This window comes from Pseudomonas sp. VI4.1, assembly GCF_002029345.1.
GTDB lineage: Bacteria > Pseudomonadota > Gammaproteobacteria > Pseudomonadales > Pseudomonadaceae > Aquipseudomonas.
This window is the reverse complement of record NZ_MULM01000156.1, coordinates 1-54,889: the sequence shown is the minus strand read 5'-3', so window position 1 is coordinate 54,889 and position 54,889 is coordinate 1. Positions and strand designations below refer to the sequence as shown.

The 54,889-nt window shown below is 60.8% G+C and carries 55 protein-coding genes and 3 pseudogenes (1 of these 58 cut by a window edge); 35 read left to right on the top strand and 23 right to left on the bottom strand.

Annotated features, from left to right (window positions below; translation table 11 throughout):
* The 3 genes in view from BZ163_RS16685 to BZ163_RS16675 are tightly spaced (at most 1 nt apart) and all read left to right on the top strand, a layout consistent with a single transcriptional unit that may run on beyond the window.
* Positions 1 to 707, top strand: partial view of an outer membrane protein OmpK gene (locus BZ163_RS16685; RefSeq protein ID WP_128871830.1) — the 3' portion only. The gene continues 79 nt to the left of window position 1, outside the view; only the last 707 of its 786 coding nucleotides appear in the window; its start codon lies beyond the left edge, outside the window; the stop codon is at positions 705 to 707.
* A gap of 1 nt (position 708) precedes the next feature.
* The gene (locus BZ163_RS16680; protein ID WP_128871829.1) at positions 709 to 1,086 is read left to right on the top strand and encodes a hypothetical protein; all 378 of its coding nucleotides are present in this window, start codon (positions 709 to 711) and stop codon (positions 1,084 to 1,086) included.
* Positions 1,083 to 1,868, top strand: a complete 786-nt coding sequence (locus BZ163_RS16675) for an outer membrane protein OmpK (RefSeq protein WP_128871828.1) — start codon at positions 1,083 to 1,085, stop codon at positions 1,866 to 1,868. The genes BZ163_RS16680 and BZ163_RS16675 overlap by 4 nt, the downstream gene beginning before the upstream one ends.
* A 140-nt stretch (positions 1,869 to 2,008) precedes the next feature.
* On the opposite strand, the pseudogene BZ163_RS16670 reads toward BZ163_RS16675, so the two are convergent.
* A pseudogene (locus BZ163_RS16670) lies at positions 2,009 to 3,182 on the bottom strand (patatin-like phospholipase family protein).
* Between the two features lie 158 nt (positions 3,183 to 3,340).
* Positions 3,341 to 4,273 (bottom strand): lipid A biosynthesis lauroyl acyltransferase, encoded by a 933-nt coding sequence (locus BZ163_RS16660; protein ID WP_128871827.1) that lies wholly within the window; start codon positions 4,271 to 4,273, stop codon positions 3,341 to 3,343.
* Positions 4,274 to 4,390: 117 nt separating this feature from the next.
* Between BZ163_RS16660 and minC the strand changes: the two genes are divergently transcribed.
* The 8 genes from minC to BZ163_RS16620 all read left to right on the top strand — a co-directional run bounded on the left by minC (position 4,391) and on the right by BZ163_RS16620 (position 12,825).
* Positions 4,391 to 5,128, top strand: a complete 738-nt coding sequence (gene minC / locus BZ163_RS16655; RefSeq protein ID WP_128871826.1) for a septum site-determining protein MinC — start codon at positions 4,391 to 4,393, stop codon at positions 5,126 to 5,128.
* A gap of 201 nt (positions 5,129 to 5,329) precedes the next feature.
* Positions 5,330 to 6,142, top strand: coding sequence for a septum site-determining protein MinD (gene minD / locus BZ163_RS16650; RefSeq protein ID WP_128871825.1), 813 nt, complete (start codon positions 5,330 to 5,332; stop codon positions 6,140 to 6,142).
* Complete coding sequence (gene minE, locus BZ163_RS16645; RefSeq protein WP_007944431.1) at positions 6,142 to 6,396, top strand: cell division topological specificity factor MinE; 255 nt, start codon at positions 6,142 to 6,144, stop codon at positions 6,394 to 6,396. The genes minD and minE overlap by 1 nt, the downstream gene beginning before the upstream one ends.
* A gap of 178 nt (positions 6,397 to 6,574) precedes the next feature.
* Positions 6,575 to 7,210 carry an RluA family pseudouridine synthase gene (locus BZ163_RS16640; RefSeq protein ID WP_128871824.1) on the top strand — a complete coding sequence of 212 codons (636 nt, stop codon included), beginning with the start codon at positions 6,575 to 6,577 and terminating at the stop codon, positions 7,208 to 7,210.
* A 197-nt stretch (positions 7,211 to 7,407) separates the two neighbouring features.
* Positions 7,408 to 8,697 (top strand): M18 family aminopeptidase, encoded by a 1,290-nt coding sequence (locus BZ163_RS16630; protein WP_128871823.1) that lies wholly within the window; start codon positions 7,408 to 7,410, stop codon positions 8,695 to 8,697.
* A gap of 179 nt (positions 8,698 to 8,876) precedes the next feature.
* Positions 8,877 to 9,053, top strand: coding sequence for a hypothetical protein (locus BZ163_RS34860; RefSeq protein ID WP_168187374.1), 177 nt, complete (start codon positions 8,877 to 8,879; stop codon positions 9,051 to 9,053).
* A 77-nt stretch (positions 9,054 to 9,130) separates the two neighbouring features.
* The gene (locus BZ163_RS16625; protein WP_128871822.1) at positions 9,131 to 11,287 is read left to right on the top strand and encodes a mechanosensitive ion channel family protein; all 2,157 of its coding nucleotides are present in this window, start codon (positions 9,131 to 9,133) and stop codon (positions 11,285 to 11,287) included.
* A gap of 200 nt (positions 11,288 to 11,487) precedes the next feature.
* A complete protein-coding gene (locus tag BZ163_RS16620; protein ID WP_128871821.1) occupies positions 11,488 to 12,825 on the top strand; it encodes an amidohydrolase in 1,338 nt (445 codons plus the stop codon).
* A gap of 76 nt (positions 12,826 to 12,901) precedes the next feature.
* Here the strand turns inward: BZ163_RS16620 and BZ163_RS16615 are convergent, their stop codons facing one another.
* Entirely contained in the window at positions 12,902 to 14,575 is a 1,674-nt protein-coding gene (locus BZ163_RS16615; RefSeq protein WP_128871820.1) for a DEAD/DEAH box helicase, read from the bottom strand.
* A gap of 422 nt (positions 14,576 to 14,997) precedes the next feature.
* Between BZ163_RS16615 and BZ163_RS16605 the strand changes: the two genes are divergently transcribed.
* Positions 14,998 to 15,789: a crotonase/enoyl-CoA hydratase family protein gene (locus BZ163_RS16605; protein ID WP_128871819.1), complete on the top strand. Its 792-nt coding sequence runs from the start codon at positions 14,998 to 15,000 to the stop codon at positions 15,787 to 15,789.
* A gap of 136 nt (positions 15,790 to 15,925) precedes the next feature.
* Here BZ163_RS16605 and BZ163_RS16600 read toward each other — a convergent pair whose 3' ends face one another.
* Positions 15,926 to 16,681, bottom strand: coding sequence for a spermidine synthase (locus BZ163_RS16600; RefSeq protein WP_128871818.1), 756 nt, complete (start codon positions 16,679 to 16,681; stop codon positions 15,926 to 15,928).
* A 148-nt stretch (positions 16,682 to 16,829) separates the two neighbouring features.
* Between BZ163_RS16600 and BZ163_RS16595 the strand changes: the two genes are divergently transcribed.
* A complete protein-coding gene (locus BZ163_RS16595) occupies positions 16,830 to 18,176 on the top strand; it encodes a class II 3-deoxy-7-phosphoheptulonate synthase (protein WP_128871817.1) in 1,347 nt (448 codons plus the stop codon).
* A gap of 168 nt (positions 18,177 to 18,344) precedes the next feature.
* Here the strand turns inward: BZ163_RS16595 and BZ163_RS16590 are convergent, their stop codons facing one another.
* The 3 genes from BZ163_RS16590 to BZ163_RS16580 all read right to left on the bottom strand — a co-directional run bounded on the left by BZ163_RS16590 (position 18,345) and on the right by BZ163_RS16580 (position 20,264).
* On the bottom strand, positions 18,345 to 19,574 hold the full coding sequence (locus BZ163_RS16590) for a winged helix-turn-helix domain-containing protein (RefSeq protein WP_128871816.1): 1,230 nt from the start codon (positions 19,572 to 19,574) through the stop codon (positions 18,345 to 18,347).
* A gap of 67 nt (positions 19,575 to 19,641) precedes the next feature.
* Positions 19,642 to 19,881 (bottom strand): DUF1127 domain-containing protein, encoded by a 240-nt coding sequence (locus BZ163_RS16585; RefSeq protein ID WP_128871815.1) that lies wholly within the window; start codon positions 19,879 to 19,881, stop codon positions 19,642 to 19,644.
* A 161-nt stretch (positions 19,882 to 20,042) separates the two neighbouring features.
* Positions 20,043 to 20,264, bottom strand: coding sequence for a DUF1127 domain-containing protein (locus BZ163_RS16580; RefSeq protein WP_128871814.1), 222 nt, complete (start codon positions 20,262 to 20,264; stop codon positions 20,043 to 20,045).
* A gap of 95 nt (positions 20,265 to 20,359) precedes the next feature.
* Between BZ163_RS16580 and BZ163_RS16575 the strand changes: the two genes are divergently transcribed.
* Positions 20,360 to 21,214, top strand: coding sequence for a LysR substrate-binding domain-containing protein (locus BZ163_RS16575; protein WP_128871813.1), 855 nt, complete (start codon positions 20,360 to 20,362; stop codon positions 21,212 to 21,214).
* On the opposite strand, the gene BZ163_RS16570 is transcribed toward BZ163_RS16575, so the two are convergent.
* Positions 21,204 to 21,953, bottom strand: coding sequence for a sulfite exporter TauE/SafE family protein (locus tag BZ163_RS16570; protein WP_128871812.1), 750 nt, complete (start codon positions 21,951 to 21,953; stop codon positions 21,204 to 21,206). The genes BZ163_RS16575 and BZ163_RS16570 overlap by 11 nt on opposite strands.
* Before the next feature lie 109 nt (positions 21,954 to 22,062).
* Between BZ163_RS16570 and BZ163_RS16565 the strand changes: the two genes are divergently transcribed.
* Complete coding sequence (locus tag BZ163_RS16565) at positions 22,063 to 23,019, top strand: LysR family transcriptional regulator (RefSeq protein ID WP_128871811.1); 957 nt, start codon at positions 22,063 to 22,065, stop codon at positions 23,017 to 23,019.
* A gap of 105 nt (positions 23,020 to 23,124) precedes the next feature.
* On the opposite strand, the gene BZ163_RS16560 is transcribed toward BZ163_RS16565, so the two are convergent.
* Together BZ163_RS16560 and earP are read right to left on the bottom strand one after the other, a co-directional pair.
* Complete coding sequence (locus BZ163_RS16560; protein ID WP_007943632.1) at positions 23,125 to 23,694, bottom strand: elongation factor P; 570 nt, start codon at positions 23,692 to 23,694, stop codon at positions 23,125 to 23,127.
* Between the two features lie 48 nt (positions 23,695 to 23,742).
* Positions 23,743 to 24,885, bottom strand: coding sequence for an elongation factor P maturation arginine rhamnosyltransferase EarP (earP, locus tag BZ163_RS16555; RefSeq protein WP_128871810.1), 1,143 nt, complete (start codon positions 24,883 to 24,885; stop codon positions 23,743 to 23,745).
* 124 nt (positions 24,886 to 25,009) lie between these two features.
* Here earP and BZ163_RS16550 point away from each other — a divergent pair, with 124 nt between their 5' ends.
* Positions 25,010 to 25,420: a hypothetical protein gene (locus tag BZ163_RS16550; RefSeq protein ID WP_128871809.1), complete on the top strand. Its 411-nt coding sequence runs from the start codon at positions 25,010 to 25,012 to the stop codon at positions 25,418 to 25,420.
* A gap of 14 nt (positions 25,421 to 25,434) precedes the next feature.
* Positions 25,435 to 25,917 carry a GreA/GreB family elongation factor gene (locus tag BZ163_RS16545; protein WP_128871808.1) on the top strand — a complete coding sequence of 161 codons (483 nt, stop codon included), beginning with the start codon at positions 25,435 to 25,437 and terminating at the stop codon, positions 25,915 to 25,917.
* Between the two features lie 6 nt (positions 25,918 to 25,923).
* On the opposite strand, the gene cysB is transcribed toward BZ163_RS16545, so the two are convergent.
* The 4 genes from cysB to BZ163_RS16525 all read right to left on the bottom strand — a co-directional run bounded on the left by cysB (position 25,924) and on the right by BZ163_RS16525 (position 28,995).
* The gene (gene cysB / locus BZ163_RS16540) at positions 25,924 to 26,898 is read right to left on the bottom strand and encodes an HTH-type transcriptional regulator CysB (protein WP_128871807.1); all 975 of its coding nucleotides are present in this window, start codon (positions 26,896 to 26,898) and stop codon (positions 25,924 to 25,926) included.
* A 113-nt stretch (positions 26,899 to 27,011) separates the two neighbouring features.
* A complete protein-coding gene (locus tag BZ163_RS16535) occupies positions 27,012 to 27,515 on the bottom strand; it encodes a universal stress protein (RefSeq protein WP_128871806.1) in 504 nt (167 codons plus the stop codon).
* 94 nt (positions 27,516 to 27,609) lie between these two features.
* The gene (locus BZ163_RS16530; RefSeq protein ID WP_128871805.1) at positions 27,610 to 28,515 is read right to left on the bottom strand and encodes a 5'-nucleotidase; all 906 of its coding nucleotides are present in this window, start codon (positions 28,513 to 28,515) and stop codon (positions 27,610 to 27,612) included.
* Positions 28,516 to 28,608: 93 nt separating this feature from the next.
* Positions 28,609 to 28,995, bottom strand: coding sequence for a co-chaperone YbbN (locus BZ163_RS16525; protein WP_128871804.1), 387 nt, complete (start codon positions 28,993 to 28,995; stop codon positions 28,609 to 28,611).
* Between BZ163_RS16525 and BZ163_RS16520 the strand changes: the two genes are divergently transcribed.
* Both BZ163_RS16520 and BZ163_RS16515 read left to right on the top strand, forming a co-directional pair.
* Positions 28,994 to 29,437: a PilZ domain-containing protein gene (locus BZ163_RS16520; RefSeq protein ID WP_128871803.1), complete on the top strand. Its 444-nt coding sequence runs from the start codon at positions 28,994 to 28,996 to the stop codon at positions 29,435 to 29,437. The genes BZ163_RS16525 and BZ163_RS16520 overlap by 2 nt on opposite strands.
* A gap of 169 nt (positions 29,438 to 29,606) precedes the next feature.
* Positions 29,607 to 30,683, top strand: coding sequence for a 3-deoxy-7-phosphoheptulonate synthase (locus BZ163_RS16515; protein WP_128871802.1), 1,077 nt, complete (start codon positions 29,607 to 29,609; stop codon positions 30,681 to 30,683).
* Positions 30,684 to 30,766: 83 nt separating this feature from the next.
* Here BZ163_RS16515 and BZ163_RS16510 read toward each other — a convergent pair whose 3' ends face one another.
* Complete coding sequence (locus BZ163_RS16510) at positions 30,767 to 31,054, bottom strand: GNAT family N-acetyltransferase (protein ID WP_008057026.1); 288 nt, start codon at positions 31,052 to 31,054, stop codon at positions 30,767 to 30,769.
* A gap of 636 nt (positions 31,055 to 31,690) precedes the next feature.
* Between BZ163_RS16510 and oprI the strand changes: the two genes are divergently transcribed.
* Positions 31,691 to 31,942 carry an outer membrane lipoprotei OprI gene (gene oprI / locus BZ163_RS16505; RefSeq protein ID WP_003172710.1) on the top strand — a complete coding sequence of 84 codons (252 nt, stop codon included), beginning with the start codon at positions 31,691 to 31,693 and terminating at the stop codon, positions 31,940 to 31,942.
* Between the two features lie 120 nt (positions 31,943 to 32,062).
* Here oprI and BZ163_RS16500 read toward each other — a convergent pair whose 3' ends face one another.
* The 3 genes from BZ163_RS16500 to BZ163_RS16490 form a co-directional block, all read right to left on the bottom strand.
* On the bottom strand, positions 32,063 to 33,034 hold the full coding sequence (locus tag BZ163_RS16500; RefSeq protein WP_128871801.1) for a L,D-transpeptidase family protein: 972 nt from the start codon (positions 33,032 to 33,034) through the stop codon (positions 32,063 to 32,065).
* Between the two features lie 268 nt (positions 33,035 to 33,302).
* Positions 33,303 to 33,596, bottom strand: a complete 294-nt coding sequence (locus tag BZ163_RS16495) for a hypothetical protein (RefSeq protein ID WP_003226812.1) — start codon at positions 33,594 to 33,596, stop codon at positions 33,303 to 33,305.
* Between the two features lie 56 nt (positions 33,597 to 33,652).
* Positions 33,653 to 34,258, bottom strand: coding sequence for an arylesterase (locus BZ163_RS16490; protein WP_128871800.1), 606 nt, complete (start codon positions 34,256 to 34,258; stop codon positions 33,653 to 33,655).
* A 10-nt stretch (positions 34,259 to 34,268) separates the two neighbouring features.
* Between BZ163_RS16490 and BZ163_RS16485 the strand changes: the two genes are divergently transcribed.
* The 3 genes and pseudogenes from BZ163_RS16485 (at position 34,269) to greB (ending at position 37,987) form a co-directional block, all read left to right on the top strand.
* Positions 34,269 to 34,952: an ABC transporter ATP-binding protein gene (locus BZ163_RS16485; RefSeq protein WP_128871799.1), complete on the top strand. Its 684-nt coding sequence runs from the start codon at positions 34,269 to 34,271 to the stop codon at positions 34,950 to 34,952.
* Positions 34,952 to 37,455: pseudogene (locus tag BZ163_RS16480) on the top strand (ABC transporter permease). Before BZ163_RS16485 ends, BZ163_RS16480 begins: the two are co-directional and overlap by 1 nt.
* Before the next feature lie 34 nt (positions 37,456 to 37,489).
* Entirely contained in the window at positions 37,490 to 37,987 is a 498-nt protein-coding gene (greB, locus tag BZ163_RS16475; RefSeq protein ID WP_128871798.1) for a transcription elongation factor GreB, read from the top strand.
* An 18-nt stretch (positions 37,988 to 38,005) separates the two neighbouring features.
* On the opposite strand, the gene BZ163_RS16470 is transcribed toward greB, so the two are convergent.
* From BZ163_RS16470 to BZ163_RS16455, 3 genes are all read right to left on the bottom strand, one after another.
* Entirely contained in the window at positions 38,006 to 38,314 is a 309-nt protein-coding gene (locus BZ163_RS16470; protein ID WP_128871797.1) for a class I SAM-dependent methyltransferase, read from the bottom strand.
* A gap of 779 nt (positions 38,315 to 39,093) precedes the next feature.
* The gene (locus BZ163_RS16460; protein WP_128871796.1) at positions 39,094 to 39,528 is read right to left on the bottom strand and encodes a DoxX family protein; all 435 of its coding nucleotides are present in this window, start codon (positions 39,526 to 39,528) and stop codon (positions 39,094 to 39,096) included.
* A 106-nt stretch (positions 39,529 to 39,634) separates the two neighbouring features.
* Positions 39,635 to 41,056, bottom strand: coding sequence for a transglycosylase SLT domain-containing protein (locus BZ163_RS16455; RefSeq protein WP_128871795.1), 1,422 nt, complete (start codon positions 41,054 to 41,056; stop codon positions 39,635 to 39,637).
* A 229-nt stretch (positions 41,057 to 41,285) separates the two neighbouring features.
* On the opposite strand from BZ163_RS16455, the pseudogene BZ163_RS16450 reads away from it, so the two are divergent.
* Positions 41,286 to 42,093 (top strand): annotated as a pseudogene (locus BZ163_RS16450) (TatD family hydrolase).
* Between the two features lie 266 nt (positions 42,094 to 42,359).
* Here the strand turns inward: BZ163_RS16450 and BZ163_RS16445 are convergent.
* A complete protein-coding gene (locus BZ163_RS16445) occupies positions 42,360 to 43,565 on the bottom strand; it encodes an acyl-CoA dehydrogenase (protein ID WP_128871794.1) in 1,206 nt (401 codons plus the stop codon).
* 214 nt (positions 43,566 to 43,779) lie between these two features.
* Between BZ163_RS16445 and BZ163_RS16440 the strand changes: the two genes are divergently transcribed.
* Positions 43,780 to 44,703 (top strand): LysR family transcriptional regulator, encoded by a 924-nt coding sequence (locus BZ163_RS16440; protein WP_128871793.1) that lies wholly within the window; start codon positions 43,780 to 43,782, stop codon positions 44,701 to 44,703.
* Between the two features lie 139 nt (positions 44,704 to 44,842).
* Here BZ163_RS16440 and BZ163_RS16435 read toward each other — a convergent pair whose 3' ends face one another.
* Positions 44,843 to 45,529 (bottom strand): alpha/beta family hydrolase, encoded by a 687-nt coding sequence (locus tag BZ163_RS16435; RefSeq protein WP_128871792.1) that lies wholly within the window; start codon positions 45,527 to 45,529, stop codon positions 44,843 to 44,845.
* 95 nt (positions 45,530 to 45,624) lie between these two features.
* On the opposite strand from BZ163_RS16435, the gene ccoN (BZ163_RS16430) reads away from it, so the two are divergent.
* The 10 genes from ccoN (BZ163_RS16430) to BZ163_RS16385 all read left to right on the top strand — a co-directional run bounded on the left by ccoN (BZ163_RS16430) (position 45,625) and on the right by BZ163_RS16385 (position 54,818).
* Positions 45,625 to 47,049: a cytochrome-c oxidase, cbb3-type subunit I gene (ccoN, locus tag BZ163_RS16430; RefSeq protein ID WP_128871791.1), complete on the top strand. Its 1,425-nt coding sequence runs from the start codon at positions 45,625 to 45,627 to the stop codon at positions 47,047 to 47,049.
* A gap of 10 nt (positions 47,050 to 47,059) precedes the next feature.
* The gene (gene ccoO, locus BZ163_RS16425; protein WP_128871790.1) at positions 47,060 to 47,668 is read left to right on the top strand and encodes a cytochrome-c oxidase, cbb3-type subunit II; all 609 of its coding nucleotides are present in this window, start codon (positions 47,060 to 47,062) and stop codon (positions 47,666 to 47,668) included.
* Between the two features lie 21 nt (positions 47,669 to 47,689).
* A complete protein-coding gene (locus BZ163_RS16420) occupies positions 47,690 to 47,890 on the top strand; it encodes a cbb3-type cytochrome c oxidase subunit 3 (protein ID WP_168187375.1) in 201 nt (66 codons plus the stop codon).
* Positions 47,887 to 48,840, top strand: a complete 954-nt coding sequence (ccoP, locus tag BZ163_RS16415) for a cytochrome-c oxidase, cbb3-type subunit III (RefSeq protein WP_128871788.1) — start codon at positions 47,887 to 47,889, stop codon at positions 48,838 to 48,840. The genes BZ163_RS16420 and ccoP (BZ163_RS16415) overlap by 4 nt, the downstream gene beginning before the upstream one ends.
* Positions 48,841 to 49,322: 482 nt before the next feature.
* Positions 49,323 to 50,765: a cytochrome-c oxidase, cbb3-type subunit I gene (gene ccoN, locus BZ163_RS16410; protein ID WP_128871787.1), complete on the top strand. Its 1,443-nt coding sequence runs from the start codon at positions 49,323 to 49,325 to the stop codon at positions 50,763 to 50,765.
* Positions 50,765 to 51,373, top strand: a complete 609-nt coding sequence (ccoO, locus tag BZ163_RS16405; protein ID WP_018925301.1) for a cytochrome-c oxidase, cbb3-type subunit II — start codon at positions 50,765 to 50,767, stop codon at positions 51,371 to 51,373. The genes ccoN (BZ163_RS16410) and ccoO (BZ163_RS16405) overlap by 1 nt, the downstream gene beginning before the upstream one ends.
* A gap of 5 nt (positions 51,374 to 51,378) precedes the next feature.
* Positions 51,379 to 51,564: a CcoQ/FixQ family Cbb3-type cytochrome c oxidase assembly chaperone gene (locus tag BZ163_RS16400; RefSeq protein ID WP_003175465.1), complete on the top strand. Its 186-nt coding sequence runs from the start codon at positions 51,379 to 51,381 to the stop codon at positions 51,562 to 51,564.
* Positions 51,561 to 52,544: a cytochrome-c oxidase, cbb3-type subunit III gene (gene ccoP / locus BZ163_RS16395; protein ID WP_128871786.1), complete on the top strand. Its 984-nt coding sequence runs from the start codon at positions 51,561 to 51,563 to the stop codon at positions 52,542 to 52,544. Before BZ163_RS16400 ends, ccoP (BZ163_RS16395) begins: the two co-directional genes overlap by 4 nt.
* A 307-nt stretch (positions 52,545 to 52,851) precedes the next feature.
* Complete coding sequence (ccoG, locus tag BZ163_RS16390) at positions 52,852 to 54,267, top strand: cytochrome c oxidase accessory protein CcoG (RefSeq protein WP_128871785.1); 1,416 nt, start codon at positions 52,852 to 52,854, stop codon at positions 54,265 to 54,267.
* A gap of 11 nt (positions 54,268 to 54,278) precedes the next feature.
* Entirely contained in the window at positions 54,279 to 54,818 is a 540-nt protein-coding gene (locus BZ163_RS16385) for a FixH family protein (protein ID WP_128871784.1), read from the top strand.
* Positions 54,819 to 54,889 lie beyond the last annotated feature (71 nt).

Sequence of the window (54,889 nt, the reverse complement as noted above, 5' to 3'; positions counted from 1 at the left end):
TGTGGCAGACCAACAGCCTGAGCTACCTGTACGGCAAGCACTTCGCGATCAACCCGGCGATCCAGCAGACGGTGACGTTCGAACATGCCGACAGATGGAAATATGGCGACAACTTCCTGTTCGTCGACAAGGTCTTCTACAACGGCGAACAAGACCGCAGCAAAGGCCGCCACGCCTTTTACGGCGAGTTCAGCCCGCGTCTGTCCTTGGGCAAGATCCTCGACCGCCGCTTCGAATACGGCCCGATCAAGGATGTGTTGCTGGCCATGACTTACGAGTATGGCGAAGGCGAAAGCGAGGCCTACCTGATCGGCCCCGGCTTCGACCTCGCGGTGCCGGGCTTCAACTATTTCACCCTGAATTTCTATCACCGCCAGACCGAAGGCCCGCGCCCCGGCGACGGTGTCTGGCAGATCACTCCCGCCTGGTCCTACAGCATTCCACTGGGCAAATCGGACCTGTTGATCGATGGTTATCTGGACTGGGTGGTGGACAACGATCAGAACTCGCGCGGCACCTACCACGCCAACCTGCACATCAACCCGCAGATCAAATATGACCTCGGCAAAGCCTTGGGTTGGGGCCAGAAGCAGTTCTATGTCGGCACCGAATACAGCTACTGGAAAAACAAGTACGGGGTCGAAAACAGTTCGAACCTGGACACCCATGAAAGCACTGCCAGCCTGCTGGTGAAGGTGCATTTCTAACATGGCCCGCAACCGTACCCCCATCCTGCGGTCGGTGCGTTGTTGCGGGGCACTTGAGACCAGGCCAAGGAGTCAGTATTCTCCGCGGCCGCCCGAATCCGCTTTAAAAAAAAGCCCGGATTTAATTCCTGACCAGAAAGCCAACTTATCCCGGCTCTGGACGGTATCAAGGCCATCCAAAACTCCTCTCAATCGACTGTTTTCGAGCAGCCGAGCGGGAGTTTTTGTGCGTTGCGAAAGCCTTGGCGCAGCGCTTGCCAACAGCGATGAAGCTGACCGATTGGACGAATTTTTACAGCTTGAGAAAAAGGTGCCAGACCAGAGCGCCGACCTTAGAAAAATAACGTGGAACACCAACTTTTTGGGAGCAACCGAATGAAACGTACGTGCACTAGCCTGATGCTCGCGGGATCTTTGCTGGCCGGTGGCCAGGCCATGGCCGGCGACTTGCTGCAATGGCAGAACAACAGCCTGACCTATCTGTATGGCAAGGACTTCCAGGTCAACCCGCGCATTCAGCAGACCGTCACCTTCGAACATGCCGACGCCTGGACCTATGGGGATAACTTTTTCTTCGTCGACAAGATCTTCTACAACGGCGAAAAAGACTTCAATGCCGGCCCGAACACCTATTACGGTGAGTTCCAGCCGCGTATTTCCCTGGGCAAGGTCCTCGACCAGAAAATCGAATTCGGCCCGATCAAAGACGTCCTGCTGGCCATGACCTACGAGTTCGGTGAAGGCGATACCGAGTCCTACCTGATCGGCCCGGGTTTCGACCTGGCGATCCCGGGTTTCGACTACTTCCAGCTGAACTTCTATCAGCGCCACACCGAGGGCAGCCGTGCGGGCGACAACGTCTGGCAGATCACGCCGGTGTGGTCCTACACCATTCCCGTGGGCAACTCGAACATCCTGATCGATGGTTTCATGGACTGGGTGGTGGACAACGACTCCAACGCCAAAGGCGATTACCACGCCAACTTGCACTTCAACCCACAGGTTAAATATGACCTGGGTAAAGCGCTGAATTTTGGTGAGAAGCAGTTGTATGTTGGGGTCGAGTACGACTATTGGTCGGATAAGTACGGGATCAAGGACAGCCAGGTGTTCAAGACCGATCAGAGCACTACCAGCTTCCTGGTGAAGTTGCACTTCTGATCATTGCCTGGCGTGGCGTCTGTGAGGACGCCTTCGCGGGCAAGCCCGCTCCCACAGGGTTTGGTGTCGTACGCCAGTCAGGTGGACGACACAAAACCCTGTGGGAGCGTGGCTTGCCCGCGATGGCCACGCCGCCGATCTCAAGCCGTAACCACAGGCTCCGCCAACCCGAGAAACCGGGATAACTCACCCCGCTTGGCCAACGCATCCCGCCGCCCCAGGTCAATCAACTCGCTGCAATACCCCGCCTCGAACAGCAGATAACTCAACACCCCCGCCCCGCTGGTCTTGGTCGCCCCCCGGCCCGCGCAGGAACAGGCGCAGCGCCGCCGGTAATTCCTGGCGGTGGCGCGCGGCGATTTCGTCGATCGGCTGGCTCGGCGATATCACCAACACCTCTACCGGTGCCTCGCCGAGCGCGCGGGTCGGGGTGCCATCGGGCAGCAGATGACTGAACTGATTTAGACGCTGCAGCAACTCGATGTCGCTTTCCAGGCTGTCAATGAACGTGCTGTTGAGCATGTGCCCGCCGATCTGCGCCAGGGTCGGCTGCTGGCCGGTGTAGGCCCGTTGCAGCGGCTGCTGCGGGTCGACGCCGCGGGGGTTGCCGCTGACACCCACCACCAGGACGCGGCTGGCGCCCAGGTGCAGGGCCGGGCTGATCGGTGCCGATTGGCGTACCGCGCCATCGCCGAAATATTCTTCGCCGATTTTCACCGGGGCAAAGAGCAAGGGAATGGCGGAACTCGCCAGCAAATGTTCGACCGTCAACTGAGTCGGCACGCCGATTCGTCGATGGCGCAACCAGGCGTCGATGGTGCCGCCGCCCTGATAAAAGGTCACTGCCTGGCCGGACTCGTAACCGAACGCGGTCACCGCCACTGCCTGCAGCTGCTTCTGCGCAATGGCTTCGTCAATCCCGGACATGTTCAATTTGTCGTTAAGCAACCCGCGCAGCGGCGAACTGTTGAGCAGGGCCACTGGAACCTGTGCGCCGATGCCCATCAGGTTGTGACTGACAAAACGGCTGGCCTGATGGATCACCCCGGGCCAGTCGCTGCGCAGTACCAGGTGACTGCGAAAGCCCTGCCAGAACGCGGTAAGCGCTTCGATGGCGCCGCGAAAATCCATCGCCCCACTGGCCAGGCTGACCGCGTTGATCGCCCCGGCCGACGTGCCGACGATCACTGGAAACGGATTGCTTGCCCCCACCGGCAGCAGTTCGGCAATCGCTGCCAGCACACCGACCTGATAGGCCGCCCGGGCCCCGCCACCGGAAAGAATCAAGCCTGTGACCGGTTCAACGGGACTCATGGCAACACTCCAGGCTGCTGGATCGGATTGTCATTGCTCCAACCCTGTCTAATACAATACCTGTAGGAGCTGGCTTGCCAGCGAAAGCGGTGTGTCAGCCAATGAAGATGTTGAATGAAAAATCGCCTTCGCTGGCAAGCCAGCTCCTACAGGATCGATCAATCGCGTTTTGCGTACAGTTTGGGCTCGCCCGGCGGACGGCTCTTGAAGCGGCGATGGGCCCACAGGTATTGCTGCGGACAGTCGCGCAACACGCCTTCGACCCATTGATTAATGCGGATGCAATCGGCCTCTTCGGACTCGCCGGGGAAACCTTCGAGCGGCGCATGGATCACCAGTCGATACCCGCTGCCATCCGCCAGGCGCTGCTGGGTGAACGGCACCACCAGCGCCTTGCCCAGCCGGGCAAACTTGCTGGTGGCCGTGACGGTCGCGGCCTGAATGCCGAACAGCGGCACGAAGATACTTTGCTTGGCGCCGTAGTCCTGGTCCGGTGCGTACCAGATGGCCCGGCCGGCCCGCAGCAGCTTGAGCATGCCACGCACATCGTCGCGCTCCACCGCCAGCGAGTCGAGGTTGTGCCGCTCGCGACCGCGGCGCTGGATGTAGTCGAACAACGGATTCTTGTGCTCGCGGTACATGCCATCGATGGTGTGTTGCTGGCCGAGCAGCGCCGCGCCGATTTCCAGCGTGGTGAAATGCACGGCCATCAGGATCACGCCCTTGCCTTCGCGTTGCGCCTTTTGCAAATGCTCCAGCCCTTCGACATGCGCCAGTTTCGCCAGGCGCTCGCGCGACCACCACCAGCTCATGGCCATCTCGAAGAAGGCGATGCCGGTGGAGGCGAAGTTTTCCTTGAGCAGGCGCTTGCGCTCGGCAGCGGTTTTTTCAGGGAAACACAGCTCGAGATTGCGCTTGGCGATGCGCCGTCGGTCGCCGGCCACTCGATACATCAATGCACCCAGGGCGCGACCGATACTCAGCAATGCCGGATACGGCAACTGGATAATCAGCCACAACAGCCCCAGCCCGCACCACAGCGGCCAGAAACGCGGAGAAATAAATGCTGTTCGAAAACGCGGGCGATCCATTAAAGCTTCCGTCAAGACAGTGGCCGGGCATTCTACATCGTTCGACCCGGCTTGCGGCCCGCGGGCGTTCTCGTTATAAGTCTCGGCACTTTTAGTGACAAGCCGTTGTATGCCGACATGAGCAAAATCGATCCGCTAGACCAAGATCCCGTGTTCCAGTTGAAGGGCAGCATGCTTGCCATCACGGTGCTGGAACTGGCCCGTAACGACCTCGAGAACCTCGATCGGCAACTGGCCGCCAAGGTGGCCCAGGCGCCTAACTTCTTCAGCAACGCGCCGTTGGTGCTGGCCCTGGATAAACTGCCGCCCCACGAAGGCGCCGTCGATCTGCCCGGCCTGATGCGCATTTGCCGCCAGCACGGCCTGCGTACCCTGGCGATCCGTGCCAGCCGCATCGAGGACATCGCCGCCGCCATCGCGGTCGACCTGCCGGTGCTGCCACCGTCCGGCGCCCGGGAACGCGCGCTGGACCCAAACGAAGGCGAGGTGAAGAAAAAACCGGAGAAACCGCCGGAGCCGACGATCAAGCCGACCAAGATCATCACGTCGCCGGTACGCGGTGGCCAGCAGATTTATGCCCAGGGTTGCGATCTGGTGGTGGTCTCGTCGGTCAGTCCCGGGGCGGAACTTCTCGCCGATGGGAACATCCATGTATACGGCCCGATGCGCGGTCGTGTGCTGGCCGGGGTCAAAGGCGACACCAAAGCCAGGATTTTCTGTCAGCAGATGAGCGCTGAACTAGTCTCCATTGCAGGCCATTACAAGGTGTCGGAGGACCTGCGTCGCGACCCTTTGTGGGGCTCGGGCGTGCAGGTCAGCCTGTCGGGCGATGTGTTGAACATCATTCGGCTTTAACGGATACTGCCGCATTTTCCAAGCATCTCTAAAACGTAGCGAAAACGGCTCAAACGAAGTAGGAAAAAGGCTACAAGCAGTGTTTACCGTAAGTAAGTGCCGCTCTGAACCGGATTCCAGCCAAGGCTGTCCGACTGCAGTAGTTTTTCAAGAGATGTTTTTCAGGGGCTAAAAGTCCTTTTTCCTTAGGGGTGAAACACCTTGGCCAAGATTCTCGTGGTTACATCCGGCAAGGGTGGTGTGGGTAAGACCACCACCAGCGCCGCTATCGGTACCGGCCTCGCTCTGCGTGGTCACAAAACAGTCATCGTCGACTTCGACGTCGGCTTGCGTAACCTCGACCTGATCATGGGTTGCGAACGTCGCGTGGTGTATGACTTCGTCAATGTCGTGAACGGCGAAGCCAACCTGCAGCAAGCGCTGATCAAAGACAAACGCCTGGAAAACCTCTACGTACTGGCCGCCAGTCAGACCCGCGACAAAGACGCGCTGACTGTCGAAGGCGTGGAAAAAGTCCTGATGGCGCTCAAGGCAGACTTTGAATTCGTTGTCTGCGACTCCCCGGCCGGTATCGAGAAAGGTGCTCACCTGGCGATGTACTTCGCCGATGAAGCGATCATCGTGACCAACCCGGAAGTGTCGTCGGTACGTGACTCGGACCGCATGCTCGGCCTGCTGGCCAGCAAGTCGCGCCGCGCTGAAAAGGGCGAAGATCCGATCAAGGAACATTTGCTGCTGACCCGTTACAACCCACAACGGGTCAGTGACGGCGAAATGCTCGGCGTCGAAGACGTCAAGGAAATCCTGGCGGTCACCCTGCTGGGTGTCATTCCGGAATCCCAGGCGGTTCTCAAGGCATCCAACTCCGGCGTGCCGGTAATCCTCGACGATCAGAGCGACGCCGGCCAGGCGTATAGCGATGCGGTCGATCGTCTGTTGGGTAAAACCGTGGAACATCGCTTCCTCGATGTCACGAAGAAGGGATTCTTCGAGCGCCTGTTTGGAGGTAGGTAATGAACATTTTTGACTTCTTTCGTGCCAACAAGAAGCCAAGTACCGCCTCGGTAGCGAAAGAGCGTCTACAGATCATCGTGGCGCATGAACGCGGCCAGCGCAGTACGCCGGACTACTTGCCAGCCTTGCAGAAGGAACTGGTGGAAGTGATCCGCAAGTACGTCAATATCGGGTCCGATGACGTGCACGTCGCTCTGGAAAACCAGGGCAGCTGCTCGATTCTGGAACTCAATATCACCCTGCCTGACCGCTAGTCGATCAGAAAGGAGCCACGGCGGCTCAGGCTCTTCGGGCCTTTGTGGGAGCGAGCTTGCTCGCGATGGTGTATCAGTCGACATCAATGTAGCTGACACACCTTCGCGAGCAAGCTCGCTCCTACAAAGGGCGTTGGAGGCCTGAGCCGCCGTTGGCGTTTGTTACGAGGCTGTTTTAATGCCGTTGTCCAACATCCGCATCATCCATCAGGACGCCGCCGTACTGGTGGTGGATAAGCCGACCCTGTTGCTCTCCGTCCCCGGCCGGGCTGACGACAACAAGGACTGCCTGATTACCCGCCTGCAAGAAAACGGCTACCCGGAAGCGCGAATCGTCCATCGACTGGATTGGGAAACGTCCGGCATCATTCTGCTGGCCCGTGATCCGGACACCCATCGCGAGCTGTCTCGGCAATTTCACGACCGTGAAACCGAAAAAGCCTACACCGCACTGTGCTGGGGTCAACCGGAACTCGACAGTGGCAGCATCGACCTGCCCCTGCGCTACGACCCGCCGACCAAACCACGCCACGTGGTGGACCATGAATTCGGCAAGCATGCCCTGACCTTCTGGCGCGTGCTGGAACGTTGCAGCGACTGGTGCCGCGTCGAGCTGACGCCGATCACCGGCCGCTCCCATCAACTGCGCGTGCACATGCTGTCCATCGGTCATCCGCTGCTGGGTGACGGGCTCTATGCACACGAACAGGCCCTGGCCGCCTGGCCGCGCCTGTGCCTGCACGCCAGCATGCTCAGCTTCACCCATCCGCAAACCGGCGAACGCTTGCGATTCGAATGCCCGGCACCGTTCTAGGCGGAACACACACCAACCTGCAGGAGCGGGCTTGCCCGCGAAGGCGGCGGCACAGGCAACATCATTGTTGAACTTGAGTCAGCTTTCGCGGGCAAGCCCGCTCCCACAGGGATCACCTGCAGACGCAACACCGTCAGCCCACCGCCAATTCTGTGACCAATACGTTAAACTGGCGCCATTGCTGTCTGGAGCTACTTATGCGCGAAGAGTTGAACCAAGGCCTGATCGACTTCCTCAAGGCCTCCCCTACCCCGTTTCATGCCACCGCCAGCCTGGTACAGCGCCTGGAAGCGGCGGGCTATCAACGCCTCGACGAGCGCGAGCCATGGACCACCGAAACCCATGGTCGCTACTACGTCACCCGTAACGACTCTTCGATCGTCGCCATCAAGATGGGCCGTCATTCGCCGCTGCACGGCGGGATTCGCCTGGTCGGCGCCCACACCGACAGCCCTTGCCTGCGGGTCAAGCCCCAGCCGGAACTGCAACGCCAGGGCTTCTGGCAACTGGGCGTGGAAGTCTATGGCGGCGCGCTGCTGGCGCCGTGGTTCGATCGTGACCTGTCGCTGGCCGGCCGCGTGACCTTCCGCCGTGACGGCAAGGTCGAGAGTCAGCTGGTCGACTTCAAGGCACCGATCGCCACGATCCCGAACCTGGCCATTCACCTCAATCGCGAAGCCAATATGGGTTGGGCCATCAACGCCCAGACCGAGCTGCCACCGATACTCGCGCAATTTGCCGGTGACGAACGGGTCGACTTCCGCGCCGTGCTCACCAACCAGCTCGCCCTGGAGCATGGGCTGAACGCCGACGTGGTGCTGGATTACGAGCTGAGCTTCTACGACACCCAAAGCGCTGCGATCATTGGCCTGCATGGCGACTTCATCGCCGGTGCGCGCCTGGACAACTTGCTGTCGTGCTACGCCGGCCTGCAAGCCTTGCTGACGACCGAGACCGACGAAACCTGCGTGCTGGTCTGCAATGACCACGAAGAAGTCGGCTCCAGCTCCGCCTGCGGTGCCGATGGCCCGATGCTCGAGCAAACCCTGCGTCGCCTGCTGCCTGAAGGTGATGAATTCGTAAGGACCATTCAGCGATCCCTGCTGGTCTCGGCCGACAATGCCCACGGCGTGCACCCCAACTACGCCGACAAGCACGACGCCAACCACGGCCCGAAACTCAATGCCGGCCCGGTGATCAAGGTCAACAGCAACCAGCGCTACGCCACCAACAGCGAAACCGCCGGGTTCTTCCGCCATCTGTGCATGGCCGAAGAAGTCCCGGTGCAGAGCTTCGTGGTGCGCAGCGACATGGGCTGCGGCTCGACCATCGGCCCGATCACCGCCAGCCACCTGGGCGTGCGCACCGTCGACATCGGCTTGCCGACGTTCGCCATGCACTCGATCCGCGAGCTGTGCGGCAGCCATGACCTGGCGCACCTGGTCAAGGTACTGAGCGCGTTCTACGCCTGCCGCGAGTTGCCGTAGCCCCGCATTACCCTGTAGGAGCGAGCTTGCTCGCGAAGAACCTGAGAGCGCCCGGGCTGTCAGGTTTCAAGCGTTATCGTTCAAGCCCATCGCGAGCAAGCTCGTTCCTACAGACATCACCTCCGGTTGCGCAAAAGCCACCTAGACTTCAATCATCCCCTTCGACAAGGCAGTCGCTCATGATCACGATGTCTTCGTTCCACGCCATGCTGATCCCGATCCTCGCCGGGATGATCATACTGGCGATCGGCTTCAATTTTCGCGACAAGAACCTGGGCGTATTCGCGATGTGGATCGGCATGCTGACGATTCTCGCCACCGTGGTGTTCAAGATCCTCGCCAAACTCAACGAATAAATCCTCTACCCCGGCTCGCATTGATTTTGGCAGGCTCGTACACTCGCTCGATCCGCTCATCCGAGGTTGACCGCCTAGTGTTCGCTCGTCTTTTTGCCCTGCCATCCCTCCTCCTCGTCTGCCTCATGACGCTGCTGCCGTTGGCCCCTGCCCAGGCAGTCGGCTTGCCGGGCATGCTCGGCGGTTCGGCGAAATCCCAGCCAGAGGCGCAAGAACCCCTGGGGCAGTCCCTGGACGAAGTCATCAAGTCGCTGGAGAACGATCAGCAACGATCCAAGTTGCTGACCGACCTGAAAAAGCTGCGCGATGCCACCAAAAAGGCCCAACCCGCCACCGAACAGGGTGTGCTCGGGCTGATCGGTGGAACGCTTGCCAGTCTGGAGAAGCAGTTTTCCGGTGCAGACAGCCCGCTCACGCGCTGGTCCGAAGAGTACGATCTCGCCAGGGACGAACTGAACGCCTTGATCGTGCCGGCCAATGAATGGCTGCCGATCATCTTTGCCTTTGCCATGATTCTGATGGTCTGGAGCTTGCTCGCCGCCGTGCTTATCTGGCTCAGCCACCGTGTGCGCATGCGCTTCGGCCTGACCGAAGAGTTGCCGCAACATCCCAGCGCCCTGGACATGCTGCGCTTCGCCTTGCGCAAACTCGGGCCGTGGCTGATTGCGCTGGTGATGACGGTCTACATGAGCTACGCCCTGCCCTCGTCATTGGGCAAAAGCCTGGCCATGGTATTGGCGTATGCGCTGGTGGTCGGGACCTGTTTCTCCGCGATCTGCGTCATCGCTTTTTCCGTACTCGACGGACCGCACCGCCACCGCGCCCTGTATATCCTGCGCCACCAGGCCTTTCGGCCGTTGTGGCTGATCGGCAGCTTCGCCGCGTTCGGTGAAGCCTTGAGTGATCCGCGACTGGTCGAAAGCCTCGGCACGCACCTGGCGCACACCGCGGCAACGATTGCCAACGTCCTGGCCGCGCTGTCCACCGGACTGTTCATTCTGCGCTTCCGGCGCCCTATCGCTCACCTGATCCGCAACCAGCCACTGTCCCGACGCCTGACCCGCCGCGCGCTCAGCGACACCATCGATATCCTCGGGACCTTCTGGTACATACCTGCCCTGGTGCTGGTGGGTATTTCGCTGTTCGCCACTTTTGTTTCAGCCGGCGACACCAGCACGGCGCTGCGCCAGTCGCTGATCTGCACCGTGCTGCTGGTGCTGTGCATGGTCATCAACGGGCTGGTGCGCCGTCACTCGCTCAAACCGCAGCGAGGCGTGAAGCGGCATGCGCTGTACTCCGATCGCCTGAAAAGCTTCTTCTACACCCTCGCCCATCTGCTGGTGTGGCTGGCATTCATCGAGCTCGGCCTGCGGGTCTGGGGCCTGTCGCTGATCGCCTTCACTGAAGGCGAAGGCCATGAAATCAGCGTCAAACTGTTCAGCCTCGGCGGCACGCTGATTTTTGCCTGGCTGATCTGGATTCTCAGCGACACCGCCGTGCACCACGCCCTCACCCGCTCGCGCAAAGGCCTGGCCAACGCCCGCGCGCAGACGATGATGCCGCTGATCCGCAACGTGCTGTTCGTGGCCATTTTCATCATCGCGCTGATCGTCGCCCTGGCCAACATGGGCATGAACGTCACGCCGCTGCTGGCCGGCGCCGGGGTGATCGGCCTGGCCATCGGTTTCGGTGCCCAGTCGCTGGTCGCCGACCTGATCACCGGGTTGTTCATCATCATCGAAGACTCCCTGGCCATCGACGACTACGTGGACGTCGGCGGCCACCTGGGCACCGTCGAAGGCCTGACCATCCGCACCGTGCGCCTGCGGGACATCGACGGCATCGTCCACACCATTCCGTTCAGCGAAATCAAAAGCATCAAGAACTACTCGCGGGAATTCGGCTACGCCATCTTCCGGGTGGCAGTGCCTTCGAACATGGACATCGATAACGCGATCAAACTGATGCGCGAAGTCGGGCAGAAGATCCGCACCGATCCGCTGCAACGGCGCAATATCTGGTCGCCACTGGAGATCCAGGGGGTCGAGAGTTTCGAGTCGGGCAACGCAATCCTGCGCGCCCGGTTCAAGACCGCGCCGATCAAGCAGTGGGAGGTGTCACGGGCGTTCAACCTGTCACTCAAGCGCCATCTGGATGAGGCCGGCTTCGATCTGGCGACGCCACGCATGAGTGTGCAAGTGATCACGGCAGGGGGCGGCCAGGTGCCGCAATAGCACTTAACGCCAGCACTCGGGTGACCTTCATCGATTCCCCCCCGACACCGCAACCCTTGTAGGAGCTGGCTTGCCAGCGAAGGCGTCCATTCAGTCAATGAATGTATCGATTGACCCACCGCTTTCGCTGGCAAGCCAGCTCCTACAGGGGACCGTGTTGGCACTGAAGCAAAAAAAAACAACAATCATGGAGATTACCCATGCAACTGACCCGCATTGCCCAAACTTGCATGCTGACCCTGTTCGGCGCACTGGCCGGCCACGCCGGCGCCGATACCCTGGAAGGCGCGCGCACGCACATTGCCGAACAGGCCAAGGCCCTGGAACCCGAGCTGCTGGAAACCCGCCGCGATATCCACGCCCACCCGGAACTGGGCAACACCGAACAACGCACCTCGCAATTGGTCGCCAAACAACTGCGGGCCATGGGCCTTGAGGTGAAAACCGGCGTCGCCCGCACCGGCGTGGTGGCCATCCTCAAAGGCGCCCTGCCCGGACCGACCGTGGCGTTGCGCGCCGACATGGATGCGCTGCCGGTCAAGGAAGTCTCGGACCTGCCTTTCGCCTCGAAAGCCAAAGGCACCTACCTCGGCAAAGAGGTCGACGTGATGCACGCTTGCGGCCACGACGCGCACACCGCCATCCTGCTGAGCACGGCGAAAATCCTCACCGGCATGCGCGACACCCTGCCCGGCACGGTAGTGTTCTATTTCCAGCCGGCAGAAGAAGGCCCGAGCGATTTTATCCCCGACGGCAAAAACACCTGGGGCGCGAAAATGATGATTGAAGAAGGCGTGATGGAATCGCCGAAACCGGACGCGGTGTTTGGCCTGCACGTCTGGGCGGGTGTCCCCGCCGGCCGGATCGCCTATCGCCCTGGCCCGACCCTGGCCAGCTCCGATGACCTGCGCATCAAGATTCTCGGCAAGCAGACCCATGCCGGGCGCCCGTGGGACGGTATCGACCCGATCACCGTCGGTGCGCAAACCATCGTCGGCCTGCAAACCGTGGTCAGCCGCCGTACCGACATTTCGTCCTATCCGTCGGTGGTCAGCATTGGCACGATCAACGGCGGCACCCGCTACAACATCATTCCCGAGTCCGTGGACATGAGCGGCACCATCCGCTCCTACGACTATGCCATCCGCCAGAAGCTGCACGCCGACGTACGCCAGACCGTGGAGAAAATCGCCGAAAGCGGCGGCGCCAAGGCTGAAGTGACGATCATCGAGAAGTATGACCCGACGATCAACAACCCGGCGCTGACCGAGAAAATGCTGCCGACCTTGCGCTGGGCAGCCAAGGACGATGTGGTGCAGGGGCCGTTGGTGGGTGGCGCCGAAGACTTTTCCTTCTACGCCAAGGAAGCGCCGGGGTTGTTTGTATTCCTGGGGGTCACGCCCAAAGACCAGGACATGAGCAAGGCGGCGCCGAATCATAATCCGGGGTTCTTTGTCGATGAGGCGGCGCTGGTGGTCGGCGTGCGGACGCTGGCGTCATTGGCCACGGACTATCTCTACGCCAACGCCAAACCCTGAGGCAAAACCCGGGCATAAAAAAATCCCCGAACCAGTCGGGGATTTTTTATGTTCGATCAATCAGCCCGAGAGCGGATCAATCTTCGCGATAGCGACGCAGCTTCAACTGCTTACCGGCAACGCGAGTGTCCTTCAGCTTGCTCAGCAGCTTCTCCAGACCATCTTCCGGCAGCTCGACGAGGCTGAAGCTGTCACGCACCTGGATGCGACCGATTGCTTCGCGAGCCAGACCACCCTCATTGAGGATAGCGCCCAGCAGGTTCTTCGCCGCGATACCGTCACGCGCGCCCAGCGCGGTACGGCAACGGGCACGACCTTCGGCCAATGGAACCGGAGCACGACGCTCGCGATCACCACGGTCCGGACGATCACCGGTACGCTCAGGACGATCGCCACGCGGTGCGTTGTTCGGCACCAGTGGGCGTTCTTTCTCGATTGCAGCCAGGGTCAGCGCCTGAGCGTTGGTGGCCTTGCGCAGCAGCGCAGCGGCCAGGGCACGCGGGGTGCAACCGATGTCGGCAGTCAGGCGATCCAGCAACTCACCGTGAGTCGATTCGGCATCAGCCACCAGCGGCGACAGGCTGTTGGTCAACTTCTTGATGCGGGCATCAAGAACAGCTTGAGCGTCCGGCAGGCGAACTTCGGCCACTTTCTGACCGGTTACACGCTCGATCACTTGCAGCATGCGGCGCTCACGCGGAGTTACCAGCAGCAGTGCACGACCTTCGCGACCGGCACGGCCGGTACGGCCGATACGGTGCACGTAGGACTCTGGGTCGTACGGCATGTCAACGTTGAACACGTGAGTGATGCGCGGAACGTCCAGGCCACGGGCGGCAACGTCGGTCGCCACAACGATGTCCAGACGGCCATCCTTGAGGGATTCGATCACGCGTTCACGTTGGTTCTGGGCAATGTCACCGTTCAGCGCAGCGGCTTTGTAGCCTTTGGCTTCCAGGGCACTGGCCAGGTCCAGGGTCGCTTGCTTGGTGCGCACGAACATGATCAGGGCGTCGAAGTCTTCGACTTCCAGCAGGCTCAATACAGCCGAGGTCTTCTGGTCAGCGTGAACCAACAGGTGAGCCTGTTCGATCGCGGTAACGGTCTGAGTCTTGGTCTGGATCTTCACGTGCTGCGGATCACGCAGGTGACGCTCGGCAATGGCACGGATCGACTGCGGCAGGGTCGCCGAGAACAATACGGTCTGACGGGTTGGCGGCAGAGACTTGAAGATAACTTCGAGGTCGTCCATGAAACCCAGTTTGAGCATTTCGTCCGCTTCGTCGAGAACCAGGTGGTTCACGGTCGACAGGACTTTTTCGTCGCGACGCAGGTGGTCGCACAGACGGCCCGGCGTGGCGACAACGATCTGTGCGCCATTACGGATTGCTTTCAGTTGTGGACCCATAGGGGCGCCGCCGTAAACGGCCACAACGGTAACGCCCGGCATTTGCTTGGCGTAGGTTTCGAAAGCGGTTGCTACTTGCAGCGCCAACTCACGGGTTGGCGCCAGGATCAGGGCTTGCGGCTCGCGCTTGGCAGGATCGATGCGATGCAGGATTGGCAGGGCGAACGCGGCGGTTTTACCGGTACCGGTTTGCGCCTGGCCAATCATGTCGTGGCCGGCCATGATGATCGGGATCGATTGCTGCTGAATAGCCGAAGGCTCTTCGTAGCCAGTCGCAATGACGGCTGCAAGAATATTCGGATTAAGATTAAAAGCGGCGAAGCCGCCGGTTTCCTGGGTCATGGGTCTGCCTCTAAGTGCATCCGCAAAGACCCATGCTCCAAAGCTGCGCATGCCGTGTAAGACTCAAGAGTCGCCCTGGCTGCTTTGTCGGCGGGGATTTGCGAAAACGAATGAATGAAAAAGATTCGTCAAGGAAGAGTTCGCTGTGCGAACGTGCAGCCGAAGCTGGCTTCGGGGAATTGCGCTACCTAAACGCGGCCCGGTTAAAGGCCGGCGCGCACTATACCGGAAATCGGCCAAAAAGGGAGCATTATTTGTCGGAAAACTGACGTATACACCGTTATGTCACAGGCTTTGCGGATAATCGTGCAACGGTCTATTTTTCAAAGGCCCCGGCCCTGCTGGCGATCGCGCTAAAACGGTTCATCGAGGCAGCCCAGGCCGCCAGTCCGACAATCCCTTCCCGCCCGAGGAAATGCCCCATGAATCAGCCCGGCCGCAGTCGTGTAACCCGTGAACGTCGCGGTCATGTCCTGTTGCTCGGTCTGGATCGGGTGGCCAAGCGCAATGCCTTCGATCTCGACCTGCTCAATGAGTTGAGCCTGGCCTATGGCGAATTCGAGGCCGACAGCGAGGCGCGGGTGGCGGTGGTGTTTGGCCATGGCGAGCATTTCACCGCCGGGCTCGATCTGATCAACGCCAGCGCGGCCCTGGCCGAAGGCTGGCAGGCACCGCCAGGCGGCTGTGATCCGTGGGGGGTGTTTGCCGGGCCCAGGGTGAGCAAACCGGTGATCGTCGCCGCGCAAGGCTATTGCCTGACCATCGGTATCGAGCTGATGCTGGCCGCTGATATCAACCTGTGCGCGAGCAACACTCGCTTCGCCCAGAAGGAAGTGCAGCGCGGCATATTCCCGTTCGGCGGCGCGACGTTGCGCCTGCATCAAGTCGCGGGCTGGGGCAATGCCATGCGCTGGCTGCTGACCGGCGATGAATTCGACGCCCATGACGCCTTGCACCTGGGGTTGGTGCAGGAAGTCATGGCCAGTGAGGATTTGCTGCCGCGAGCGCTCGAGCTGGCGGAGCGGATCGCCCGGCAGGCGCCGCTTGGGGTGCAGGCGACCTTGATGTCGGCCCGGCAGGCGCGTTATGAAGGGGAAACGGCGGCGGCCCAGGCGTTGCCGGCGCTGGTGAAGAAGTTGCTGGCCAGTGAGGATGCCAAGGAAGGTGTGCGGTCGATGGTCGAGAAGCGGCCTGGGGTGTTCAAAGGGCTTTGAGGTTTGTGGCGATGCGGATATTGCTTTCGCGGGCAAGCCTCGCTCCTACAGGTTTGGTGTCGTTCACATTTCCGGCGAACGACGTCAATTTGCAGGAGCGAGGCTTGCCCGCGAAGAGGCCCTGACAGCCCCCCCATTAGGTTGCCGGGCGGATGGCCTTGATCAGCGACTGCAACGAATACCCCAACCGCGGCGCCAGCCCTTCGGCCCGGGCGATCAAGCCGTCCATGTCCAGCTCCTGATCCAGCTCCGCAGGCACCAGCAGAATCACATTGCCCTCCTTCACCGGCAGCTCCCAGTAATGCCGGTGATAAAGCCCGCGCAACAACGCTGCGCCCAACGGCTTGCCGTCATCGGTCGCCCACTGGTTGATCACCAGCCAGCCCCCCGGGTTCAGGCGTTTCTGACAGTTCTCCAGGAAGCTCCACGCCAGATGCCCGACACCCGGGCCGACATCGGTGTAGAGGTCGACGAAAATCAGGTCCGCCGGTTCCGCCGTATCCAGCAGCTCCAGCGCATCGCCGACACGGATATACAGGCGCGGATCGTCATCCAGCCCAAGGTATTCGATGGCCAGGCGCGGCACGTCGGGGCGCAGTTCGATGGCTTCGACGTCTTCCAGCGGCAGGAACTTGAGGCAAGCCTGGGTCAAGGTACCGGCCCCCAGCCCGAGGAACAGCGCGTTTTCCGGCTGTTCGTGGCACAGCGCGCCGATCAGCATCGCGCGGGTGTAATCGTATTCGAGCCAGCTGGGGTCCGCGGTGAACACGCAGCTTTGCTCGATGGCATCACCGAACTCGAGAAAACGGTAATCGGCCACTTCCAGCACGCGAATCACGCCGAACTCATCCTGTACCTCGGCGAGCAGATGCTCGACGCGCTCCTCAGTCATCTTGTCTCCTGGTCGTCGCCCGGCAGGCAACACATTGAAACCGCGGCGTGGCGCGGCAAAGGCGCGATTGTCCGCGAAGCGACGGGAACAGGTCACGCACTAATTGCTGATAACATGACAGTCCGAGCGTAAAACACTAGAGACCGCGATGAGCCAACCCTGGAGTCCTGACAGCTGGCGCGCCCTGCCGATCCAGCAACAACCCCGTTACCCCGACGCCGCACATTTGCAGCACGTCGAGCAGACCCTGGCCAGCTATCCGCCGCTGGTCTTTGCCGGTGAAGCCCGGGAGTTGCGCCGTCAGTTTGCCGAAGTGACCCAGGGTCGCGCGTTTCTGTTGCAAGGTGGCGACTGCGCCGAAAGCTTCGCCGAGTTCTCCGCCGCGAAAATCCGCGACACCTTTAAAGTGCTGCTGCAAATGGCGATCGTCATGACCTTTGCTGCCGGTTGCCCGGTGGTCAAGGTCGGGCGCATGGCCGGGCAGTTCGCCAAACCGCGGTCGGCCAATGACGAAACCATCGATGGCGTGACCCTGCCGGCCTATCGGGGCGACATCGTCAACGGCATCGGTTTCGACGAAAAAAGCCGCGTGCCGGACCCGGAGCGCCTGCTGCAGTCCTATCACCAGTCCACCGCGACCCTGAACCTGTTGCGCGCCTTTGCCCAGGGCGGTTTTGCCGACCTGCATCAGGTGCACAAGTGGAACCTGGACTTCATCGCCAACTCGGCACTGGCTGAAAAGTACAGTCACCTGGCCGATCGCATCGATGAAACCCTGGCATTCATGCGTGCCTGTGGCATGGACAGTTCGCCGCAATTGCGCGAAACCAGTTTCTTCACGGCCCACGAAGCGCTGCTGCTGAACTACGAAGAAGCCTTCGTCCGTCGCGACAGCCTGACCAACGATTACTACGATTGCTCGGCGCACATGCTGTGGATCGGCGACCGCACCCGTCAGCTCGATGGCGCCCATGTCGAATTCCTGCGCGGGGTGAACAATCCGATTGGGGTCAAGGTCGGCCCCAGCATGAACCCCGACGACCTGATCCGCCTGATCGACGTGCTCAACCCGGACAACGATCCGGGGCGCCTGAACCTGATCGCCCGGATGGGCGCGAACAAGGTCGGCGATCACTTGCCGCAGTTGATCGGCGCGGTGCAGCGTGAAGGCAAACAGGTGCTCTGGAGTTGCGACCCGATGCACGGCAATACCATCAAGGCCAGCAGCGGCTACAAGACCCGAGATTTCGCGCAGATCCTCGGCGAAGTGAAGCAGTTCTTCCAGGTTCACGAAGCGCAAGGCAGTTATGCCGGCGGTATCCACATCGAGATGACCGGGCAGAATGTGACCGAGTGCATCGGTGGGGCTCGGCCGATTACCGAAGATGGGTTGTCGGATCGGTATCACACCCATTGCGACCCGCGGATGAATGCCGATCAATCGCTGGAGTTGGCGTTCCTTATTGCTGAAACCCTGAAGCAAGTTCGGCGCTGAGTCAGCAAGTCATTCGCGCCTGACAGGGCGCCATCGCGGGCAAGCTGGATGCAAAACCCTGTAGGAGCTGGCTTGCAGCGAAGAGGTCTTCACATCAACATCATTGTTGTCTGTTAGATCGCCTTCGCTGGCAAGCCAGCTCCTACAGGGGTTGAGTTCGGCGCCAGCTTAATCACTGCCAATGCTGGCCAATGCCACCCGCAACCTGGCCGCACTCGCCCGCGGACAATTCAATTGAACCCGCTCCAACCCCAGCCACTGCGCCATGCGCCGCAGATTGACCGCCAACGCCAGCATCCCCTCCTCGTCCAGCCCCGGCTCTTCCTCATGCACGGCGTGCACCGCCAGCCTGCCCAGCGCTCGCTCGGCGCGCAGGTCCACCCGCGCGGCAATCCGCTCATTGTGCAAGAACGGCAACACGTAATAGCCATAGACCCGCTTGCTCTGAGGGGTGTAAATCTCCAGCCGGTAGCGAAAATCGAACAGCCGCTCGGTGCGGCTACGCTCCCAGATCAGCGAGTCGAAGGGTGACAGCAGCGCGCTGGTCTCGACCTTGCGCGGCACCTTCGGCTCGGGCAGGCAGTACGCCGGTTGTCGCCAACCCTGAACCTCACAGGTCAGCAAGGCACCGGACTCGACCAACTCCGCCAGCCGCGGTCGACTGTCTGCCGGCCCCAGGCGAAAATAGTCGCGCAGGTCTTTTTCCGTACCGACCCCCAAGGCGGTGGCGGCGTGCAGCAACAGCCCCCGCTGCGCCTCGGCTTCCGACAGCAGAGGCTGCTGGAGAATCGCCGAAGGAATCACCCGCTCCGGCAAATCATACAGCCGCTCGAACCCGCGCCGCCCGGCCACGGTCACTTCACCGGCGGCGAACAACCATTCCAGTGCATGCTTTTCCGCGCTCCAGTCCCACCAGGGTCCTGCCCGCTCCTGACGGGTCGACAGGCTCCCGGCCCCCAGCGCGCCAAGTGCCTGAACCGAGTCCAGCACCCGGCGTACCGTGTCCTGCTGCTCACGACCGAAACGCGCCAGTTGCTGATAGATGTCCTCGCCACGGCTCGCGCGCAGCATGCGCCAGCGCATCAGCGGGTACATCGACAACGGCAGCAGGGAGGCTTCATGCCCCCAGTACTCGAACAACGTGCGTTGCCGGCCCCGACCCCAGGCGGCCTGGTCGAGCAAATCATGAGCGTAATGGCCGAGACGGGAGAACAGGGGCAGGTAGTGCGAACGCACCAACGCATTGACCGAGTCGATCTGCACCGACCCCAGGCGCTCGATCAATCGATTGATCCGGGCCGATTTGACCGGCGCTGGCGGCTGACGCCCGGTGAAGCCTTGGGCGGTCAGCGCCAGACGTCTGGCCTGTTTCAAGGAAAAACTCGAGGAAGTGGACATTCAACGGCTCATGGCGAGGTCTCTTCCCACCTTAGCGACCTGCGCATAAAACGCCAGCGACACCGCTTCATCGCTTGTGCGGATCGTCCCAGAACGGCCGGGACGACTCCAGCATGACGTCCGCGCGACTCAAGCCGATATCGCGCAGACAGTCATCACTCAAGCGCGCCAGTACGGCGCGATCCCTGCTCAGTTGTCGCCAGCGCATCAGTTGCGCCGTGGCCCTGGATAGCGGCAGGCCGACCTTGGCCAAGCCGTGGCTGAATGCCTGTAACCTGTTGCTCCGTGCAATGAACGATCGTTCCATGATGATGCTCCTCAGCGTCGAGGCGGCAGTCTTGGCCAGGTGTCGGGCAGGCTCCAGCGAATGTCTATGACCGTCTGTTTCAGGTCGCCACGAACCCCATTTCATGCGCTTGCGCCGCAATCATGGGGTTGTGACCGGGGATTTCCCGCAGAGCGTTCAGCTTATTTTCCATTGCTCATGGGGTCTTGCCAGAAGTGCCGTTCGGCTTCCTGCGCGACATCTGCACGGGTCAGGCCGATATCCTTCAGCGCTTCATCGCTCATGCCCGCCAACATTTCACGCTCGCGGTGCAGTTCGTACCAGCGATTGATCTTGTGCAGCAGGTCGGTCACCAGGTGGATGGAGTGTTTTTCAACGGTGATAAAACCTTTTTGACCTTTCATCGTGTTGCCCTCCGTTTGGATGGCTCAAGTGTCGCGCCAGGGCTAAGATCAATCCAACGAATGTTTCTGATGCAACACATCTCGGAGATTGATGAATGTCCGCCTACCCGAGTATCGACACCGAAGTGCTGCGCACCTTTGTCGCCATCGCCGACCAGGGCGGTTTTACCCGCGCCGGCGAACAGGTCAACCGCACCCAGTCCGCCGTGAGCATGCAGATGAAGCGACTGGAAGAGGACGTGTTGCAGCGCCAATTATTCCAGCGCGATGGACGGCAGGTGCGGCTGACCGCTGAAGGCCAGGTGCTGCTGGGTTATGCCCGGCGCATCCTCAAACTGCACAGCGAGGTGTTCAATACCTTGCGCGAGCCGCACATGGTCGGCATGGTGCGCATCGGCACGCCGGACGATTACGTCATGCGGTTTCTACCGGGGATCCTGCGGCGATTTGCCCAGTCCTATCCGCTGATCCAGATCGAAGTGCACTGCGAACCATCAAAACAACTGCTGCTGCGCCAGGACCTGGACCTGTCCATCGTCACCCGGGAACCGGGCAACGAGATCGGCCAGTTGTTGCGCAAGGAGCGTTTCGTCTGGGCCGAAGCGCAGTGCTACAGCGTTCACGAGCAGACGCCGTTGCCCCTGGCGATGTTCAACAGCGACTGTTTCTGCAGGCTGTGGGCCTGCAATGCGCTGGACGCCATGGGCCGCGACTACCGCGTCGCCTACAACAGCTCCAGCCTGTCGGCGATCATGGCAGTGGTCAGCGCCGGCCTGGCCATCACCGCGCAACTGGAAAGCCTGATCACCCCCGACATGCGCATCCTGGGGGAGGCCGAGGACCTTCCGGTCCTGCCGGAGGCGAGCATCATGCTGGTGCGCAACCTGCACAACCCGTCGCCGATCACCGAGTGCCTGGCCGAGCACATTGTCGAAGGCTTCAAACTTTAAAGGCGAGCATCACCGCGCACAGCACCAGGAACCCGCAGAACAGCCCGCGCAACAGCCGCTCCGGCAACGCGTGGGCGACCTTCACCCCCCAACTGATGCTCATCAGTCCGCCGATCGCCAAGGGCACGCCGATCGTCCAGTCCACTTCATGGTGCACCGCATAAGTCACCAGGGTGACGCTGGTACTGGGCAATGCCAGCGCCAGTGACAGCCCCTGCGCCACCACCTGGCTGGTGCCGAAGACGCTGGTCAGCACCGGCGTCGCCACCACCGCCGCGCCCACGCCAAACAACCCGCCCATGCTGCCCGACGCGGCACCGAGGACACCCAGCCACCGTGGCGAATGGTTCATCTGCGCAGAAGGCGGCGAGTGGGTCGTGAACATACGCACCAGGTTGTAAACCGTCAGGGCGACCAGAAAGGCGACAAAAGCGAGACGCATGGTTTGCGCATCAATGCCCACGGCCCAGATCGAACCGATCCAGGCAAAACAGAAGCCCATCGAGGCCAGCGGCAAGGCATGGCGCATCTCGATACGATTGCGCTGGTGATAACGCCACAGCGCCAGCATGACATTCGGCACGACCATCACCAGCGCGGTGCCTTGGGCGATCTGCTGATCGAGGCCGAACAGCACGCCCAGCAGCGGAATCGCGATCAACCCGCCGCCGATGCCGAACAATCCACCGAGGGTCCCCAAGGCAGCGCCAAACACCAGGTACATCAAAAACTCGATCACTTGCCATTCCCCTCACGTCAGTACGTTCATCCTACGCAGTCGCCTCTGGCAGGGAAACGCACAGCAACGCACAATGGCTATGCCAAATTCGCACAAGCGCAGACCACGCATGAATCCCAATCAATTGACCGGGCAGTTGGGCCTGTTTCTCGACGTTCTGGAAACCGGCAGTTTTTCCGCCGCGTCCCGCCGTCATCCGCTGACCCCTTCAGCCGTAGCGCGGCGGATCGACAGCCTGGAAAAGGCGGTCGGCAGCCAATTGTTCATCCGCAGCACCCACGCGGTGCGCGCAACGCCGGCAGGACTGGCCTTTGCCGAGCGCGCCCGGCGGATTGTCGCGGAATTGCAGTTGGCCCGGGCGGAAGCGGTGTCCCTGAGCAGTGCGCCGGAAGGCCTGATCCGGATTGATGCGCCGGCAGCGTTCGGCCGGCTGCACTTGGCGCCGGTGATTGCCGATTTTCTGCGGCTGTACCCCGGCCTCGATGTGCAACTTCATCTGATCGAAAGTTTTGTCGACATGCAGGGCCTGAACCTGGGCAAAGTCGATCTGGTGCTGCGCGCCGGGCAAATGGCCGATACCCGGCTGGTGGCCACGCCGCTGGCGAGCATGGTACGGATCGCCTGCGCCAGCCCCGCCTATTTGCAGAGCCGTGGCGTACCCACCGATCCGGCGCAGCTGGCGGAACATGACGGTCTCGACTGGGATGGCCTGGCTCCGCTCTTTGCCTGGCGCTTCGCACGCGACGGGCACCTGCACCTGCACCGCCCAGGGCGCATCCGCATGAGCGCCAATAACGCCGAGGCGCTGCTCGAAGGCGCATTGGCCGGGCTGGGTGTCGCGCATTTGCCCACCTGGCTGACCAGCGAATACCTGTTGCGTGGCGAACTGCTGCCGCTGTTCTGCGAAAGCGGCCTGCCCCAACCGGAAACGACCGGCATTTACGCCTTGCGCCTGGCGCAGCAACCCAACTCCCGCAGTCGCTTGTTGCTGGAATACCTGAAGGCTCGTTTCAGCCCGGTGCCGCCCTGGGACCTGGCACTGCAAAATAACTTCAGCCGCCACTGATGCAAGCCGGTCTCGCTCCACAAGGGGGGTCATCGCTGGACCTGAATCTACGCGCACAAAAAAGCCCGACTCAATGGTCGGGCTTTTTCATTCCTGAAGCGGTGCTTATTTGGCACGGCCTTTGTAGGAACCGCCTTCGCGGGTATCGATCTCGATCATGTCGCCGATTTCGATGAAGTCGGCAACCGACAGTTCGGTACCGTTCTTCAGTTTGGCAGGCTTCATCACCTTGCCGGAAGTGTCGCCGCGAGCGGAGCCTTCGGTGTAGTCGACCTGACGCACGATGGTGGTCGGCAGTTCTACGGAAACCAGGCGCTCTTCGAAGAAGATCGCTTCGCAAACATCGGTCATGCCTTCTTCAACGAAAGGCAGAACGGCTTCGATGTCTTCAGCGTTCAGCTCGTACATGGTGTAGTCGGTGGTGTCCATGAACGTGTAGGTGTCGCCGCTGATGAAGGACAGGGTCGCTTCTTTGCGGTCGAGGATTACGTCGTCCAGTTTGTCGTCAGCGCTGTAAACGATCTCGGTCTTGTAACCGGTCAGCAGGTTTTTCAGCTTGGTCTTCATGATCGCGCTGTTACGACCGGACTTGGTGAATTCAGCTTTCTGAACCAGCCAAGGATCGTTTTCGAGACGGATCACGGTACCGGGTTTCAGTTCTTTACCAGTTTTCATTGCGAATATCCGAATTTGGATGGGATTTACATAAATCTAGGCCGCGTATCATATCCAATTTACATAAAACTGTACCAGCGCCGCGGCAAGATCAGCCTGCAAGGCCTGTTCCAGACACCACGCGTCGGCATGTTTTTGCAGTTCGGGCCAGTGTTTGCGGGTCGATTGCCAGTGATCGCCCATTGTCTCACCGGCGTTCCACGCCCGCCAGAGACCGCTGATCGCCTCGCTGGCGGCTGGCGAAAGGCCTTGCACGTAGCGTTCAAGGAAAGCTTCGAGCTTCTCCAGGTGGACATCTTCTTCCTGCTGATAGATGTGCCAGAGCAGTGGCCGCGCAGCCCATTGGGCACGGACAAAGGAATCTTCGCCGCGCACGGCGTTGAAATCGCAACTCCACAGCAGCAGGTCATACTGGTCCTGCCGGACGAACGGCAGGACTTGCACGGTCAAGGCGTCGCGCACCTGCACGGCGCCCGCCGACAACCCGTCCACACCCAGCCAGCGTTCGAGATCCGCGAGAATCCGCCCTTCGGGCACCAGCAGATGCGTGGGTGTCGAGTCATTGGCCATCGTCTCGAGCCAGCTCGCCAGGCCTTTATTTTCATAGGCAAACAGCGAGATCAGCAGCGCGCCTTCTGCACGATCGACCCCCAGGCCTTGCAGGAATTCCCGCTGTGCCTGGGGACTTTGCTGAAACTGCCGCCGCCGCTCCAGCAAGCCTTTTTCACGCAGCAAGCCACCGGTGCCCGACTGGAACCCGGGGAAGAAAAAGTACTTCTGCACATGCTTGTACTTCACCGACGGCAGGCCATGGCAGCCGACGACCCAGCTCTCGGCACTCAGGTAGTCGAGATTCATCCAGAGCGGCGGCTGTTCCCGCTCGGCCATGGCGTCCATGTAAGCACTCGGCAACTGACAGGCGAACGCGGCAATCACCACATCGGCGGCTTCGGTGGGTTGCCAGTCAGCCCCCCACCGGCACACCTCGACGCCCTGCTGCCACTGCTGCGAAGCGTTAATGTCGATGTCCGGACACAAGCGCTCGAAGGCCCGCAGATCGTCAATCCACAAACGAACCGTCACCGAATGTTCGGCCACCAGCTGTCGGGCCAGGCGCCAGGTCACACCGATGTCGCCAAAGTTGTCGACCACGGTGCAAAAGATATCCCAGCGGGCGTTCAGTTCAGGCATTCCAGGCTCCCGTTGGCAAAGGCGCCGATTGTCCGCATAAATTACCCCGTACAGAAGACCCGCCGGCGATTAATCTTCATGCGACAATCGCCCCTTGCCCGCGATCACCCGCCAGGAGGCCGCCATGCCCTACCGTCCCGACCCGCGCCGGCCATTGCCGGCCCCGCTCAATGCCGTGCAACTGAGCGCCAGCATCGCCTTCGGCCTGTGGCTGGGATTCATGGCGATCGCGTTGACCGCCTGGCTCGTCGCTCGCCTGTTGTTCAGCGAGCAACTGGCGCCCGTCGCGGCAGCGATCGAGCACCTGGCCACACCGCCGGTGGTGGCGCAACCGGTGCCGGATAGTCCACCTCAGAGTCCGCTGTTCGACCAATACGAAGAGAACCTGCGCCGAAACGAGCAGCAGCAACGGCTGGATCAGGCCCGCAGCAGCCAGCGCAACCTGGCCAATCCGAAATGCCAGTTCTGGCTGCAACAGGACCGCACCGCACCCAGCGAAAAAAGCCGGGCCAATGTCATGCAATTTTGCGACTGACCAAGAATCTTTCCATGCATAAGCCGACCGTCCACCAACTGATTCTCGACAAGCTGCGGATCGATCTCGACATTGCCGAGCGAGCCGCGCAAACCGCTTACGAAACCGCGACCCATGAAGAGAACATCGCCGAAAACAAGTACGACACCCTGGGCCTGGAGGCGTCTTACCTGGCGGCCGGACAGGCTAAACGGGTAGAAGAAATCAGGCAGTCACTGACGCTGTGTCAGAACCTGATGCTGCGCCCGTACGACAACCAGCGCGGCATCGAAGTCGGCGCCCTGCTCGGCCTGGAGGACGAGAAGGGTCGAGAGCAATGGCTGTTCCTGGCCCCCGACGCGGCCGGCTTGAAGATCGATCTGGTGGGCCAGCCGATCACCGTCATCACCCCGCGCTCGCCACTGGGCAAAAGCCTGCTGGGCAAGTTCGACGGGGACGAGGTGGAGATTCTGGTGGCGGGCACCCGGCAACAATTTACTGTCACCGAGGTGATCTGAAGGACATCAATGGACCGGCAGTTCGACCCCGTCGAACAGTTCTTCCAGTTCCTGCTTGTTGTGGCACTGGATGGCCTTGGCCATGACTTCGCGGGTCAGGTGCGGGGCGAACTTCTCGATGAAGTCGCACATGAAGCCACGCAGGAAGGTGCCGCGACGGAAACCGATCTTGGTGACGCTGGATTCGAACAGTTCGCTGGCATCGAGCACCACCAGGTCACTGTCGAGTTTGGCATCGACCGCCATTTTCGCCACGATGCCCACGCCCAGGCCCAGGCGCACGTAGGTCTTGATCACGTCGGCGTCGGCTGCGGTGAACACCACTTTCGGCGTCAGGCCGCGATGGCTGAAGGCTTCGTCGAGCTTGGATCGACCGGTGAACCCGAACACGTAAGTCACGATCGGGTATTCGGCCAACGCTTCGAGGGTCAGCTTCGACAGCTTGGTCAGCGGGTGACCGTGCGGCACGACCACGCAGCGGTTCCAGCGATAGCACGGCATCATCACCAGGTCGCCGAACAGCTCGAGCGCTTCGGTGGCGATGGCAAAATCCACGGTGCCGTCAGCGGCCATTTCGGCGATCTGCATCGGCGAACCCTGGTGCATGTGCAGGGCCACGTCCGGGTATTGCTTGATGAAATTGCTGATCACCGGCGGCAATGCATAACGTGCCTGGGTGTGGGTGGTGGCGATCGACAGGGTGCCCTTCTTCTCGTTGGAGAATTCCTGGGCGATCTGCTTGATGCTTTCTACCTTGCGCAGGATCTCGCCAGCGGTGGTGATGATGCGCTCGCCGGCCGGTGTGACGCGGGTCAGGTGCTTGCCGCTGCGGGCGAAAACCTCGACGCCCAACTCATCTTCCAATAGACGGATCTGCTTGCTGATGCCCGGCTGCGAGGTGTAGAGACTTTGGGCTGTAGCGGAAACGTTGAGGTCGTGGTGCGCCACTTCCCAGATGTAGCGCAGTTGTTGAAGCTTCATATCAATCCCTCAAAGCAGGTAGACGCCACGGGCATCAGCGACGGTATATAACTATATTAATGGTTTGAAGAATAAATCTAGAACTTTTTTGTCAAATGGCCATTATTCGCGTTCTAGCGATCCCCTTGGCGCCGACGCTCCACCCGGGGCACCAGATAGACCGGTACCCGAGACAATTGCAGGACCCGCGCCGCGGTCCTGCCCAGAGGCGTTTCCGCGCCAGCTCCATGGCTATGACTACCTACGATCAACAAATCCACGGAGAGTTTCTGCGCCTGGTCGAGAATCACCTGCGACGGATCGCCCTGCAGCACCCGCACCGCCTTGATCCGTTTCAGGTCCTGCTCGCCGTCTTCCCCCAGTTCTTCACGAAAGCTGTCGAGCACCCGCCGCTCGATATTGGCAATCACCGTATTCAAGCCCTGGCTGTGAAACTCGTTCAGCGCCTGTTCATCGAGGTAGCTCTGGAGCACCGACTCGGCGAACAACCCCATCGGCTCCACAGCGTGTACCACGTAGAGGTCGGCGTTGAATGTCTTCGCCAGCGCCAAGGCATGCTGCATCACCAAAGGCGCGTATAGGCCGAGGTCAGTGGCATATAGCATCGAATGAATCATATGACCTCCTCGAGTGCCAACATGGCGCAGATTGATTCAGCTTAGCAGTGCCTTGGCGAGTACGACGTGCCGTGCAACACCTTGAAGCACGGGCTTAAACCTTTTGTTCGTTGCTTATGCCGTGAGGCACATGACCGGTGGCGACCACCTCCCGGGCCAACTCGCAGTGACCGGCCTGATCGTCGAAAAACACGTCGGCGGCAAAGGCTTCGAGAAACGCCGACTTGGTCAGGCCGCCGAGGAACAACGACTCATCCAGACGGATATCCCATTCGCGCAAGGTGCGGATCACCCGTTCATGGGCCGGCGCCGAACGCGCCGTCACCAGGGCCGTACGAATCGGACAAGCGTCGTCGGGGAACTCGCGCTGCAACAGGTTGAGGGCGGCCAGGAAGCCTTTGAAGGGGCCACCGCGCAAAGGCTGGCGGGCCGCTTCACGCTCGCTGGCCTGAAAGGCTTCCAGGCCACCGGCCTGATAGACGCGCTCCGATTCGTCGGAAAACAGCACCGCGTCACCGTCGAAGGCAATCCGCAATTCATCGCTGGCCGCACGACTGGCGCCGCCCGACAAAATGGTCGCCGCGGCGAACCCGGCCTCCAGCGCACTGCGTACGTCTTCGGCATGGGTCGAGAGAAACAGGTCGCAGCCAAAGGCCTTGAGGTAAGGATAAGGACTGCGCCCGCCGACAAATGCCGCCCGGGAAATCGCCAAGCCATAGTGGTGGATCGAATTGAACACCCGCAGGCCGGTGTCGGCACTGTTGCGCGACACCAGGATCACCTCGACCCGGGCGCGGCCCAGGTGGGTATTGAGGTTGAGGAGTTTTTGCACCAACGGGAATGCATCGCCCGGCTCGAGGATTTCGTCTTCATGTTCGATCTGATACTGGCGATAGGCTTCAACGCCGCTCGACAGATAGATCTTGTGGCTTTCGCTCAGGTCGAACAGCGCCCGCGAGGAAATCGCCAGCACCAGTTTGTCATCGATAGTCTTGGCCATGCCCCTTCCCCTTTGGTTGATCGACTCAAGCGTTACGTCGATCGATAAAACTCAAACTGCGATACACGGCGAGCGGCCTGGCAACTGCCTCCATCATGGCAACTCCTCTGCAATTCGACTCAGCGCCTGATCCAGCGCTTCATTCAGCTCGGTAGCCGTCAGTCGCGATTCAAGGCCCCCGAAAAACTCGCCGTCGCGCACGACAAACAGCGCCGGCAAATGAAAAACCTGATAACGCTCGACCAGCCCGCCATTGTTCCCGGCATCGATCCAGCACAACCGATCGACATTCAGGTCGAATTGCGGAACCCGCTCACGGGCAAAACGGCAACCGGCGCAACCGACACTGGTGAAAATCAGCAGCGAGACACCGCTCATCGCCAGCAGCCGTTGGTCGGCGTCGAAATCCGTCAGTTCAGATTCGACCACTATACTGGTGGGAACGATGTCAGATGGCCGACACATGGAGTCCGTGCTCATGGGACGTTTTCTTCCTCATCCTGACGATGTACCCGTAGAGTTGACGTTGCTCACGCCCGAGTGCATTTCGCGGCAACAGCTGCACTCTATCAGCCTCGGGGGCATGGCTTGCAATTACCACCGTGCGTGGCGCCACGGGACGGCGCTGCAAGTGCGCATGCCGACCGTGAACCCGGACTTGCGCTACCTGGGTTATGTGGCCTGGTGCCTGCGACGAAAGCGTGGCTATCTGGTGGGCATTGCCTTCGTTGACGAGCAGACCCTGTTCACCGCGCGGATGGGCGAACAGGTGTGCCAGATCGAACGTTATTGCCGCATGCATGACACCCACAGCGACTTGCACGATAACCAGGCGCTGGCGCTGGAATGGGTCCAGGAGCACGCCGACGAGTTCTCCCATGACACGGTTCGCCGGGCTTTTTCGCAACCGGTGCTGGATTAGGCGGCCTTTTCGCTCGGTTTCCTGCCGCATTGTCGCCGCAAACCGGCGTCTGCCCATTGTCGAGCCACGGTGTAACGCGCTAAGGTTCCGCTCCCCGACGCGCTTAATTTGCTGTGCTCCGCCGCGCGGGTTCGCTGGCGGCCGGCACCTGTGACCTGACGAGTAAACGATGGCTGATTTACCGATCAACGACCTAAACGTCGCCTCCAACGAGACGCTGATCACTCCTGATCAGCTCAAGCGTGATATCCCTCTGAGCGACTCTGCCCTGCGCACCGTCACCAAGGGTCGCGAAGTCATTCGCAACATTCTTGATGGCACCGACCATCGCCTGTTTGTCGTCATCGGGCCCTGCTCGATCCACGACATCAAGGCGGCCCACGAATACGCCGAGCGCCTGAAGGCACTCGCGGCGGAAGTGTCCGATACCCTGTATCTGGTCATGCGCGTGTATTTCGAGAAGCCACGCACCACCGTCGGCTGGAAAGGCTTGATCAACGATCCGTACCTGGACGACTCCTTCAAGATCCAGGACGGCTTGCACATCGGCCGGCAGTTGCTGATGGACCTGGCCGAAATGGGCCTGCCGACCGCCACCGAAGCCCTCGACCCGATCTCCCCGCAGTACCTGCAGGACCTGATCAGCTGGTCCGCCATCGGCGCACGCACCACCGAGTCCCAGACTCACCGTGAAATGGCATCCGGCCTGTCTTCGGCGGTCGGTTTCAAGAACGGTACCGATGGCGGGCTGACGGTCGCGATCAACGCGCTGCAGTCGGTTTCCAGCCCGCACCGTTTCCTGGGCATCAACCAGGAAGGTGGCGTGTCGATCGTCACCACCAAGGGCAATGCCTACGGGCATGTGGTGCTGCGTGGCGGTAACGGCAAGCCGAACTACGATTCGGTCAGTGTCGCGCTGTGCGAGCAAGCGCTGAACAAGGCGAAGATCAAGCCCAACATCATGGTCGACTGCAGCCACGCCAACTCCAACAAGGACCCGGCCCTGCAACCGCTGGTGATGGAGAACGTCGCCAACCAGATCCTCGAAGGCAACCAGTCGATCATCGGGCTGATGGTCGAGAGTCATCTGAACTGGGGCTGCCAGGCGATCCCTAAAGACCTCGCCGACCTGCAATACGGCGTGTCGATCACCGATGCCTGCATTGACTGGACCGCCACCGAAACCACCTTGCGCAGCATGCATGCCAAGCTCAAGGATGTGCTGCCCAAACGCGATCGCACCTGATCGCTGCTTCAGAAAAAAGCGCCAGACAAAAACCGCCACAAAAAAACGCCGGGCTGAGCCCGGCGTTTTTTTATGCGTTGGTTTTACTGGCTCAGCTTGGCCGCATGCCGCTGATGACGTTCCATGTAGCGCTCCACGTACGAGCACGAGGGAATGACGGTGTAGCCCATCTCCTCGGCGTACTCCAGCGCCTTTTCGGTCAAGGCGGCCGCAATGCCTCGACCACGCAATGCATTGGGCACAAAGGTGCGATAGATATCCAGGGTCTGTTTCCCCAGATCCATATAGGTCAGGTAGGCACGATGACCGTCCACATTGGTCTCGAACTGATGACCAGCCTGGTCATGGTGGATGGACAACGCCTCGCTCATCACTACTCCTCGCGGGTCTTGGATTCTGACCCCTACCTTACCGATGTTTTTCCGGCGAAGGAACATCTACGCCACCCCGTGCCTGAATGGACACCGAGAAAAGCTGCACGATCTCGCGCAACCGGGCACGAACAAATAGTAGGCACCATTGGCAAAAATGCTCAAGGTACGCTCGTCATCGTGCAGGTTGGCAGGTGCCGCTCCGGGTCGCGCAGGGACGGCTCGACCGGGTCTTTCACCCGGTCGGAGCCCGAACATTGCCGGATATTGAGACTTAAGACGAACGCCCCTCGTTAAAGTCACCTCAACTAGGAGAAAGATATGAGAGGTGCCGCACACATGCTGAACAAAAGTGTAGACGAATCCATATAGACAGACTTTGGCCAAGACCGGTAAAACAGCTGCGGGCACGGGGTACTTTTTCCCCCGGGCTCGCTCAACTCGGGCTTCCACAGCTGGATATTTTTTAAACAGTGCAGTTAAAAGTTGCTCGAAAAAGAATCAACGCCTACAATTTTTTTTGCTTCTTGCTTCACGTCAGTTTACTTACTAGAAGTAATGGGTAGTATGTACGCCGGCCATTTCCTCACTCTGAGGAGACAGCTACTTACTAGAAAGTCCTTGAAGGGGAACACGATGAACAACGTTCTGAAATTCTCTGCTCTGGCGCTGGCCGCAGTTCTGGCTACCGGTTGCAGCAGTGTATCGAAAGAAACCGAAGCACGTCTGACTGCTACCGAAGACGCAGCTGCTCGCTCCCAGGCTCGTGCAGACGAAGCTTACCGTAAAGCTGATGAAGCTCTGGCTGCTGCTCAAAAAGCACAACAGACTGCTGACGAAGCTAACGAGCGTGCTCTGCGCATGCTGGAAAAAGCTAGCCGCAAGTAATAGTCCTTCGGGATTGTTATCAAGCCGACTCATTCATGGGTCGGCTTTTTTTTGCCCGCCGTTTCGTACAGGCAAAAAAAACCGCCGACGCGGTCAGCATCGGCGGGTTGTCTTCAAGCGTTACTGCAGTGGATCGATCGGCGAAGTCGTCACCATGGGCGCCGAGGCGTCCGGTACGCCGATTTCCACCGGCAGGCCATCTTCGGCAGCCACCACGTCGCGGACCACATCCCAGTTCATCCGCAGGTTGTTGGTGATGTCCTCACGCTTGAGCATCGCGTTGATCACGGCAGTGTGCTTGTCCACCACCGACGGGTTGCCCGCGTCGTCCAGCGGCGTGTGCGCTTCCAGATACACCTTGCCGCCACTGACGCCGAACTTGTAAGGATCGCTGAGGATGCGCACCGACGTGCCGACCGGCACCATGCCGGCCATTTCCAGCACGTTGTTGTTGAACATGCGGAAGCAACCATGGCTGGTCCGCATGCCGATGCCGAACTTCTTGTTCGAACCATGGATCAGGTAGCCCGGTGTACCCAGGGTGAACTTGAACGGCCCCAGCGGATTGTCCGGGCCTGCCGGCACCACGTTCGGCAAGGGATCGCCGTCGGCGGCATGCTCGGCCTTGATCGACGCTGGCGGTGTCCAGGTCGGGTTCGGCGTCTTGGCGATGATGCTGGTGTGGGCGATCGGTGACCCCCAGCCTTCACGGCCGATACCCAGCGGGAAGGTGTAGACCACATTCCGGTCTTTCGGGTAGTAATACAGGCGGTACTCGGCCAGGTTGATGACGATGCCTTCACGCGGGCCCGGGGGCAGGATGAAGCGCGTCGGCAGCACGATCTCGGTGCCGGCGCCCGGCAACCATGGATCGACCCCGGGGTTGGCCGCGACCATTTCCGAATAACCCAGATCGTAGGTGGTACCAAGGTCGGCGAAGGTGTCTTCGTACTTGGCCTTGATCACTTGCACCTGGCCGACGATGTCTTCACCGGGCGGTGGCAGGGGCAGCTCCAATGCGGCAACCGGACCCGCGACGCACAGGGCGGCAAGGGTCAGGCTGCGGGTGACGGCAGGAAAACGCGGCAACATCCGGAAAATCCTTCGCATGATCGACAAGGGTATAAAAACGGGATTGTACACTGGCGCCCGTTATTTCGGGGAGGCGCGACTGTTACAGGTGATGCAAGGCATGGGACGGGCTTGTTCGTGAAAGGTTCTGCCTCAAACATCCATGGTGCCTGGAATGCCGTCTTCGCGAGCAAGCCCGCTCCACACATTGGATCTCCTGCGCACACAAATCTTGTGTCCGATAAAGATCAACAGGTGGGAGCGAGACCGGCTTGCCGGCGAAAGCGATCTAGAGTTCGAAGCGCAGCTCAGGCCAGATCGGCGAGGTGCCGCGTTTCTGCGATTCCAGGATGGCCCGGCACAGCGAGCACAGGCGCTGGTCCTGGAACACGCGGCGGTCGACGCTCGACCAGCGGGGCTGCGCCGGCAGCAAGCTGCCGCACAGGGTGCGGTCCGCCGAGCCGCCCAATTCCAGTTGACGGGTCACCAGATGCACCCGCACTTCCTGGCAGGCAAACAGATCCAGCTGTTCGTCAGGCTCGATCAGTTGATAGGCAAAAAGTGACCAGGCGGGACGCGGCATCGGGGGCTCCAAATCGGGGGCGCCACCTTAGCCGAAACGCGACCGCTAGAAAAGCGTCAAAGCAGCGGTTTCAGTGCCGGCCAGACATTTTCCAGCAACTTGTCCTGTGCCCCCGCGGCCGGGTGCAAGCCGTCGGCCTGCATCAAGTCCGGATGACCGCCCACGCCGTCGAGAAAAAACGGTACCAGCGGGATTTTTTTCTCATCGGCCACTTTGGTGTAAACCTCGGCGAAGGCCTTGGTGTAACGCTCGCCATAGTTGGGTGGCAATTGCATGCCGAGCAACAGCACCTTGGCACCACTGGCGCGGGAGCTGTCGATCATCGCCGCAAGGTTTTGTTGCAATTGCGTTGGCAGCATTCCGCGCAGCCCGTCATTGCCACCCAACTCGAGGATCACCAGCTCCGGCTTATGCTCTGCAAGCAGCGCAGGCAGGCGCGCCTGGCCTCCGGCACTGGTGTCGCCGCTGATGGACGCGTTGATCACCTTATCGTCGAAACCTTCGCGCTTGAGCCGTTGCTCGAGCAGCGACACCCACCCCAAGCGGGTATCCAGGCCGAAACCGGCGCTGATACTATCGCCAACGATCAGGACTGTACCCGCCGCTGCGTTCTGGGCCATGCACATCAAGGCCAGGCCAGCACTCAAAAACCACACTCGCATCGGATTCTCCATGGGCGCAAGCATTCTCACCGCGAAGAACCTCAGCAAAGTGGTTTCCAGCGCGGAAGGTGAACTGACTATCCTGCACGAACTCAGCCTGGAACTGAACAAGGGCGACAGCCTGGCCATCGTCGGCGCCTCCGGTTCAGGCAAATCCACCCTCCTCGGCCTGCTGGCCGGCCTCGACCTGCCGAGCAGCGGCGAAGTCACCCTGGCCGGGCAGGGCCTGAGCCAACTCGATGAAGACCAGCGCGCCCGCATCCGTGCCGAACATGTCGGTTTTGTCTTTCAATCCTTCCAGTTGCTCGACAGTCTCAACGCCCTGGAAAACGTCATGCTGCCGCTGGAACTCGACGGTCGCAAAGACGCCCGAGAGCGCGCCACCGAACTGCTGCAACGGGTCGGCCTTGGCCAACGCCTGAGCCACTCGCCCCGCCAACTCTCCGGTGGTGAACAGCAGCGCGTGGCCATCGCCCGCGCCTTCGCCGCAGAACCGGATGTGTTGTTCGCCGACGAACCCACCGGCAATCTCGACAGCCACACCGGCGAACGCATCAGCGACCTGCTGTTCGAACTCAACCAGGAAAGGGGCACGACCCTGGTGCTGGTGACCCACGACGAACGCCTGGCACATCGCTGCCGGCGCCTGATCCGCCTTGAAGCCGGCCTGCTGGTCGCCCCTCTGGAGCCTTGATGGCACGCCTGCCGCTGCTGCGCCTGTTCAGCCTCGCCCTCCGCCAACTGCTGCGCGACGCCCGCGCCGGTGAACTGCGGGTATTGTTCTTCGCCCTGCTGGTGGCAGTGGCGTCGAGTACCGCCATCGGCTATTTCGGTGCCCGCCTGAATGGCGCCATGATGCTGCGCGCCACCGAATTCCTCGGCGCCGACCTGCTGCTCGAAGGCAGCTCGCCGGCGCGCCCCGAACAGATCCGGAGCGGCGTGGAGCTGGGCCTGGAACACGCGCAGGTGGTGGAGTTTTCCAGCGTCATCGCCACCGACAACGGCATCCAGCTCTCCAGCATCAAAGCCGCAGACGCCGTCTACCCGCTGCGCGGCGAATTGAAAAGCACCCCCGCGCCCTTTGCCGCGGAAGAAGCCGGTGGCGGCCCGAAACCCGGCGAAGCCTGGGTCGAAGGACGCCTGCTGACCGCGCTGGACCTGAAAATCGGTGACAGCATCGACGTCGGCATGAAAACCCTGAAACTGGCGCGCGTACTGACCTACGAACCCGACCGCGCCGGCAATTTCTACAGCCTCACGCCACGGGTGCTGATCAACCTCGACGACCTCGCGGCGACCGGCGTGGTGCAACCCGGCAGCCGGGTCAGCTACCGCGAACTCTGGCGCGGCAACGCCGAGGCGCTGGAAACCTATCGGCAACTGATCAAGCCCGGGCTGGCCGCCAACCAGCGCGTACAGGATGCCCGCGACGGCAACCGGCAGATCGGCGGCGCCCTGGGCAAGGCCGAACGCTACCTGAACATGGCCAGCCTGGTGGCTGTGCTGCTGGCCGGGGTGGCGGTGGCGTTGTCGGCGACGCGCTTCGCTACGCGGCGATTCGATGCCAGCGCCTTGTTGCGCTGCCTGGGGCTGTCCCGTCGGGAAACCATGGTGCTGTTCAGTTTGCAGCTGACGGTGCTCGGGCTGCTCGCCAGCCTCAGCGGCGCCGTTATCGGCTGGCTGGCACAGCTCGGGCTGTTCGCCTTGCTGCATGACCTGGTCCCGACCGATGTGCCGCCGGGCGGCCTGTTTCCGGGCATCGCCGGGATCGGCACCGGGCTGGTGGCGCTGGCCGGTTTTGCCTTGCCGCCGCTGGCGGCGCTGGGTCGGGTGCCACCCTTGCGGGTATTGCGGCGGGACATGCTGCCGATTCCCACCAGCACCTGGATGGTCTATGGCGCGGCCTTGGGCGCCTTGGCCTGATCATGTGGCGCCTGAGCCTGGACCTGCTGCTGACCTTTGCCCTGCTCGGCGGCGGCGTGATCGCCGCGCTGGTGCTGGGCGGTTTGCTGTTGCTGCTGCTCAAGAGCCTGCGCCGTATGCTCGCGCGTGCATCCTTGCCGTGGCGCCTCGGGTTGGGCCAGTTGCTGCGCCATCCGCTGGCCGCCGCGGGTCAAGCCCTGGCCTTCGGTCTGATTCTGCTGTCCATGGCATTGATCGCCCTGTTGCGTGGCGAGTTGCTGGACACCTGGCAGAACCAGCTGCCGAAAAACGCACCGAACTATTTCGCACTGAACATTCTGCCGGCTGACAAGCAAGCCTTCACCGATCGGTTGATCGAACTGTCGGCACAATCGGCGCCATTGTACCCGGTGGTGCCAGGGCGACTGATCAGCATCAATGGCGAGCCGGTGCAGGAAATCGTCAGCAAGGACTCAGCCGGTGACCGGGCGATCCAGCGCGACCTGAGCCTGACCTGGGCGGCGGACCTGCCGGCGGGCAACACGCTCACCGCCGGCAACTGGTGGCCCGAGCAGACGCCGGACGAGATTCCCGGCGTATCGGTGGAAGGCAAGGTCGCCGAGAGCCTGAAGCTCAAGCTCGGCGATCACATGGTGTTTACTGTCGGCGGGATGAATCGCGAAGCGAAAGTCACCAGCCTGCGAGACATCAACTGGGACAACTTCCAGCCGAACTTCTTCATGATCTTCCAGCCTGGCACGTTGAAGGACTTGCCTGCGACCTACCTGACCAGTTTCTACCTGGCGGCCGGTCATGATCAGCAGATCGTCGACCTGTCCCGGTCCTTCCCGGCGGTGACGATTCTGCAAGTCGAAGCCTTGCTCGCGCAGTTGCGCAGCATCCTCGCCCAAGTCACCCTGGCAGTGGAGTACGTGCTGTTGTTCGTGTTGGCGGCGGGCATGGCGGTGTTGTTCTCCGGCCTGCAAGCGACGCTGGACGAGCGCATTCGCCAAGGTGCCTTGTTGCGGGCGCTGGGGGCCGAGCGGCAGTTGCTGGTCAAGGCCCGACGCATCGAGTTCGGTCTGCTTGGCGCAGTCAGCGGCTTGTTGGCGGCGCTGGGCTCGGAACTGGTGAGCCTGGTGCTTTACCGCTACGCCTTCGACCTGCCCTGGCACCCGCATCCGTGGCTGCTGGTGCTGCCGCTGATCGGCGCCGTGCTGATCGGTGGCGCCGGTGTCTTCGGTACTCGTCGCGCCTTGAATGCCAGCCCCCTGACAGTCTTGCGCGAGGGTTGATAGACTCAAGCCTTCTCCACCACAAGAAGTTGCCATGAGCCGTTATCGCCCTCCCCGCACTGCCGGCACCGCGCTGATCACCCCCGAGGGTGAAGCGCGGATGCGGGCCGAGTTCCATGAGCTCTGGCATGTGCGCCGCCCGCAGGTCACGCAGTCGGTCAGCGAAGCCGCGGCCCAGGGCGATCGCTCGGAGAACGCCGAGTACACCTACGGCAAGAAAATGCTGCGCGAAATCGACAGCCGCGTGCGCTTTCTCACCAAACGGCTGGAAGCGCTCAAGGTGGTCAGCGAGAAGCCGAGCGACCCGAACAAGGTTTATTTTGGCGCCTGGGTCACCATTGAAGACGAGGCTGGCAAACAATCGCGCTATCGCATCGTCGGGCCGGATGAGCTTGATTTGAAGTTGGGGCTGATCAGCATCGACTCACCGCTGGCCCGCGCGCTGATCGGCAAGGCCCTGGACGCGGAAGTTCGGGTCCAGACGCCTACCGGCGAGCAGTGTGTGTATATCGTGGCGATCGACTATCCCTGAGTCGCAGTGCGCTGAACCTCAGCGGCGGGTAATCAGCCCTTGTCGGGCAACGCGGGTCAGTTGCCTGATCACTTCGGGGGCGTCTTCGATGCTGGGTGATTGAATCACCGCCAGATCAAAGCTGTCGCTGGCAAATCGGGCCAGGGACTCGCCGTCTTCGACAAACTGGATCAGGAAGGCTGCAGGCCCGCCGGTGCGACGTGGCCAGCCATCGAGATAGCGCAGGAGCGTCGGCTGATGTTTGCCGCCCAGCAGGATTTTTGGGTTGCGCTGGGTCAGATGGGCCGTGATCGGCGCGGGGCGTATAACGGGGCTTAATGCATTCATCGTGTGATGTCTCTGCCTCAAAAAGTCTGCATGGCAGGTGAGAGGCAACACCGAACCAGCGCTTTAGCGGTATTTCGAAGCCTGTTTCAAGCTTCTGTCGGCAACTGATCGAGTCACCTGGCGCCCCGCAAGTAGCTGTTTAAATCGGCGCATGAGCAGCATCCTAGAGAAGCTGACCGGAGGGTGTCAAGAATGACGCGCAACAAAAAACGGCTGCGCAATGGGGAAAGTTGTTGGCTTGTCGGATCGCCGCACCGCAGCGAAGACGGCGGATCAGTCGACATCGATGCCGAATGTCAGTCCGCCTTCGCGAGCAAGCTATCTCCCACAGTTGGATCGGGTACATCCGCAGAAACAGGTCGGCTATTAGGCCGCCTTCGCTGGCAAGCCAGCTCCCACAAGGTCCAGGTACATCCGCAGAATGAGGTTGGCTATTAGGCCGCCTTCGCTGCTGTGCGGCGGGGGTAGCCATTTCATTATTTGTATTGGCGTACACCTGCGCCCTTCACCACTCATCAGGCCGAGCGTTAGCTCGCCTGCAGCGCTTGATCTTGATCCACCCGCCCCGTCGGGAGGCTGAGTGGAGGTGTTCATCCGGGGAGTGGCGCGCAGCGCCGTTCGACGCAGTCGAACACGCTGCATGTAGGTCGTCGCGAAGAAGACCGGAGGGCAGTGTCCCCGGATGGATACCGGAGTGAGGGGCCGTCAGCGGCCAATACCGCAGCAACGGATATGTACTCACTCAACGAGACACAGGTCGGCCCGAAGGCCGCCTTCCATCACCCCGCGATGGCCCGATCAACCGACAGCTTGCCCGCACCCTCAATCAACACCGCAATGCTGCCGCCCAACAAGGCCAAAGCGAACTCATACCCGTTATTGGCCATGAACAGCCCATTACCAATATGCACCGTGAAAATCGCCACCAGCGAGAGAAAGGTCAGACCCAAGGCTGCCGGGCGCGCCAGCAGGCCGATGATCAATGCCAGGCCGCCAAAGAACTCGGTACCGCCCGCCAGCGTCGCCATCACATAGCCTGGCGTCAGACCGATGCTCTCCATGTACTGCGCCGTGCCTGCCAATCCATAACCACCAAACGCACCGAACAGTTTCTGCGAACCGTGGGCAGCGAAGATGATGCCGACGAAAATCCGCAGGACAGTCAGGCCATAGCCGGCGCGGGTAAACAGTACCTTGTTGATCAGTGTGCTCATGCTGTGTCATCCATTCTGGAGTTGAGGTTTCGGTTGGCCGCTATATTAATCAGTAAATATCATGTTAAAAGCGCAATATATCCGCCATAACAATCAGTTTATTCGATCATTTACGCGAGACAACCTTCTGCCCCCCGGGCTCCAACGACTCCCGCTCCCGATCGAACGCCAGGTAATACTTGTTCACGCTATTAACATAGCTGACGGCGCCCATTCCCACCTGCTCCATGGCGATGCGTTCCACCTGGAAGAACCACTGATTGGGATTCAAGCCCCGGCGACGCGCCTCGGCACGCATGCCTTGCACCCGCTCCGGCCCCATGTTGTAGGCCGCCAGCACAAACGCCATGCGCTCGCGTTCGTTGAGTTTGGGGCTGGAAAAGAATTTGCGACGGATCATTGCCAGGTACTTGGCCCCCGCCTGCACATTGGCATCGAGGTTCTGGATATTGTTGACCCCCACCCGCTGGGCCGCGGAGGGGGTGATCTGCATCAGGCCGGTGGGGCCGCTGCCGCTGCGGGCATTGGGTTGCAGGGACGACTCCTTGAACGCCAGTGCCGCCAGGTTCAGCCAGTCCATGCCTTGGGCATCAGCGTGTTTCTGCAGCACCGGTCGCAGTTTTTCCAGGCGCTGTCGATCAGCCTTGGCCAAGGGATAGTGCACGCGATACAAGCGTCGATAGGTCCGCAGGAACGCGACGTCCTGATCCGATGGTTTTTTGTACCCGGTCAGGAAGCGATCGATGCTCGCGCGCAACATCGAAGCATCGCGGCGCACGAACCAGTACTCCTCGCCCGGCTCGCTGATGAGCACCTGCCGATCAAAACGCAACTTGGGCAGGATCTTGCCCCAGCGCTCGGCAATCGGTTGTTCGACGATGGTCAGGTGGAAAATCCCGCCCTGGACCATCTCCAGCACATCCTCGACCGCCAGGCTGGGGTCGACCCACTCGATCTTCACCGGCGCCAGCTTGCGCAGCGCCAGCTTCTGATTGATCTGACTGACCGCATCGCCAGCGGCACTGCCGGTGGGGAGCGCCAGGGTTTTGCCCGAGAGTTGTTCAAGACGGGTATAGCGTCGCTCGCCCTTGATACCGACCAGCAGCAAGGGTACGTTGCTCGACACCGGAGCACTGGTGCTGACCGCAAAGCCGGGCCGCAGATCGAGCAGTTCCCCGGGCGCCACCAGATCCCCCTCGCCGCGCTGCAGCGCACCGAGCAATTGATCCTTGGCCTTGGGAATGATCTTGAGGGTGATTTCCTGACCGTCTCGGGCGTGACCGTTGAGGTATTGCTCGAAGGCGCGCAGGCGATGGTATTCGACGCCAATGGACTGGCCCTGGACCTCGCCCGAGCTGTTGCGGCTCTGATTGACCAGCACCCTCAGCACCCGGCTGCTGCGGATGTCCGCCAGATCGCGGACCTTGGCTGCCGGCACGGCTTGCAGCGGCCCGGCCAGGCGCGCAACCGCGGGCATCGGCAGCAGCAACGAACAACACAGCAGTAGCAACACCGAGGGACGAATCATCCGCTCTCCGCAAAGAATACCGGGTCGATCGTTTTCATGAGATCGAACGACAGAAACAGAGCGCTCTGAGCGCTGACAAGGTGCCGAAAACTGGCACAGTGATGGCATATCGACCAACCGGACCTGTCTCTCGGCCTCAAGAGACAGCAATAACCCGTTGTAGTTCTTGGTTTTTCTTATAAATCTGCAGCTCTGATATGCTTTCCGGCCTTTGGTCCGAGGTAGCACCATGCAACTCATCGATATCGGCGTCAACCTGACCAACCCCAGTTTTGCCGACAAGCACCAGGCGGTACTCGACCGTGCCTACGCGGCCGGCGTCTGCCAGTTGGTGCTCACCGGGACCAGTGTCGAGGGCAGCGAACAGGCGTTGGAGCTGTGTCGCCAGCTGGATGACACGGCACAACGCCTGTTCGCCACCGCCGGTATTCATCCGCACTCGGCCAGTGACTGGAATGCCGACAGCGACCGGCAACTGCGTAGCTTGCTCAAGGAGCCGAATGTGGTGGCCGTGGGTGAATGCGGACTGGATTTCAATCGCGATTTCTCGCCGCGTCCGCAGCAGGAAAAAGTTCTCGAAGAGCACTTGGCGATGGCGGTCGAGCTACAGATGCCGGTATTCCTCCATGAGCGCGATGCCAGTCAGCGTTTGCTGGAGATCCTGCGTGATTACCGGGATCAGTTGCCCGCCGCGGTGGTGCATTGCTTCACCGGCGAAAAAAAAGGCCCTGTTCAGCTACCTGGATCTGGATTTGCACATCGGCATTACCGGCTGGATTTGCGACGAGCGCCGCGGCACGCACCTGCATCCGTTGGTGAAGGAAATCAAGCGCGGGCGGTTGATGCTGGAGAGCGATGCGCCGTACCTGTTACCGCGCAGTTTGCGGCCCAAGCCGAAAAACGGGCGCAACGAGCCTGCGTATCTCACCGAAGTGTTGCGCGAAGTGGCGCTGCATCGTGGGGAAAGCGAGGAAGAGCTGGCGGCTCACAGCACTGCGTGTGCGCGGGCGTTCTATGGGCTGCCGATGGTCGACTGACAAACCATCGACCTTTGACTCAAAACCGACCTTTGTAGGAGCGAGCTTGCTCGCGATGGATTCAAAAGCGCCGCGTTTAACCTGTAAACACGCGTTAACGTTTACGACCATCGCGAGCAAGCTTGCTCCTACATAAGCACCGCGTTTATCCAGCAAATACGCGTTATCGTTTACGACCATCGCGAGCAAGCTTGCTCCTACATAAGCACCGCGTTTATCCAGCAAATACGCGTTATCGTTTACGTCCATCGCGAGCAAGCTTGCTCCTACCGGATGTACTTGCCGATCTCGAACTTGCCGATCGCCGCGCGGTGCACTTCGTCCGGGCCGTCGGCCAGGCGCAGGGTGCGCTGCATCGCATACATGTAGGCCAGCGGGAAATCGTTGGACACCCCTGCCCCGCCATGGATCTGGATCGCCCGGTCGATCACCCGCAAGGCGACGTTCGGCGCCACCACCTTGATTTGCGCGATTTCGCTCTTCGCAATTTTATTGCCGACCGTGTCCATCATGTACGCGGCCTTCAATGTCAGCAGGCGCGCCATGTCGATCTCCATCCGCGAATCGGCGATCTTGTCGATGTTACCGCCCAGACGTGCCAGGGGCTTGCCAAACGCTGTACGGTTCACCGCGCGCTTGCACATCAGTTCCAGCGCGCGCTCAGCCATGCCGATCGAACGCATGCAGTGGTGAATCCGGCCAGGGCCGAGGCGACCCTGGGCGATTTCAAAGCCGCGGCCTTCACCCAGCAGGACGTTTTCGTACGGCACCCGGACATTGTCGAACAGCACTTCGGCGTGACCGTGAGGGGCATCGTCGTAACCGAACACCGGCAACGGGCGCACGATTTTTACCCCCGGGGTATCCACCGGCACCAGAATCATCGAGTGCTGGGCATGACGCGGTGCGTCCGGATTGCTCAGGCCCATGAAGATCAGGATCTTGCAGCGCGGATCACAGGCGCCCGAGGTCCACCATTTTTTGCCGTTGATCACCCACTCGTCGCCATCGCGCACGGCGCGTGCGGCCATGTTGGTGGCATCGGAGGACGCCACGTCCGGCTCGGTCATGGCAAACGCCGAGCGAATATCGCCGCGCAGCAAGGGTTCGAGCCAGCGTTGCTTCTGTTCTTCGTTGGCGTAACGCACCAGCACTTCCATGTTGCCGGTGTCCGGCGCGGAGCAGTTGAACGGTTCCGGCCCCAGCAGCGAACGGCCCATGATTTCCGCCAGCGGCGCGTATTCCAGGTTGCTCAGGCCGGCACCGAGTTCAGACTCGGGAAGAAACAAATTCCACAGCCCTTCAGCCTTGGCCTTGAGTTTGAGCTCCTCCATGATTGCCGTCGGCTGCCAGCGATCGCCCTCGGCGACCTGGCGCTCGAACACGGCTTCGGCCGGATAAACGTAGGAGTCCATGAACGCGGTCACGCGCTCACGCAGTTCTTGCACCTTGGGCGAATAAGCGAAATCCATGGGCAGCTCTACCTTTCGACAGGGGGTTTTGATGAGTTGTTCAGGTCATGCAATCGATGCTAGAACAGCTACGAAAATTTACCTAGCCTATTCTCGGCGTGTATTAACATTCATCACCGATATATGATCGACTGATCGTCAAGGCCACCCAGCCCCCATAAACGTCCGTATGACACGCGCCAATAACACCGCCCCTATAACAAGAGTGCACGCAATGAATCTGAGCAAGGTCGACCTCAATCTTTTCATCGTCTTCGATGCGATCTACACCGAAGCCAACCTGACCCGGGCCGGGCAGATCGTCGGAATCACTCAACCGGCGGTGTCCAACGCCCTGGCTCGCCTGCGTGAGACCTTCAACGATCCGCTGTTCGTGCGCACCGCCCAGGGCATGGTCCCGACACCGATGGCCCAGAACATCATCGGCCCGGTACGCAACGCCCTCTCCCTGCTACGGGTCTCGGTCCAGGAAAGCCGCATCTTCAATCCATTGCAGGCGGTCAAGACCTACCGCATCAGCATGACCGACCTCACCGAAGCGGTGATTCTGCCGCCCCTGTTCCAGCGCCTGCGCCGCCTGGCCCCCTCGGTGATCATCGAGAGCTTTTTGTCCAAGCGCCGCGAAACCACCAAGGATCTGGCGGCCGGGCGCCTCGACTTCGCCGTCGATGCGCCGCTCAACACCGACCCCCAGGTGCGCCACGTCAAGCTGATGGAAGATCGCTACGTGTGCGCCATGCGCAAGGGGCATCCGCTGGCAGGCAAGGAAAAATTCAGCCTCGACGACTACCTCTCCCTGACCCACATCCATATCTCCAGCCGTCGCAGCGGTCTGGGCCATGTCGATCTGGCGCTGGGCAAGATGGGCATCCAGCGCAAGATCGCCCTGCGCTCCCAGCATTACCTGATGGCCTCGCAAGTGTTGCAGCAGACTGACATGGTCATGACCGTGCCGGAGCGCTTCGCCCGCCGCCATGACTTGTACTCGGTGAACTTGCCGGTCAACGACGTACCGCCGGTGGAAACCCACCTCTACTGGCACGAAAGCACCGACCAGGACCCGGCCAACCGCTGGATGCGCGAGCAGATGATCGAGCTGTGCCAGCAGGTGACGGCCCATGAAAAGAAGCCCCTGTAGGAGCGAGCTTGCTCGCGATGGTCCCAAGGGCGACGCATTTATTCAGCGAGCACGCGTTATCGTTGACGTCCATCGCGAGCAAGCTCGCTCCTACAGGGACAGGGCATGGCGAGGGCGGCGATGGGGCGGCAGCGAAAGCTCACAGAACAAACGCGGCAACCTTGTTCGCCGCTGTCGCCAGATGCTGTTCATGGGTAAACCCCGAAGCCTTCAACGGCTTCAGGTCATGATCCCCCGCCACCAGCCAGAACACCTCGATACCCGGCGCCAATGTGTAAGCCTCGACCGCCTCGCGATTACCCAGCGCATCCCGCTCACCCTGCACGATCAACGTGGGCGTCTGCAATCCGGCCAGATGCTCGACCCGCGGCTTCTGCGGCTTGCCGACCGCATAAAACGGATACCCCAGGCACACCAGCGCATCCACCCCCAGTTCATCCGCCAATAGGCTGGCCATGCGCCCGCCCATGGACTTGCCGCCAATAGCCAGGCGCCCAGCGACATGACGTCGCACCACGGCATGGACCTCACGCCAGCATTCCAGCAATTTGGGGGCCGGGTTTGGTGGACGTTTGCCGCCATCAAGGCGCCGCTGCGCCATGTATGGAAACTCGAACCGCAACACGTTGACGCCTTGAGCCGCAAGGCGTGCAGCCATGTCGTCCATCCAGGCACTGTCCATCGGCGCACCGGCGCCGTGGGCGAGAATCAGCGTCACAGGCGCGGCCGATCCCTTTGCGGCAGCCTCATTCCACAACCATCCGTGTTCGCGCACACACTGCGCCCATTGATCCCCGTCAATACTGGCCTTGTGCTCTTTGCCCATGCTTGCCTCGCTTTTAGTCTGCCTATAACTCCAGGCGAAGTGAGCGTTGCCTTGCGCATCCGCCTTCACTTCAGCTGAACCGTGGATGGGGAACCATGAACACTTCTATCAGTACCGCCTACAACTACAAGGTGGTCCGCCAATTCGCCATTATGACGGTGGTGTGGGGCATCGTCGGCATGGGACTCGGGGTTTTTCTCGCAGCCCAATTGGTCTGGCCTGAACTCAACTTCGACTTGCCGTGGACCAGTTTCGGCCGCCTGCGCCCGTTGCACACCAACGCCGTGATCTTCGCCTTCGGCGGCTGCGCCCTGTTCGCCAGTTCGTTCTATTCGGTGCAACGCACCTGTCAGACGCGATTGTTTGCGCCGAAAATCGCCGCGTTCTGCTTCTGGGGCTGGCAAGTGGTGATCCTGCTGGCGGCGATCAGCCTGCCGCTGGGTTACACCAGCTCCAAGGAATACGCCGAGCTGGAATGGCCGATCGACATCCTGATCACCATCGTCTGGGTCGCCTACGCCGTGGTGTTCTTCGGCACGATCATGCAGCGCAAGACCAAACACATCTACGTCGGTAACTGGTTCTTCGGCGCATTCATCATCACCGTGGCGATTCTGCACATCGTCAACAACGTTGAACTGCCGGTGAGTTTCACCAAGTCCTACTCGGTATACGCCGGTGCCACCGACGCCATGGTGCAGTGGTGGTACGGGCACAACGCCGTAGGCTTTTTCCTCACCGCCGGCTTCCTCGGCATGATGTATTACTTCGTGCCGAAGCAGGCCGAACGCCCGGTGTATTCCTATCGCCTGTCGATCGTGCACTTCTGGGCGCTGATCACCCTGTACATCTGGGCCGGCCCGCACCACTTGCATTACACCGCGCTGCCGGACTGGGCCCAGTCGCTGGGCATGGTGATGTCGCTGATCCTGCTGGCACCGAGCTGGGGCGGGATGATCAACGGCATGATGACGCTCTCCGGCGCCTGGCATAAGTTGCGCAGCGACCCGATCCTGCGCTTCCTCGTGGTGTCGCTGGCGTTCTACGGCATGTCGACCTTCGAAGGGCCGATGATGGCCATCAAGACGGTGAACGCCCTCTCCCACTACACCGACTGGACCATCGGCCACGTGCACGCCGGCGCCCTCGGCTGGGTAGCGATGATCTCGATCGGCGCGCTGTACCACATGATCCCGAAAATCTTCGGCCGCACGCAGATGCACAGCATCGGCCTGATCAACGCGCACTTCTGGCTTGCCACCATCGGCACCGTGCTCTACATCGCGTCGATGTGGGTCAACGGCATCGCCCAGGGCCTGATGTGGCGCGCGGTCAATGCAGACGGCACGCTGACCTACTCCTTCGTCGAAACCCTGGTGGCCAGCCATCCCGGCTTCGTCGTGCGCCTGGTCGGCGGTGCGATTTTCTTCAGCGGCATGCTGCTGATGGCCTACAACACCTGGCGCACCGTGCGGGCCTCGCAGCCTGCCGAAGCCGCCGCTGCCGCGCAGATCGCCTGAGGAGGCCGCCATGAAACACGAAACAATCGAGAAAAACGTCGGCCTGCTGATGCTGTTGATGGTACTGGCCGTGAGCATTGGCGGCCTGACCCAGATCGTCCCGCTGTTCTTCCAGGACGTGACCAACAAACCGGTCGAAGGCATGAAGCCCTACACCGCACTGCAACTGGAAGGTCGCGACATCTACATCCGCGAAGGCTGCGTCGGTTGCCATTCGCAGATGATCCGGCCGTTCCGCGCCGAGACCGAACGCTACGGCCACTACTCGGTGGCCGGTGAAAGCGTCTGGGACCACCCGTTCCTCTGGGGCTCGAAACGTACAGGTCCGGACCTCGCCCGGGTTGGCGGTCGCTACTCCGAAGACTGGCACCGCGCGCATTTGTACAACCCGCGCAACGTGGTGCCGGAATCGAAAATGCCTGGCTACCCATGGCTGGTGGCCAATCAGCTCGACAGCAGCCACACCGAAAGCAAGATCAAGGCGATGCGCACCCTCGGCGTGCCGTACACCGACGACGACATCGCCGGCAGCGTGGCTTCGCTCAAGGGCAAGAGCGAAATGGACGCGCTGGTCGCTTACCTGCAAGTGCTCGGCACATCCATCAAGAGCAAGAGGTGAGCCATGTCCATGCCCTTTGAAATCGTAAGCGTAATGAGCAATGGAATGATCCGCGGCCTGGGCACGGTCGTGGTGTTCGTGGCCTTCGTCGGCCTGACGCTGTGGGTGTTCAACCGCAAGCGCAATCCGGAGTTCGCCGAAGCGCGTTTGCTGCCGTTCGCCGACGAGCCGCCATCCGATAGCACTCAAGAATCAGCGACAACAAGGAGTACCCGGCCATGACCACCTTCTGGAGTACGTGGATCTGCGTACTGACCATCGGCAGCCTGATCGGCCTGACCTGGCTGCTGATCGGCACCCGCAAGGGCGAAACCAAGGGCAGCGTCGACCAGACCATGGGCCACAGCTTCGACGGCATCGAGGAGTACGACAACCCGCTGCCGCAGTGGTGGTTCATGCTGTTCGCCGGCACGCTGGTGTTTGCCGTGGGCTATCTGGTGCTGTACCCGGGCCTGGGCAACTGGAAAGGCATCCTGCCGGGTTACGAGGACGGTTGGACCGGCGTCCACGAGTGGGAAAAGGAGATGAACAAGGCCGATGCCAAGTTCGGGCCGATCTTCGCCAAATTCGCGGCGATGCCCGTGGAAGAAGTGGCCACAGACCCGCTAGCGTTGAAAATGGGCGGTCGCCTGTTTGCCTCCAATTGCGCGGTCTGCCACGGCTCGGATGCCAAGGGCGCTTTCGGCTTCCCGAACCTGGCGGACACCCGCTGGCGCTGGGGCGGCAACGCCGACACCATCAAGACCACAATCATGGGTGGTCGCGTGGCCGCAATGCCGGCCTGGGGTGAAATCCTTGGTGATGCCGGCGTGAAGAACGTCGCGGCTTATGTGCGACATGACTTGGCCGGCCTGCCGTTGCCTGCCGACACAGGTGCCGACCTGCACGCCGGACAGCAAGCGTTCAGCACCATGTGCGTAGCCTGTCATGGGGCAAACGGCCAGGGCACTGAAGCCATGGGCGCGCCGAATCTGACGCAACCGGCCGGCTTTATTTACGGTACAAGCCTGGCGCAGCTGCAACAGACCATTCGCCATGGCCGCCAGGGCCATATGCCGGCGCAGAACGAACTGCTCGGCAACGACAAGGTGCAACTGCTGGCCGCTTATGTTTACAGCTTGTCTCATGGATTGACCACCGAGCGTTTGCAGGCTGAAGGCAAACACGAATAAATCTCGACCGCTCTGCTGCCGCATTCTCCCGGATGCGGCAGTTCCCTGCCCCTTTGCGACCAAGTGTCGCACCCCTCCGTTGGTCCTCCTTTCGGTTCCCCGGATTCGGGTCTAAGCTTCCCCGATGCGGACTGGCATGAGCCGGTTCCAGGTCGACCCAACCCGATGTGTTCGACGAATCTGCTCGATGACAAGCCGCAAAGGCTGGTAGATACCGGCTGTCGTGCCAATTGCCATCTGTTACCCGATCGTTGTGTTTGAACACACCCCGTTACATCCGACCTGACCCCCTCACCATTTTCGTCTGCTGCGACATTTTGCCCTTGGGCAATTTTGACCTTACGCGGCGCATGGAAAGGCCGCAGAATCAGCTTTTGAAAGCATTGACCCAGGTCATGGCGCGTTGCAATGACCCCCCGCTTTCTCCATACTTGCGGCCGATTTTTACTCCTAATAAAACACCCAAACCGTGGAACCTTAGAATGAGCACAGCAATCAGTCCGACTGCTTATAACTATAAGGTAGTCCGCCAGTTCGCCATCATGACGGTGGTCTGGGGGATCCTTGGCATGGGGCTTGGTGTCTTCATCGCCTCACAGCTTGTATGGCCGGAATTGAACTTCGGTCTGCCGTGGACGACTTTTGGACGCTTACGCCCGTTGCACACCAACCTGGTGATTTTCGCCTTCGGTGGTTGTGCACTGTTTGCCACTTCTTATTACGTCGTGCAGCGAACCTGCCAAACGCGACTGATTTCCGACAGCCTCGCCGCCTTCACCTTCTGGGGTTGGCAAGCGGTGATCGTCGGCGCGATCGTTACCTTGCCGCTGGGTTACACCACCACCAAGGAATACGCGGAACTGGAATGGCCCCTGGCTATTCTGCTGGCCATCGTCTGGGTTACTTACGGTCTGGTGTTCTTCGGCACCATCACCAAGCGCAACACCAAGCATATCTACGTGGGCAACTGGTTCTACGGTGCCTTCATCGTTGTGACGGCGATGCTGCACATCGTCAACCACGCGTCCCTGCCGGTCAGCTTCTTCAAGTCCTACTCGGCTTACGCCGGTGCGACTGACGCGATGATCCAGTGGTGGTATGGCCACAACGCGGTCGGGTTCTTCCTGACCACCGGCTTCCTGGGGATGATGTACTACTTCGTACCGAAGCAGGCCGAGCGTCCGATCTATTCCTATCGCCTGTCGATCGTGCACTTCTGGGCGCTGATCACCCTGTACATCTGGGCCGGTCCGCACCACCTGCACTACACCGCGCTGCCGGACTGGGCTCAGTCCCTGGGCATGGCGATGTCGATCATCCTGCTGGCACCAAGCTGGGGCGGCATGATCAACGGCATGATGACCCTGTCGGGCGCCTGGCATAAGCTGCGCACCGACCCGATCCTGCGCTTTCTGGTGGTGTCGCTGGCGTTCTACGGCATGTCGACCTTCGAAGGCCCGATGATGGCCATCAAGACCGTCAACTCGCTGTCGCACTACACCGACTGGACCATCGGCCACGTACACGCCGGTGCTCTTGGTTGGGTAGCGATGATCTCGATCGGTGCCATCTACCACATGATTCCGAAACTGTTCGGTCGCCCGCAGATGCACAGCATCGGCCTGATCAACACGCACTTCTGGCTCGCGACCATCGGTACCGTGCTGTACATCGCTTCGATGTGGGTCAACGGCATCACCCAGGGCCTGATGTGGCGTGCAATCAACGACGACGGCACCCTCACCTACTCGTTCGTCGAAGCGCTGCAAGCCAGCCACCCCGGTTTCATCGTTCGCGCCCTGGGCGGTGCGTTCTTTGCCAGCGGCATGCTGTTCATGGCCTACAACGTATGGCGTACCGTACGTGCCTCGAACCCGGTTGAAGCCAAAGCTGCTGAACAGATTGCTGTAGTTGGAGCTCACTGATGAAGCATGAAGCAGTCGAGAAGAACATTGGCCTGCTGGCCTTCTTCATGGTTATCGCCGTCAGCATCGGCGGCCTGACCCAGATCGTTCCGCTGTTTTTCCAGGACGTCACCAACAAGCCGGTCGAAGGCATGAAGCCTCGTACCGCGCTTGAACTGGAAGGCCGCGACATCTACATCGCCAACGGTTGTGTCGGCTGCCACTCGCAGATGATCCGCCCGTTCCGTGCTGAAACCGAACGTTACGGCCACTACTCGGTCGCCGGTGAAAGCGTCTGGGACCACCCGTTCCTGTGGGGTTCCAAGCGTACCGGTCCGGACCTGGCCCGTGTCGGCGGTCGTTACTCCGATGACTGGCAGCGTGCGCATTTGTACAACCCGCGCAACGTGGTGCCTGAATCGAAAATGCCGGCCTACCCGTTCCTCGTGGAAAACAAGCTCGACGGCAAAGACACCGCCAAGAAAATGGAAGTGTTGCGCACGCTCGGCGTCCCTTACACCGACGAAGACATCGCCGGCGCCAAGGATGCTGTGAAGGGCAAAACCGAAATGGACGCGCTGGTGGCCTATCTGCAAGGCCTGGGCACCATCATCAAAAGCAAACGGTGATTTAGATGGATATCGGGATGATTCGTGGCCTGGGCACCGTTGTTGTGATGGTGGCCTTCATCGGTCTGGCGTTGTGGGTGTTCAGTCCCAAGCGCAAGTCGGAGTTTGAAGACGCGACCTTGCTGCCTTTCGCGGATGATCCCGAAGCCATCAAGCACGTCGAGCAAGCTTCTAGGAGTAACAAAGAATGACTACGTTCTGGAGTCTGTATGTCACAGTCCTCAGTCTCGGCACCATCTTCGCCCTGACCTGGCTGCTGCTGTCTACCCGCAAGGGCCAGCGCAGCGAAGCCACCGAGGAAACGGTTGGCCACTCCTTCGACGGGATCGAGGAGTACGACAACCCGCTGCCAAAATGGTGGTTCATGCTGTTCGTGGGCACCATCATCTTCGCCCTGGGCTATCTGGTGCTGTACCCGGGCCTGGGCAACTGGAAAGGCCTGCTGCCGGGTTACAACTACCTCGATAACGACAAGCAGACCGCGTTCGCCAACGGCCAGACCGGCTGGACCGGCGTTCACGAGTGGGAAAAGGAAATGGCCAAGTCGGACGCCAGGTTCGGCCCGATCTTCGCCAAGTTCTCGTCCATGCCCATCGAAGAAGTGGCCAAGGATCCGCAAGCCCTGAAGATGGGTGGCCGCCTGTTCGCCTCCAACTGCTCGGTCTGCCACGGTTCCGACGCCAAAGGCGCCTATGGCTTCCCTAACCTGACCGACGCCGACTGGCGCTGGGGCGGCGAAGCGGAAACCATCAAGACCACCATCATGGGCGGTCGTCACGCGGTGATGCCGGCCTGGTCCGAAGTGATCGGCGAGCAAGGCGTGGCTGACGTTGCCGCATTCGTGCTGACCAACCTCGATGGCCGCAAGCTGCCGGAAGGCGCCAAGGCCGACCCGGTTGCCGGGCAGAAACTGTTCGCGGCCAACTGCGTGGCCTGCCACGGTCCGGCAGGCAAAGGAACGCCAGCCATGGGCGCCCCTGACCTGACCCACCCGGGTGCGTTCATCTACGGCTCGAGCTTCGCTCAGCTGCAGCAGACCATCCGTTACGGCCGTCAGGGCCAGATGCCTGCGCAGGAACAGCTGCAAGGCAACGACAAGGTCCACTTGCTGGCCGCTTACGTCTACAGCCTGTCTCACGGTGAGAAGGCTCCGGCGGAAGACGCCCAGTAAGGCTTGATGCAATAAAAAACGCCCCGCCAGTGAGAATTGGCGGGGCCGTTTTTTTTTTGCGGCCCCGCGGGGCGCTTAAGCTTAAAAGCGAGGTCATCGGCGAGCAGCTGGGTTCGGCTATAGTCAATTGACCTGCATCATGTTTTGTTACATCTGCTACACCATTCATGATTTTTCCCCAACGCGACCAAAGGTCGCACCCTTGAGGCAGAGCGACAGGCGTATCATTGCGCCACTGCTACACCCTTTTTGACCGCGGTCGGCATGTACTGACCGGGGCATTTTTCCACTGCCGTGGGATGCAATGATGAGCAACCAGATTCCGGTACACGACGTTACCCCGCCTGCCAAAAACACCAACAACAGCGTCGACCTCTACGCCTCACGGGAAAAGATCTACACCCGCGCCTTCACCGGCCTGTTCCGCAACCTGCGGATGATGGGGGGTGCCGGGCTGTTCCTGCTGTATTTCGGTACGGTCTGGCTGAACTGGGGTGGCCACCAGGCCGTCTGGTGGAACCTGCCGGAGCGCAAGTTCTTCATTTTTGGCGCGACCTTCTGGCCCCAGGACTTCATCCTGCTTTCAGGGATTCTGATCGTCAGCGCCTTCGGCCTGTTCTTCATCACCGTGTACGCCGGGCGGGTCTGGTGTGGCTATACCTGCCCGCAGAGTGTCTGGACCTGGATTTTCATGTGGTGCGAAAAGGTCACCGAAGGCGACCGCAACCAGCGCATCAAGCTGGACAAGGCGCCGATGAGCGCCAACAAGTTCCTGCGCAAGTTCAGCAAACACGCGATGTGGCTGTTGATCGGCTTCGTCACCGGCATGACCTTCGTCGGCTACTTCTCGCCGATCCGCGAACTGACCATCGACTTTTTCACCGGCGCAGCCGATGGCTGGTCCTACTTCTGGGTCGGTTTCTTCACCCTCGCCACCTATGGCAACGCTGGCTGGTTGCGTGAACAGGTGTGCATCTACATGTGCCCGTACGCACGCTTCCAGAGCGTGATGTTCGACAAGGACACCCTGATCGTGTCCTACGACCCGCGCCGTGGCGAATCCCGCGGCCCGCGCAAGAAAGGCGTCGACTACAAGGCCATGGGCCTGGGTGATTGCATCGACTGCACCATGTGCGTCCAGGTCTGCCCGACGGGGATCGACATCCGCGACGGCCTGCAGGTGGAATGCATCGGCTGTGCCGCCTGCATCGATGCCTGCGACAGCATCATGGACAAGATGGACTACCCGCGCGGCCTGATCAGCTACACCACCGAGCACAACCTGTCCGGGCAAAAAACCAATAAACTGCGGCCCCGCCTGATCGGCTATGCCACGGTGCTGCTGGCGATGATCGCCTTGCTGGTGACCGCGTTCTTCATGCGATCGCTGGTCGGCTTCGATGTCAGCAAGGACCGCGTGCTGTACCGCGAAAACGCCGAAGGCCGGATCGAGAACGTCTACAGCCTGAAGATCATGAACAAGGACCAGCGCGACCACACCTACCTGCTGGAAGCCACTGGTTTGCCGGACCTCAAGCTGCAAGGCAAGCGCGAGATCAAGGTCGCCGCCGGGGAGATTTTCAGCCAGCCGGTCGAGTTGTCCAGCGCACCGGAACAACTGCCGTCGAGTACCAACGAGGTGAAGTTCATCCTCAAGGACGCCGATGACGCCAGCATCCACGTTGAAGCCAAGAGCCGATTCATCGGCCCACAAATTCGTTGAGAGAAGTGACCATGCCCGCAGCAACTGCCACAAGTCCCTGGTACAAGCACCTTTGGCCGTGGATCATCATCGCCATCCTGGCCTGCTCGGTCACCCTGACCCTGTCCATGGTGACGATCGCGGTGAACAACCCGGACAACCTGGTCAACGATAACTACTACGAGGCCGGCAAGGGCATCAACCGTTCGCTGGACCGTGAGCTGTTGGCCCAGACCCTGCTGTTGCGCGCCAGCGTTCACCTGGATGGCGTGACCGGTGAAGTCGATGTGCGCCTGAACGGCAATAGCGCACCGGCCACCCTGGAGTTGAACCTGATCTCGCCGACGCAGCCGGAGAAGGATCGCAAGATCACCCTCGCCCGCAGCGAAACCGAACAGGGCCGCTACATCGGCCAGGTGAGCGACAAGGTCGACGGCCGTCGCTTCGTGGAGTTGCTGGGCGTGCAGGATGGGAAGACCTGGCGCATGTTCGAGGAAGAACAGGTCAGTCATGACAAGGACCTGCTGCTGGGTGATGAGCCGCTGCAGGGCGCCGAAGACCTGAAAAAATAAAATCGCGCTTCGCGCTTCGCTGGCAAGCCAGCTCCTACAGGATCACGCAAACCTTTGTAGGAGCTGGCTTG

What these genes read in the sequence shown, in the direction of transcription:
- BZ163_RS16680 (WP_128871829.1), top strand. Translation starts at nt 709, where the DNA reads ATGGCCCGCAACCGTACCCCCATCCTGCGGTCGGTGCGTTGTTGCGGG.
- BZ163_RS16675 (WP_128871828.1), top strand. Translation starts at nt 1,083, where the DNA reads ATGAAACGTACGTGCACTAGCCTGATGCTCGCGGGATCTTTGCTGGCC.
- BZ163_RS16660 (WP_128871827.1), bottom strand. Translation starts at nt 4,273, where the DNA reads ATGGATCGCCCGCGTTTTCGAACAGCATTTATTTCTCCGCGTTTCTGG.
- minC (WP_128871826.1), top strand. Translation starts at nt 4,391, where the DNA reads ATGAGCAAAATCGATCCGCTAGACCAAGATCCCGTGTTCCAGTTGAAG.
- minE (WP_007944431.1), top strand. Translation starts at nt 6,142, where the DNA reads ATGAACATTTTTGACTTCTTTCGTGCCAACAAGAAGCCAAGTACCGCC.
- BZ163_RS16640 (WP_128871824.1), top strand. Translation starts at nt 6,575, where the DNA reads ATGCCGTTGTCCAACATCCGCATCATCCATCAGGACGCCGCCGTACTG.
- BZ163_RS16630 (WP_128871823.1), top strand. Translation starts at nt 7,408, where the DNA reads ATGCGCGAAGAGTTGAACCAAGGCCTGATCGACTTCCTCAAGGCCTCC.
- BZ163_RS34860 (WP_168187374.1), top strand. Translation starts at nt 8,877, where the DNA reads ATGATCACGATGTCTTCGTTCCACGCCATGCTGATCCCGATCCTCGCC.
- BZ163_RS16620 (WP_128871821.1), top strand. Translation starts at nt 11,488, where the DNA reads ATGCAACTGACCCGCATTGCCCAAACTTGCATGCTGACCCTGTTCGGC.
- BZ163_RS16615 (WP_128871820.1), bottom strand. Translation starts at nt 14,575, where the DNA reads ATGACCCAGGAAACCGGCGGCTTCGCCGCTTTTAATCTTAATCCGAAT.
- BZ163_RS16605 (WP_128871819.1), top strand. Translation starts at nt 14,998, where the DNA reads ATGAATCAGCCCGGCCGCAGTCGTGTAACCCGTGAACGTCGCGGTCAT.
- BZ163_RS16600 (WP_128871818.1), bottom strand. Translation starts at nt 16,681, where the DNA reads ATGACTGAGGAGCGCGTCGAGCATCTGCTCGCCGAGGTACAGGATGAG.
- BZ163_RS16595 (WP_128871817.1), top strand. Translation starts at nt 16,830, where the DNA reads ATGAGCCAACCCTGGAGTCCTGACAGCTGGCGCGCCCTGCCGATCCAG.
- BZ163_RS16590 (WP_128871816.1), bottom strand. Translation starts at nt 19,574, where the DNA reads ATGTCCACTTCCTCGAGTTTTTCCTTGAAACAGGCCAGACGTCTGGCG.
- BZ163_RS16585 (WP_128871815.1), bottom strand. Translation starts at nt 19,881, where the DNA reads ATGGAACGATCGTTCATTGCACGGAGCAACAGGTTACAGGCATTCAGC.
- BZ163_RS16580 (WP_128871814.1), bottom strand. Translation starts at nt 20,264, where the DNA reads ATGAAAGGTCAAAAAGGTTTTATCACCGTTGAAAAACACTCCATCCAC.
- BZ163_RS16575 (WP_128871813.1), top strand. Translation starts at nt 20,360, where the DNA reads ATGTCCGCCTACCCGAGTATCGACACCGAAGTGCTGCGCACCTTTGTC.
- BZ163_RS16565 (WP_128871811.1), top strand. Translation starts at nt 22,063, where the DNA reads ATGAATCCCAATCAATTGACCGGGCAGTTGGGCCTGTTTCTCGACGTT.
- BZ163_RS16560 (WP_007943632.1), bottom strand. Translation starts at nt 23,694, where the DNA reads ATGAAAACTGGTAAAGAACTGAAACCCGGTACCGTGATCCGTCTCGAA.
- earP (WP_128871810.1), bottom strand. Translation starts at nt 24,885, where the DNA reads ATGCCTGAACTGAACGCCCGCTGGGATATCTTTTGCACCGTGGTCGAC.
- BZ163_RS16550 (WP_128871809.1), top strand. Translation starts at nt 25,010, where the DNA reads ATGCCCTACCGTCCCGACCCGCGCCGGCCATTGCCGGCCCCGCTCAAT.
- BZ163_RS16545 (WP_128871808.1), top strand. Translation starts at nt 25,435, where the DNA reads ATGCATAAGCCGACCGTCCACCAACTGATTCTCGACAAGCTGCGGATC.
- cysB (WP_128871807.1), bottom strand. Translation starts at nt 26,898, where the DNA reads ATGAAGCTTCAACAACTGCGCTACATCTGGGAAGTGGCGCACCACGAC.
- BZ163_RS16535 (WP_128871806.1), bottom strand. Translation starts at nt 27,515, where the DNA reads ATGATTCATTCGATGCTATATGCCACTGACCTCGGCCTATACGCGCCT.
- BZ163_RS16530 (WP_128871805.1), bottom strand. Translation starts at nt 28,515, where the DNA reads ATGGCCAAGACTATCGATGACAAACTGGTGCTGGCGATTTCCTCGCGG.
- BZ163_RS16520 (WP_128871803.1), top strand. Translation starts at nt 28,994, where the DNA reads ATGGGACGTTTTCTTCCTCATCCTGACGATGTACCCGTAGAGTTGACG.
- BZ163_RS16525 (WP_128871804.1), bottom strand. Translation starts at nt 28,995, where the DNA reads ATGAGCACGGACTCCATGTGTCGGCCATCTGACATCGTTCCCACCAGT.
- BZ163_RS16515 (WP_128871802.1), top strand. Translation starts at nt 29,607, where the DNA reads ATGGCTGATTTACCGATCAACGACCTAAACGTCGCCTCCAACGAGACG.
- BZ163_RS16510 (WP_008057026.1), bottom strand. Translation starts at nt 31,054, where the DNA reads ATGAGCGAGGCGTTGTCCATCCACCATGACCAGGCTGGTCATCAGTTC.
- oprI (WP_003172710.1), top strand. Translation starts at nt 31,691, where the DNA reads ATGAACAACGTTCTGAAATTCTCTGCTCTGGCGCTGGCCGCAGTTCTG.
- BZ163_RS16500 (WP_128871801.1), bottom strand. Translation starts at nt 33,034, where the DNA reads ATGTTGCCGCGTTTTCCTGCCGTCACCCGCAGCCTGACCCTTGCCGCC.
- BZ163_RS16495 (WP_003226812.1), bottom strand. Translation starts at nt 33,596, where the DNA reads ATGCCGCGTCCCGCCTGGTCACTTTTTGCCTATCAACTGATCGAGCCT.
- BZ163_RS16490 (WP_128871800.1), bottom strand. Translation starts at nt 34,258, where the DNA reads ATGCGAGTGTGGTTTTTGAGTGCTGGCCTGGCCTTGATGTGCATGGCC.
- BZ163_RS16485 (WP_128871799.1), top strand. Translation starts at nt 34,269, where the DNA reads ATGGGCGCAAGCATTCTCACCGCGAAGAACCTCAGCAAAGTGGTTTCC.
- greB (WP_128871798.1), top strand. Translation starts at nt 37,490, where the DNA reads ATGAGCCGTTATCGCCCTCCCCGCACTGCCGGCACCGCGCTGATCACC.
- BZ163_RS16470 (WP_128871797.1), bottom strand. Translation starts at nt 38,314, where the DNA reads ATGAATGCATTAAGCCCCGTTATACGCCCCGCGCCGATCACGGCCCAT.
- BZ163_RS16460 (WP_128871796.1), bottom strand. Translation starts at nt 39,528, where the DNA reads ATGAGCACACTGATCAACAAGGTACTGTTTACCCGCGCCGGCTATGGC.
- BZ163_RS16455 (WP_128871795.1), bottom strand. Translation starts at nt 41,056, where the DNA reads ATGATTCGTCCCTCGGTGTTGCTACTGCTGTGTTGTTCGTTGCTGCTG.
- BZ163_RS16445 (WP_128871794.1), bottom strand. Translation starts at nt 43,565, where the DNA reads ATGGATTTCGCTTATTCGCCCAAGGTGCAAGAACTGCGTGAGCGCGTG.
- BZ163_RS16440 (WP_128871793.1), top strand. Translation starts at nt 43,780, where the DNA reads ATGAATCTGAGCAAGGTCGACCTCAATCTTTTCATCGTCTTCGATGCG.
- BZ163_RS16435 (WP_128871792.1), bottom strand. Translation starts at nt 45,529, where the DNA reads ATGGGCAAAGAGCACAAGGCCAGTATTGACGGGGATCAATGGGCGCAG.
- ccoN (WP_128871791.1), top strand. Translation starts at nt 45,625, where the DNA reads ATGAACACTTCTATCAGTACCGCCTACAACTACAAGGTGGTCCGCCAA.
- ccoO (WP_128871790.1), top strand. Translation starts at nt 47,060, where the DNA reads ATGAAACACGAAACAATCGAGAAAAACGTCGGCCTGCTGATGCTGTTG.
- ccoP (WP_128871788.1), top strand. Translation starts at nt 47,887, where the DNA reads ATGACCACCTTCTGGAGTACGTGGATCTGCGTACTGACCATCGGCAGC.
- ccoN (WP_128871787.1), top strand. Translation starts at nt 49,323, where the DNA reads ATGAGCACAGCAATCAGTCCGACTGCTTATAACTATAAGGTAGTCCGC.
- ccoO (WP_018925301.1), top strand. Translation starts at nt 50,765, where the DNA reads ATGAAGCATGAAGCAGTCGAGAAGAACATTGGCCTGCTGGCCTTCTTC.
- BZ163_RS16400 (WP_003175465.1), top strand. Translation starts at nt 51,379, where the DNA reads ATGGATATCGGGATGATTCGTGGCCTGGGCACCGTTGTTGTGATGGTG.
- ccoP (WP_128871786.1), top strand. Translation starts at nt 51,561, where the DNA reads ATGACTACGTTCTGGAGTCTGTATGTCACAGTCCTCAGTCTCGGCACC.
- ccoG (WP_128871785.1), top strand. Translation starts at nt 52,852, where the DNA reads ATGAGCAACCAGATTCCGGTACACGACGTTACCCCGCCTGCCAAAAAC.
- BZ163_RS16385 (WP_128871784.1), top strand. Translation starts at nt 54,279, where the DNA reads ATGCCCGCAGCAACTGCCACAAGTCCCTGGTACAAGCACCTTTGGCCG.